Annotated in this window: 59 protein-coding genes (2 of these 59 cut by a window edge); 29 read left to right on the top strand and 30 right to left on the bottom strand. The window is 66.8% G+C overall.

The features are described from left to right. Positions 1–123, bottom strand: partial view of a c-type cytochrome gene (locus tag I5803_RS05385; RefSeq protein ID WP_196985366.1) — the 5' end (the start) only. 180 nt of this gene lie to the left of the window's left edge; the window shows 123 of its 303 coding nt (coding positions 1–123); it begins with the start codon at positions 121–123; its stop codon lies beyond the left edge, outside the window. A 94-nt stretch (positions 124–217) separates the two neighbouring features. Between I5803_RS05385 and I5803_RS05380 the strand changes: the two genes are divergently transcribed. After that, positions 218–460 carry a TIGR04438 family Trp-rich protein gene (locus I5803_RS05380; protein WP_196985365.1) on the top strand — a complete coding sequence of 81 codons (243 nt, stop codon included), beginning with the start codon at positions 218–220 and terminating at the stop codon, positions 458–460. Positions 461–467: 7 nt separating this feature from the next. Here the strand turns inward: I5803_RS05380 and ilvD are convergent, their stop codons facing one another. Continuing rightward, complete coding sequence (gene ilvD, locus I5803_RS05375) at positions 468–2,162, bottom strand: dihydroxy-acid dehydratase (protein WP_196985364.1); 1,695 nt, start codon at positions 2,160–2,162, stop codon at positions 468–470. Positions 2,163–2,258: 96 nt separating this feature from the next. Between ilvD and I5803_RS05370 the strand changes: the two genes are divergently transcribed. Then, positions 2,259–3,185 (top strand): LysR family transcriptional regulator, encoded by a 927-nt coding sequence (locus I5803_RS05370; RefSeq protein WP_196985363.1) that lies wholly within the window; start codon positions 2,259–2,261, stop codon positions 3,183–3,185. A gap of 52 nt (positions 3,186–3,237) precedes the next feature. Further along, positions 3,238–4,062: a prolipoprotein diacylglyceryl transferase gene (gene lgt, locus I5803_RS05365; RefSeq protein WP_196985362.1), complete on the top strand. Its 825-nt coding sequence runs from the start codon at positions 3,238–3,240 to the stop codon at positions 4,060–4,062. A 180-nt stretch (positions 4,063–4,242) separates the two neighbouring features. On the opposite strand, the gene I5803_RS05360 is transcribed toward lgt, so the two are convergent. The 6 genes from I5803_RS05360 to I5803_RS05335 are packed head-to-tail and all read right to left on the bottom strand — an operon-like array spanning position 4,243 to position 10,405. Continuing rightward, a complete protein-coding gene (locus tag I5803_RS05360; RefSeq protein ID WP_196985361.1) occupies positions 4,243–5,118 on the bottom strand; it encodes an ABC transporter permease in 876 nt (291 codons plus the stop codon). 4 nt (positions 5,119–5,122) lie between these two features. Further along, on the bottom strand, positions 5,123–6,064 hold the full coding sequence (locus tag I5803_RS05355) for an ABC transporter permease (protein ID WP_196985360.1): 942 nt from the start codon (positions 6,062–6,064) through the stop codon (positions 5,123–5,125). 16 nt (positions 6,065–6,080) lie between these two features. Continuing rightward, the gene (locus I5803_RS05350) at positions 6,081–7,580 is read right to left on the bottom strand and encodes an ABC transporter substrate-binding protein (protein WP_196985359.1); all 1,500 of its coding nucleotides are present in this window, start codon (positions 7,578–7,580) and stop codon (positions 6,081–6,083) included. Between the two features lie 28 nt (positions 7,581–7,608). Next, positions 7,609–8,673, bottom strand: coding sequence for an ABC transporter ATP-binding protein (locus tag I5803_RS05345; protein ID WP_196985358.1), 1,065 nt, complete (start codon positions 8,671–8,673; stop codon positions 7,609–7,611). Further along, positions 8,670–9,689, bottom strand: coding sequence for an ABC transporter ATP-binding protein (locus tag I5803_RS05340; RefSeq protein ID WP_196985357.1), 1,020 nt, complete (start codon positions 9,687–9,689; stop codon positions 8,670–8,672). Before I5803_RS05340 ends, I5803_RS05345 begins: the two co-directional genes overlap by 4 nt. Beyond that, positions 9,686–10,405: a DUF1028 domain-containing protein gene (locus I5803_RS05335; protein WP_196985356.1), complete on the bottom strand. Its 720-nt coding sequence runs from the start codon at positions 10,403–10,405 to the stop codon at positions 9,686–9,688. Before I5803_RS05335 ends, I5803_RS05340 begins: the two co-directional genes overlap by 4 nt. 222 nt (positions 10,406–10,627) lie before the next feature. On the opposite strand from I5803_RS05335, the gene I5803_RS05330 reads away from it, so the two are divergent. From I5803_RS05330 to I5803_RS05310, 5 genes are read left to right on the top strand one after another with little or no spacing between them, the layout of a single operon-like run. Continuing rightward, a complete protein-coding gene (locus tag I5803_RS05330; RefSeq protein ID WP_196985355.1) occupies positions 10,628–11,296 on the top strand; it encodes a GntR family transcriptional regulator in 669 nt (222 codons plus the stop codon). Next, positions 11,293–12,582: a malonyl-CoA decarboxylase gene (locus tag I5803_RS05325; RefSeq protein ID WP_196985354.1), complete on the top strand. Its 1,290-nt coding sequence runs from the start codon at positions 11,293–11,295 to the stop codon at positions 12,580–12,582. Before I5803_RS05330 ends, I5803_RS05325 begins: the two co-directional genes overlap by 4 nt. A 31-nt stretch (positions 12,583–12,613) precedes the next feature. Next, complete coding sequence (locus tag I5803_RS05320) at positions 12,614–13,600, top strand: Bug family tripartite tricarboxylate transporter substrate binding protein (RefSeq protein WP_196985353.1); 987 nt, start codon at positions 12,614–12,616, stop codon at positions 13,598–13,600. A gap of 10 nt (positions 13,601–13,610) precedes the next feature. Further along, positions 13,611–14,369 carry an enoyl-CoA hydratase/isomerase family protein gene (locus I5803_RS05315; protein WP_196985352.1) on the top strand — a complete coding sequence of 253 codons (759 nt, stop codon included), beginning with the start codon at positions 13,611–13,613 and terminating at the stop codon, positions 14,367–14,369. Positions 14,370–14,373: 4 nt separating this feature from the next. Beyond that, entirely contained in the window at positions 14,374–15,909 is a 1,536-nt protein-coding gene (locus tag I5803_RS05310) for a malonate--CoA ligase (RefSeq protein ID WP_231402339.1), read from the top strand. 27 nt (positions 15,910–15,936) lie between these two features. On the opposite strand, the gene I5803_RS05305 is transcribed toward I5803_RS05310, so the two are convergent. Further along, positions 15,937–16,134, bottom strand: coding sequence for a hypothetical protein (locus tag I5803_RS05305; RefSeq protein WP_196985350.1), 198 nt, complete (start codon positions 16,132–16,134; stop codon positions 15,937–15,939). Between the two features lie 303 nt (positions 16,135–16,437). Between I5803_RS05305 and I5803_RS05300 the strand changes: the two genes are divergently transcribed. The 6 genes from I5803_RS05300 (at position 16,438) to I5803_RS05275 (ending at position 20,884) form a co-directional block, all read left to right on the top strand. Then, positions 16,438–16,836 (top strand): ankyrin repeat domain-containing protein, encoded by a 399-nt coding sequence (locus tag I5803_RS05300; RefSeq protein WP_196985349.1) that lies wholly within the window; start codon positions 16,438–16,440, stop codon positions 16,834–16,836. Positions 16,837–16,884: 48 nt separating this feature from the next. Continuing rightward, entirely contained in the window at positions 16,885–18,501 is a 1,617-nt protein-coding gene (locus I5803_RS05295; protein WP_196985348.1) for a hypothetical protein, read from the top strand. Positions 18,502–18,944: 443 nt separating this feature from the next. Next, positions 18,945–19,253 carry a DUF1272 domain-containing protein gene (locus tag I5803_RS05290; protein ID WP_196985347.1) on the top strand — a complete coding sequence of 103 codons (309 nt, stop codon included), beginning with the start codon at positions 18,945–18,947 and terminating at the stop codon, positions 19,251–19,253. Between the two features lie 23 nt (positions 19,254–19,276). After that, on the top strand, positions 19,277–19,756 hold the full coding sequence (locus tag I5803_RS05285; protein ID WP_196988465.1) for a RidA family protein: 480 nt from the start codon (positions 19,277–19,279) through the stop codon (positions 19,754–19,756). 144 nt (positions 19,757–19,900) lie between these two features. Then, a complete protein-coding gene (locus tag I5803_RS05280; RefSeq protein WP_196985346.1) occupies positions 19,901–20,320 on the top strand; it encodes an ABZJ_00895 family protein in 420 nt (139 codons plus the stop codon). 15 nt (positions 20,321–20,335) lie between these two features. Further along, positions 20,336–20,884 (top strand): SMI1/KNR4 family protein, encoded by a 549-nt coding sequence (locus tag I5803_RS05275; protein WP_196985345.1) that lies wholly within the window; start codon positions 20,336–20,338, stop codon positions 20,882–20,884. Here I5803_RS05275 and I5803_RS05270 read toward each other — a convergent pair. The 16 genes from I5803_RS05270 to I5803_RS05195 form a co-directional block, all read right to left on the bottom strand. Continuing rightward, positions 20,881–22,182: a type II toxin-antitoxin system HipA family toxin gene (locus I5803_RS05270; RefSeq protein WP_196985344.1), complete on the bottom strand. Its 1,302-nt coding sequence runs from the start codon at positions 22,180–22,182 to the stop codon at positions 20,881–20,883. The two genes, I5803_RS05275 and I5803_RS05270, sit on opposite strands and share 4 nt — an antisense overlap. After that, positions 22,179–22,478 (bottom strand): helix-turn-helix transcriptional regulator, encoded by a 300-nt coding sequence (locus tag I5803_RS05265; protein ID WP_354001624.1) that lies wholly within the window; start codon positions 22,476–22,478, stop codon positions 22,179–22,181. Before I5803_RS05265 ends, I5803_RS05270 begins: the two co-directional genes overlap by 4 nt. 75 nt (positions 22,479–22,553) lie before the next feature. Continuing rightward, positions 22,554–23,048 (bottom strand): GlcG/HbpS family heme-binding protein, encoded by a 495-nt coding sequence (locus tag I5803_RS05260; RefSeq protein ID WP_196985342.1) that lies wholly within the window; start codon positions 23,046–23,048, stop codon positions 22,554–22,556. Further along, positions 23,045–24,787, bottom strand: coding sequence for a thiosulfohydrolase SoxB (gene soxB / locus I5803_RS05255; protein ID WP_196985341.1), 1,743 nt, complete (start codon positions 24,785–24,787; stop codon positions 23,045–23,047). Before soxB ends, I5803_RS05260 begins: the two co-directional genes overlap by 4 nt. After that, the gene (gene soxX, locus I5803_RS05250; protein ID WP_354001700.1) at positions 24,784–25,431 is read right to left on the bottom strand and encodes a sulfur oxidation c-type cytochrome SoxX; all 648 of its coding nucleotides are present in this window, start codon (positions 25,429–25,431) and stop codon (positions 24,784–24,786) included. Before soxX ends, soxB begins: the two co-directional genes overlap by 4 nt. A gap of 22 nt (positions 25,432–25,453) precedes the next feature. Further along, positions 25,454–26,263, bottom strand: a complete 810-nt coding sequence (soxA, locus tag I5803_RS05245; RefSeq protein WP_196985339.1) for a sulfur oxidation c-type cytochrome SoxA — start codon at positions 26,261–26,263, stop codon at positions 25,454–25,456. 22 nt (positions 26,264–26,285) lie between these two features. Continuing rightward, the gene (soxZ, locus tag I5803_RS05240; RefSeq protein WP_196985338.1) at positions 26,286–26,597 is read right to left on the bottom strand and encodes a thiosulfate oxidation carrier complex protein SoxZ; all 312 of its coding nucleotides are present in this window, start codon (positions 26,595–26,597) and stop codon (positions 26,286–26,288) included. Positions 26,598–26,622: 25 nt separating this feature from the next. Then, complete coding sequence (gene soxY / locus I5803_RS05235) at positions 26,623–27,081, bottom strand: thiosulfate oxidation carrier protein SoxY (RefSeq protein ID WP_196985337.1); 459 nt, start codon at positions 27,079–27,081, stop codon at positions 26,623–26,625. Positions 27,082–27,167: 86 nt separating this feature from the next. Further along, positions 27,168–28,202: a c-type cytochrome gene (locus I5803_RS05230; RefSeq protein ID WP_196985336.1), complete on the bottom strand. Its 1,035-nt coding sequence runs from the start codon at positions 28,200–28,202 to the stop codon at positions 27,168–27,170. Then, positions 28,186–29,484: a sulfite dehydrogenase gene (soxC, locus tag I5803_RS05225; RefSeq protein ID WP_435520842.1), complete on the bottom strand. Its 1,299-nt coding sequence runs from the start codon at positions 29,482–29,484 to the stop codon at positions 28,186–28,188. The genes I5803_RS05230 and soxC overlap by 17 nt, the downstream gene beginning before the upstream one ends. A gap of 118 nt (positions 29,485–29,602) precedes the next feature. Further along, on the bottom strand, positions 29,603–30,214 hold the full coding sequence (locus tag I5803_RS05220) for a 2-hydroxychromene-2-carboxylate isomerase (protein WP_196985334.1): 612 nt from the start codon (positions 30,212–30,214) through the stop codon (positions 29,603–29,605). Positions 30,215–30,240: 26 nt separating this feature from the next. After that, the gene (locus I5803_RS05215; RefSeq protein ID WP_196985333.1) at positions 30,241–31,533 is read right to left on the bottom strand and encodes a TRAP transporter large permease; all 1,293 of its coding nucleotides are present in this window, start codon (positions 31,531–31,533) and stop codon (positions 30,241–30,243) included. After that, positions 31,530–32,018, bottom strand: coding sequence for a TRAP transporter small permease (locus I5803_RS05210; RefSeq protein WP_196988464.1), 489 nt, complete (start codon positions 32,016–32,018; stop codon positions 31,530–31,532). Before I5803_RS05210 ends, I5803_RS05215 begins: the two co-directional genes overlap by 4 nt. Positions 32,019–32,020: 2 nt before the next feature. Next, positions 32,021–32,995, bottom strand: a complete 975-nt coding sequence (locus I5803_RS05205) for a TRAP transporter substrate-binding protein (protein WP_196985332.1) — start codon at positions 32,993–32,995, stop codon at positions 32,021–32,023. Positions 32,996–33,019: 24 nt separating this feature from the next. Next, positions 33,020–33,901 (bottom strand): SMP-30/gluconolactonase/LRE family protein, encoded by an 882-nt coding sequence (locus I5803_RS05200; protein WP_196985331.1) that lies wholly within the window; start codon positions 33,899–33,901, stop codon positions 33,020–33,022. A gap of 5 nt (positions 33,902–33,906) precedes the next feature. Next, complete coding sequence (locus I5803_RS05195) at positions 33,907–34,719, bottom strand: NAD-dependent epimerase/dehydratase family protein (RefSeq protein WP_196985330.1); 813 nt, start codon at positions 34,717–34,719, stop codon at positions 33,907–33,909. A 78-nt stretch (positions 34,720–34,797) separates the two neighbouring features. Between I5803_RS05195 and I5803_RS05190 the strand changes: the two genes are divergently transcribed. Both I5803_RS05190 and I5803_RS05185 read left to right on the top strand, forming a co-directional pair. Next, positions 34,798–35,592, top strand: coding sequence for a FadR/GntR family transcriptional regulator (locus tag I5803_RS05190; RefSeq protein WP_196985329.1), 795 nt, complete (start codon positions 34,798–34,800; stop codon positions 35,590–35,592). Continuing rightward, entirely contained in the window at positions 35,589–35,813 is a 225-nt protein-coding gene (locus I5803_RS05185) for a hypothetical protein (RefSeq protein ID WP_196985328.1), read from the top strand. Before I5803_RS05190 ends, I5803_RS05185 begins: the two co-directional genes overlap by 4 nt. 164 nt (positions 35,814–35,977) lie before the next feature. Here I5803_RS05185 and I5803_RS05180 read toward each other — a convergent pair whose 3' ends face one another. Genes I5803_RS05180 through I5803_RS05170 form a run of 3 tightly spaced genes read right to left on the bottom strand, consistent with a single transcriptional unit; the run spans position 35,978 to position 39,592 of the window. Next, positions 35,978–37,369, bottom strand: a complete 1,392-nt coding sequence (locus tag I5803_RS05180) for a M20 family metallopeptidase (RefSeq protein WP_196985327.1) — start codon at positions 37,367–37,369, stop codon at positions 35,978–35,980. Further along, positions 37,366–38,859: a glycine betaine ABC transporter substrate-binding protein gene (locus I5803_RS05175; protein ID WP_196985326.1), complete on the bottom strand. Its 1,494-nt coding sequence runs from the start codon at positions 38,857–38,859 to the stop codon at positions 37,366–37,368. Before I5803_RS05175 ends, I5803_RS05180 begins: the two co-directional genes overlap by 4 nt. 28 nt (positions 38,860–38,887) lie before the next feature. Next, the gene (locus tag I5803_RS05170) at positions 38,888–39,592 is read right to left on the bottom strand and encodes a dienelactone hydrolase family protein (protein WP_196985325.1); all 705 of its coding nucleotides are present in this window, start codon (positions 39,590–39,592) and stop codon (positions 38,888–38,890) included. Between the two features lie 71 nt (positions 39,593–39,663). Here I5803_RS05170 and I5803_RS05165 point away from each other — a divergent pair, with 71 nt between their 5' ends. The 13 genes from I5803_RS05165 to I5803_RS05105 all read left to right on the top strand — a co-directional run bounded on the left by I5803_RS05165 (position 39,664) and on the right by I5803_RS05105 (position 53,579). Further along, a complete protein-coding gene (locus tag I5803_RS05165) occupies positions 39,664–40,662 on the top strand; it encodes a tripartite tricarboxylate transporter substrate binding protein (RefSeq protein WP_196985324.1) in 999 nt (332 codons plus the stop codon). 19 nt (positions 40,663–40,681) lie between these two features. Beyond that, the gene (locus tag I5803_RS05160; protein WP_196985323.1) at positions 40,682–42,046 is read left to right on the top strand and encodes an MmgE/PrpD family protein; all 1,365 of its coding nucleotides are present in this window, start codon (positions 40,682–40,684) and stop codon (positions 42,044–42,046) included. Beyond that, positions 42,043–44,568 carry a CaiB/BaiF CoA transferase family protein gene (locus I5803_RS05155; RefSeq protein WP_196985322.1) on the top strand — a complete coding sequence of 842 codons (2,526 nt, stop codon included), beginning with the start codon at positions 42,043–42,045 and terminating at the stop codon, positions 44,566–44,568. Before I5803_RS05160 ends, I5803_RS05155 begins: the two co-directional genes overlap by 4 nt. 155 nt (positions 44,569–44,723) lie before the next feature. Further along, complete coding sequence (locus I5803_RS05150; protein WP_231402572.1) at positions 44,724–45,578, top strand: amino acid ABC transporter substrate-binding protein; 855 nt, start codon at positions 44,724–44,726, stop codon at positions 45,576–45,578. 160 nt (positions 45,579–45,738) lie between these two features. After that, positions 45,739–46,521, top strand: coding sequence for an enoyl-CoA hydratase/isomerase family protein (locus I5803_RS05145; protein WP_196985320.1), 783 nt, complete (start codon positions 45,739–45,741; stop codon positions 46,519–46,521). Next, entirely contained in the window at positions 46,518–47,765 is a 1,248-nt protein-coding gene (locus I5803_RS05140) for a CaiB/BaiF CoA transferase family protein (RefSeq protein WP_196985319.1), read from the top strand. Before I5803_RS05145 ends, I5803_RS05140 begins: the two co-directional genes overlap by 4 nt. After that, positions 47,762–48,991 (top strand): CaiB/BaiF CoA transferase family protein, encoded by a 1,230-nt coding sequence (locus I5803_RS05135; protein WP_196985318.1) that lies wholly within the window; start codon positions 47,762–47,764, stop codon positions 48,989–48,991. Before I5803_RS05140 ends, I5803_RS05135 begins: the two co-directional genes overlap by 4 nt. Next, entirely contained in the window at positions 48,988–50,136 is a 1,149-nt protein-coding gene (locus I5803_RS05130) for a thiolase family protein (protein ID WP_196985317.1), read from the top strand. The genes I5803_RS05135 and I5803_RS05130 overlap by 4 nt, the downstream gene beginning before the upstream one ends. Beyond that, positions 50,136–50,573: a Zn-ribbon domain-containing OB-fold protein gene (locus I5803_RS05125; RefSeq protein WP_231402338.1), complete on the top strand. Its 438-nt coding sequence runs from the start codon at positions 50,136–50,138 to the stop codon at positions 50,571–50,573. Before I5803_RS05130 ends, I5803_RS05125 begins: the two co-directional genes overlap by 1 nt. A gap of 3 nt (positions 50,574–50,576) precedes the next feature. Beyond that, on the top strand, positions 50,577–51,047 hold the full coding sequence (locus I5803_RS05120) for a MaoC family dehydratase (protein WP_196985316.1): 471 nt from the start codon (positions 50,577–50,579) through the stop codon (positions 51,045–51,047). Then, positions 51,044–51,529 (top strand): FAS1-like dehydratase domain-containing protein, encoded by a 486-nt coding sequence (locus I5803_RS05115; RefSeq protein ID WP_196985315.1) that lies wholly within the window; start codon positions 51,044–51,046, stop codon positions 51,527–51,529. The genes I5803_RS05120 and I5803_RS05115 overlap by 4 nt, the downstream gene beginning before the upstream one ends. A 93-nt stretch (positions 51,530–51,622) precedes the next feature. Further along, positions 51,623–52,597, top strand: coding sequence for a tripartite tricarboxylate transporter substrate binding protein (locus I5803_RS05110; protein WP_196985314.1), 975 nt, complete (start codon positions 51,623–51,625; stop codon positions 52,595–52,597). A 1-nt stretch (position 52,598) separates the two neighbouring features. After that, positions 52,599–53,579, top strand: a complete 981-nt coding sequence (locus I5803_RS05105) for a tripartite tricarboxylate transporter substrate binding protein (RefSeq protein ID WP_231402337.1) — start codon at positions 52,599–52,601, stop codon at positions 53,577–53,579. 2 nt (positions 53,580–53,581) lie between these two features. On the opposite strand, the gene I5803_RS05100 is transcribed toward I5803_RS05105, so the two are convergent. Together I5803_RS05100 and I5803_RS05095 are read right to left on the bottom strand one after the other, a co-directional pair. Next, a complete protein-coding gene (locus I5803_RS05100; RefSeq protein WP_196985313.1) occupies positions 53,582–54,367 on the bottom strand; it encodes an SDR family NAD(P)-dependent oxidoreductase in 786 nt (261 codons plus the stop codon). A gap of 1 nt (position 54,368) precedes the next feature. Then, on the bottom strand, positions 54,369–55,107 hold the 3' portion of the coding sequence (locus I5803_RS05095; RefSeq protein ID WP_196985312.1) for a tripartite tricarboxylate transporter substrate binding protein. It continues 239 nt past the right edge of the window; only the last 739 of its 978 coding nucleotides appear in the window; its start codon lies off the right edge, out of view — the gene reads right to left on this strand; it ends in the stop codon at positions 54,369–54,371.

Raw genomic sequence — 55,107 nt, 5'->3', positions numbered from 1 at the left:
GCCTACGAGCTTCTTGTCGACGGCGTGGCAGGCCATGCAGTTCTTGCTGGTCGCGAGGGCCAGGTCGGCCATCGCGGGAACGCACGCCGCGGCGGCGGCGAGGGCGAACAGGGCACGTTTCATTGTCGGTCCTTCGAGTTGGGTTACAGTCTTCAACGCCATTGTAGTGAGCGCCGTTGACCCCTGTGCGGCACCCCCTTTCGTTCGGAGATACCCCATGCTTTTCCTCGGCCTCGGCATCCTGTTGCTCATCATGAAGTACATGGAGATCGGCCCCGTTGCCCTGTGGGACTGGTGGGTCGTGCTCTCGCCCTTCGGCCTCGCCGTCGCGTGGTGGGCGTGGGCGGACTGGTCCGGCTACACCAAGAAAAAGGCGGTCGAGAAAGAGAACGCCCGCAAGCAGGCGCGCATCGACAAGAGCCGCGCCAGCCTGGGCATGCTGCCCAAGAAGCGCAAGTAAGCCCGGCTCAGTAGTTGTCCAGCACGGCGCCCTTGCTGGCGCTCGCCGCGTTGAACGCGAACTTCGCCTGCACGCCACGTGTGTAACGCGGCGCCGGCGCCGTCCAAGCCGCGCGGCGCTTGGCGATCTCGGCATCCGGCACGTTCAGCTCCAGCTTCAGCTGGTGCGCGTCGATGGTGATCGAGTCGCCTTCGTTCACGAAGGCGATCGTCCCGCCCGCCGCGGCTTCCGGTGCCACGTGGCCCACGACCATGCCCCAGGTGCCGCCCGAGAAGCGGCCGTCGGTGATCAGGCCCACGCTCTCGCCCAGGCCCGCGCCGATCAGCGCGCCGGTCGGCGCCAGCATCTCCGGCATGCCCGGACCGCCCTTGGGGCCGAGGTAGCGCAGCACCATCACGTCGCCCGCGACGATCTTGCCGTCGAGGATCGCCTTGAGCGCCGACTGCTCGTCGTCGAACACGCGCGCGGGGCCGGTGATGACGGGGTTCTTCAATCCCGTGATCTTCGCGACCGCGCCTTCCGGCGACAGGTTGCCCTTGAGGATCGCCAGGTGGCCGTGTTCGTACATCGGCTTGTTGATCGGGCGGATCACGTCCTGGTCGGCGCGAGGTTCGTCCGGCACGTCCTTCAGCACTTCGGCGATCGTCTGGCCGGTGATGGTGATGCAGTCGCCGTGCAGCAGGCCGGCCTTCAGCAGGATCTTCATGACCTGCGGGATGCCGCCGGCCTTGTGAAGGTCCACCGCGAGGTACTTGCCGCTGGGCTTGAGGTCGCATAGCACCGGCGTCTTCTGGCGCACGCGCTCGAAGTCGTCGATGGTCCATTCCACTTCGGCCGCGTGCGCGATCGCCAGGAAGTGCAGCACCGCATTGGTGGAACCGCCGGTGGCCATGATGACGGCGACGGCGTTCTCGATCGCCTTGCGCGTGACGATGTCGCGCGGCTTGATGTCCTTCCTGATCGCCTCGACCAGCACCTTCGCCGATTCCTTCGCCGAATTCGTCTTCTCGTCGTGCGGGTTCGCCATGGTGGAGGAATAGGGCAGGGAGATGCCCAGCGCCTCGAAGGCCGACGACATCGTGTTCGCGGTGTACATGCCGCCGCAGGAGCCCGTCCCCGGAATGGCCCGCATCTCGATCTCGCGCAGGTCTTCATCGCTCATGTTGCCCGCGGCGTTCTGGCCCACGGCCTCGAATACGCTCACGATGTTCAGGTCCTGGCCCTTGTAGTGGCCGGGCAGGATGGTGCCGCCGTACACGTAGATCGCAGGCACGTTCGCGCGCAGCATGCCCATGAGGCCGCCGGGCATGTTCTTGTCGCAGCCGCCGACCACCAGCACGCCGTCCATCCACTGGCCCTGCACGCAGGTCTCGACGCAGTCGGAGATCACTTCGCGGCTCACGAGGGAGTACTTCATGCCCTCCGTGCCCATCGCCATGCCGTCCGAGATGGTGGGCGTGCCGAAGATCTGCGCGTTGCCGCCCGCTTCCTCGATGCCCGCCACGGCCGCGTCGGCGAGCTTCTGCAGGCCGCTATTGCAGGGCGTGATCGTGCTGTGGCCGTTCGCCACGCCGACCATCGGCTTCTTGAAGTCGCCCTCCTGGTAGCCCATGGCGTAGTACATCGAGCGGTTGGGCGCGCGCGACTTGCCTTCGGTGATGTTCTTGCTGCGGCGGTTGATCTGGATGGTCTTGGTGTCCATGGTGTCTCTCTCGGGTCGGGTCGTTGGGCGCCAGTATGCGCCGGGCCCGTGATTCTTTCCAATCCCTTGTTCGTGCTGTATTAATATGTGCGGCATATGAGTGAGCCTGTGATCGAGCTTCGGTTGTGGCGGCAGTTCCTGGCCGTGGCGGAAGAGCTGCACTTCGGCCGCGCCGCGCTGCGCCTGCACATGACCCAGCCCCCGCTGACCCAGGCGATTGCCAATCTCGAGCAGCAGCTCGGCGTGCGCCTGTTCGACCGCACTAAGCGCAGCGTGCGGCTCACGGCGGCCGGCCAGGCGCTGATCGACGGCGCGCGCGACCTGCTGGCGCGCGCGTCGGCGCTTCCCGGCCATGCGCGCGCCGCCGCGCATGGGGAAGTGGGGCGGCTGCGGCTGGCCTTCGTCTCCACCGTGGGCTTCGGCCTCCTGCCGCAATGGGTGCGTGGTTTCCGCGCGGAGCATCCGCAGGTGGAGTTCGAACTGATCGAGGCGACGGGGGACGTGCAACTCCAGCTCATCGAGCGCGGCGACGTGGACGCCGGCTTCATGCTCCATTCGCCCGGCTTCGTTCCGGCAGGCCTGCAGCACCTGCGCATCGCGCGCGAGCCGCTCGTGGTCGCGCTGCCGGAGGCGCACTTGCTGGCGAAGGCGCGCGCGATGCCGTTCGACGCGCTGCTGCGCGAGCCGCTGGTGATCTTTCCGCGGCGCATCGTGCCGTCTCTGCACGACGCCGTCTTCGGCATGTACCACGCCGGAGGCCGCACGCCGCAGGTCACGCAGGAGGCGATCCAGATGCAGACCATCGTGAACCTCGTTTCCGCCGGGCTGGGCATCGCCTGGGTGCCGGACAGCGTGCGGCAGTTCCAGCGCAGCGGCGTGGCGTATCGGCAGGTGAGCGGACGCAACGCGCAGCAGGTGCCGGGCTGCGAGACCAGCCTCGTGTGGCCGGACGGCGCGAACCCCGCGCTGGAACGCTTCGTCGAGTTCGCGAAAGCACGCACGGGCTCGCGTCACCCGGCCTGAGGCCGCATGGTTGAGCTGCGGGCCGCGCGGGCCTTGCAGCACAATACGGCGCATGCTCCAGTACCCACAGATCAACCCCGTCGCCCTGCAGCTCGGCCCCATCGCCATCCACTGGTACGGCCTCACTTACCTGGCCGCTTTCGGGCTCTTCATGCTGCTCGCGATGCGGCGCCTGCACCACGAGCCTTTCGTCTCCGTCCGCGGCCCCGGCGCCTGGACGCGCAAGGACATCGAGGACATGCTTTTCCTCGGCGTGCTCGGCGTGGTGCTCGGCGGTCGGCTGGGCTACTGCCTGTTCTACAAACCGGGCTACTACGCCTCGCATCCGCTGGAAATCTTCTACGTGTGGCAGGGCGGCATGAGCTTTCATGGCGGCATGCTCGGCGTGATCCTGTCGCAGGTCTGGTTCGCCCATTCGCGTGGCAAGCCGTTCTGGCAGGTGATGGACCTGGTCGCGCCCTGCGTGCCGCCGGGCCTCGCGGCCGGGCGCGTGGGCAACTTCATCAATGGCGAACTATGGGGCCGCGCGGCGGATCCGTCGCTGCCCTGGGCGATGGTGTTCCCCCAGAGCGGCTCGCTGATCCCGCGCCATCCCTCGCAGGTCTACCAGTTCCTGATGGAGGGCTTGCTGCTGTTCATCCTGCTGTGGATCTACGCGCGCAAGGAGCGCCGGCAGGGGCAGGTGGCCGCGGCCTTCCTGTTCGGCTACGGCGTGTTCCGCTTCATCGCGGAATTCTTCCGGGAGCCGGATGCGCACCTGGTGTGGCTGCAGCAGTCCACGGGGCTGTCGATGGGCCAGTGGCTGTGCGTGCCGATGATCGTCATCGGCGCCGGCTTGTGGGTGTGGTTTGGACGACGGCCCGCGCGCGTGGCGTGATAGCGGCGTTCACCGGATTTTTGAACGCAGAGGACGCAGAGGATTCGCAGAGGGCGCAGAGGAATACCGAAGGAATTTAAGAGAAGAATTTCCTTTGAATTTTCTTGATGAATTCTCCGCGTCCTCTGCGAGACCTTTGCGTCCTCTGCGTTCAAAGAGACATCTGGAGCGCCCGATTTTTCACTTGTGCTTCGGATCCAGTGCGTCCCGCAGTCCGTCGCCCAGCAGGTTGAACGACAGCACGAGCAGGAAGATCGACACCCCTGGCCACACCGCCATCCACGGCGCGTCGTCCACGAAGTTCTTCGCGGTGTTGAGCATGCTGCCCCAGCTGGGCGCGGGAGGCTGCTGGCCCAGGCCCAGGAATGACAGGCTCGCTTCCGCGATCACCGCGGCCGCGATCGCCAGCGTCGACTGCACGATCAGCGGCGGCAACACATTGGGCAGGATGTGCCGCAATGCGATGCGCCAGTGCGGATTGCCCACGGCGCGCGCGGCTTCGATGTAGTCCTCCACCTTCACTGCCAGCACCTGTGCGCGCGTGAGACGGATGAAGATCGGCGTGGCCGACACGCCGATCGCGATCATCGCGTTGGTGAGGCTCGGGCCGAGGAACGCGGCGAGCGCGATGGCCAGGATGAGGAAGGGCACCGCGAGCATGGAGTCGGTGAAGCGCGAGATCAGGCCGTCCGTCCAGCCGCCCACGTACGCCGCGAGCAAGCCGATCGGGACGCCCAGCGCCATCGAGATGCACACGGACACCAAGCCCGCCGAGAGCGACGCGCGCGCACCCCACACCACGCGCGAAAGCACGTCCCGGCCGATCTCGTCGGTGCCGAACCAGTATTCGGCGCTCGGCGCCTTGCGCACGGCGCTCCAGCTCGTCGCCATCGGGTCGTGCGGCGCGATCCACGGCGCGAGCAGCGCGAGCAGCACGAAGAAGACCACGAAGCCCAGGCCCAGCATCGCCCCGCGCCGCCGCAGCAGGCGCCGCCATGCGCGGCGTGCGGGCGTAGGCCCGCGTTCCATCACCACCGGGTCGAGGACGGCGCTCATCGCATCAGCCTCTCAGCCGCGGGTTGACGAGGAAATACGCCAGATCCGCCAGCAGGTTCAGCACGATGTACACGGTGGAGGTGAAGAGCACGACGCCTTGCACCACCGCGTAGTCGCGGTTGAACACCGCGTCGACGATCAGCTTGCCGAAGCCGGGGATCGAAAACACCTGCTCGGTGAGCACCGCGCCCGAGAGGAGCGTGCCGAACTCCAGCGCGCCGAGCGTGATGATGGGGGTCAGCGCGTTGCGCAGCGCATGCTTGAGCACCACGGTGCGCTCGTCCAGGCCCTTGGCGCGCGCCGTGCGCACGTAGTCGGCGTTGAGCACCTGCAGCATCGCGCTGCGCGTGTGCCGCATCAGCACCGCGGCGATGGCGTTGCCCAGCACGAAGGCCGGCATGATCATCGCGGCGAGGTTGCCGCGCAAATCCTCGAAGGGGCTCACGTAGCCCGACGCGGGCAGCCACCCGAGCTGCACGGAGAACAGCAGGATCATCAGGATGCCCAGCCAGAAATTGGGCGTGGACAAGCCCCACAACGCCACGACGTTCGCCGCGTAGTCCCACGCGGTGTCCTTGCCGACCGCCGACACGATGCCCGCCGGAATGCCGATCACGAGGGCGATCAGCATCGCGATGGCCGCGAGCTCCAGCGTCACCGGCAGCTTCTGCAGGATGAGGCCCAGCACCGGCTCCTGGATGCGCAGCGATTCGCCCAGGTCGCCATGCGCCACACCGGAGATCCAGTAGGCATAGCGCACGGGGAAGGGCTGGTCCAGGTGCATCTTCTGGCGCAGGTAGGCGACGACCTGCGGGTCCTGGTCTTCCCCGGCGAGGATCTGCGCCGCATCCCCGGGCAGCAGCTGCTGCAGCCCGAAGATGATCACCGACACGAAGAAGATCGTGGGGATGATGGCGGCCAGGCGCCGCAGGAAATACTTGGACATGCGAGCGTGGACCGGCTTACATCTTCAGGCCCTGGACGCGGATCAGCCCGTCGGGCACCGTGCGCAGGCCCGTCACCTTCTTGTTGTATGCCCACAGCCAGTTGCGGTGGTACAGGTAGATGATCGGGCGCTCCTTCGCCGCTTCGGCCGCCATCGTCGCGAACACCTTGATGCGTTCGGCCGGGGCGAGCGAGGTGCGCGAGCGGTTGAGCAGGTCGTCCCAGTTGGCGCGGCACTCGCCGCTGTAGTTCAGCGGCTGCTTGCAGCCGTAGAAGCTGAAGAGGTTGCCGTCCGGATCGGCGCGCCCGCTCCACGCGAGGATGTACGCATCGAACTGGCCCTTGTCCGCGAGGTTCAGCGAGGTCGCGAACTCCGTCGCCTGGATCTTCACGTCAAAGCCCGCTTCCTTCGCCATCGCCTGCACCACCTGCGCGAGGCGCTGCGCGTCGGACGTCGTCGGCGTCATCAAGGTGAACGTCGGGTTGGTCACGCCCGCTTCCTTGAGCAACTGCTTGGCGCGCGCGACGTCGCGCTTGGGCACCGGCACGTTGCGCGCGTAGAAACTGTTGCTCGGCGGCACCCACTGGTTGCCCACTTCCGCCTCGCCATCCATCGCGACCTTCACGATGCCGGCGCGGTCGAGCGAGAGCTCGAAGGCTTCGCGCACGCGCGGGTCCTTGCCCAGCGGGTTCTTCTGCGCGAGGTCGCTCTTGCCCGTGTTGATCGTGATGCCCTGGTACCCCAGCTCGGTGATGCGTGCAATGGACAGCTTAGGGTCCTTCTTGATCGAGGCGACGTCGGCGGGAGCCACGCGCTCGATGAAGTCGAGCTGGCCTGAGCGCAGGTTTGCGAGGCGCACCGTCGCGTCCACGATCGGCTGGAAGGTCACCTTGTCGAAATGGATTTCGGCCTTGTTCCAGTAGTTGGCGTAGCGCTCCAGCGTGATCTTGTCCTGGGCAATGCGCTCCACGAACTTGAAGGGGCCCGAGCACACCGGCTTGCTGCCGAAGTTGGCCGGGTTCGCCTGCGCCGCCTTGGGCGAGACCATCATGCCGGCGCGGTCGGCCAGCACGGTGAGCAGGGGCGAGAAGGGCGCGGTGAGGTTCAGGCGCACCGTCATGTCGTCCACCACGTCCACGGTGGAGACCGGCAGCAGTTCGCCGCGGCGGTTGGAGCCCGCGATGGTTTTATGGCGCTCGATGTTGTACTTCACCGCCGCGGCGTCGAACTTCTCGCCGTCATGGAAGGTGACGCCCGGGCGTAGCTTCATCGTCAGCGCCTTGTTGTCGGGCGACCACTGCCAGGAGGTCGCGAGTTGCGGGACGATGTTGAGCTTCTCGTCGATGTCCACGAGCTTGTCGCACAGCGACGAGAACACGATGCGCCCGACGAAGCTTCGCGCGAGCGAAGGGTCGAGCACGTCCGGGTCCTCGGCGAGGCCGATGCGCAAGGTCTGCGCCTGCGCGCCGGATGCGGCGGCCGCCAGCACCAGCGTCATCACCAATCTGCTGTTCATGATGTTTTCCTTTCAAGCTTCACGTCGATCAAACCGTCTCTGTCTCCAACCCTGTCGTACGGAATGCGGATTGCAGCCGTACCAGCCGTTCGTTCACCGCCCGCGCCTCGTTCGCGCGCGCGGGCGGCGCAATCTCTTCCCAGAAATGACAAGCCACCGAATGGCTCCCCTCGCTGCGCAGCACCGGCACCTCCTGCGCGCACCGCTCCCGCACGTACGGGCAGCGTGTGCGAAACCGGCAGCCCGAAGGCGGGTGGATCGGATTGGGCACGTCTCCCTGCAGCAGCACGCGTTCGCGCTTCGCGTCGGGCTCCGGCAAGGGAATCGCCGACAACAGCGCCTGCGTGTACGGATGCCGCGGGCTCGCGAACAGGCTGCGCTTGTCCGCATACTCGACAATGTGCCCGAGGTACATCACCGCCACATGCGAGGCGATGTGCTTGACCACCGCCAGGTCGTGCGCGATGAAGACATAGGCGAGGCCGAGCCGCCGCTGCAAATCCTGCAGCAGGTTGACGATCTGCGCCTGGATGGACACGTCCAGCGCCGAGACGGGTTCGTCGCAGACGACGAGCCGGGGCTGCACCGCGAGCGCACGCGCGATGCCGATGCGCTGGCGCTGCCCGCCGGAGAATTCATGCGGGAAGCGCTGCAGGTATTGCGGCGCGAGCCCGACGAGGTCCATCAACTCCGCCGCGCGCTCGTGATGCTTCCCCGGCGACAGCCCATGCAGGCGCAAGGGCTCGACCAGCGTCTGCTCCACCGTCATGCGCGGGTTGAGCGACGAGTACGGGTCCTGGAAGATCATCTGCAGCTCGCGCCGCTTCGCGCGCATCTCCTGCGGCGGCAGGGCCGTGAGGTCTTCGCCCGCGAACCAGACCTTGCCCGACGTCGGCTCCAGCAGGCGCAGCACGAGCCGGCCCACCGTGGATTTGCCGCAGCCGGATTCACCGACCAGCGCCATCGTTTCGCCGGCGTTGAGCTCGAAGCTCACGCCATCGACCGCATGCACCACCTCGGTCGCCTTGCCGAACATGCGCTTTTGCACGGGGAAGTGCTTCACCAGGTTGTCGGCGCGCAGCAGGGCCGTCATGCCATCTCCCGCACGGCCGGTGTGTCCGCGAAGCCGAGCGCCACTTCCAGCGGCGCGCGCCAGCACGCGGCCTCCTGGCCGTCGCCGAGGTCGAACAGGGGCGGGACTTCGGCACGGCACTTGTCGATCGCGAAGGGGCAGCGCGGCGCGAAGCGGCAGCCTTGCACGCGCGTCATCGGCGTGGGCACCTGCCCGCTGATCGCATGCAGGCGCGCCTGCGACTGGTGCATGCTCGGGATGGAGCCGAGCAGGCCGATCGTATAGGGATGCTGCGGATGCGCGAACAGGCGGCGAACGGGCGCGCGCTCCACGATGCGGCCCGAATACATCACCACCACGTCGTCCGCCAGCTCGGCGACGACGCCCAGGTCGTGCGTGATGAGGATGATCGCCGTGCCCGTCTCTTCGCGCAGCGTGCGCATCAGGTCGAGCACCTGTGCCTGGATCGTCACGTCCAGCGCCGTGGTCGGCTCGTCGGCGATCAGCAACTTCGGCTCGCAGGCGAGCGCCATCGCGATCATCACGCGCTGGCGCATGCCGCCCGACAGCTTGTGCGGGTACTCGTCGATGCGCTGCTCGGGAGATGGGATGCGCACGCGCCGCAGCATCTCGATCGCATGCGCGCGCGCTTCCTGCGCCGTCATGTTCCGGTGCACGCGGATGCCTTCGACCAGCTGGTCGCCGATGGTGAACGCCGGGTTGAGCGAGGTCATCGGCTCCTGGAAGATCATCGCCATGCGGTTGCCGCGCAGGCCGCGCATCTCGTCGGGCGCGAGCGTCGCGAGGTCCCTGCCTTCGAAGCGCACCGAACCGGCGCTGATGCGCCCCTGCCCCTTGGGCAGCAGCCCCATGATGGACAGCGAGGTGACGCTCTTGCCGCAACCCGACTCGCCCACGATGCCCAGCGTGCGGCCCGTCTCGACGGAAAAGCTGATGCCGTCCACCGCATCGAACTCGCCGCCTTCCTCCAGCCTGAAGCTGGTGCGCAGGCCTTCGACTTCCAGCAGGGCGCTCATTGGATGGCGCCGCTGCGGCGTGCGTGGAAGCGTTCGACTTCGGCCTCGATCACCGCGCGATCCGTGATGCCCGCGGGGCGCGCGAGCGAGGGCAGGCAGGCGGTGAAGGGCTGGAAGCGTTCCAGGCTCTTGTCGTAGAGCCGGCGCAGCTCCTGCATCGGCTCCTCGTGGTCGTCCACGCGCAGGTCCAGCGCGCAATAGGACTCCGTCGTGTAGATGAGCACGGCGGCCGCCTGCTTGCCGCGCTTGTCGCCGCCCGCGCCTTCCCCGGCCGCGAGCGCGGCGATGAGCCGTTCCGCGAAGGGCAGGGCGTCGTTCTCGCGGAACGCCTGCGCCGTGTCAGCGATCACCGCGGCGCCTGCGAGCATGTTGCCCGCGACCGAGAAACCGTCTCCTTGCGTGTGCCCGCACCATTCCACGCAGGTCTTGCCGGTGTACTGCGCCGTGCGGCCTTGCGCATCGACGACGTGCACCTGGCGCAGGTCGCGGCCTTCGTCGGCGGCAGTGACGCGCTCGATCGCCTGTTGGGGCGTGAGGCCCTCTTCGAGTGCATCGAGCACCTGCGGACCGTACATCGGATTGACGAGGGCCTGCGTCGCGACCGCGCCCACGCCGCTGCGGATGTGCGGGCACAGCGCGCCCACCGCGAAGAAGCGGCTGGCAATCGCGATGCCCAGTGCGCCCGAGGCGTCGCGCGCGATGATCGACCAGGTCATGAGAATGCTTTCGTGTGCCGCCGCGCCGGGCGGGAGCCCGGCAGGGAGCGCGCTCGGTGGCGCGCTTGGTGATGCGCTGGTTTTAGCACGAAACGAGCCAGCCGCGCATGGGGGAAAGGCCGGGAAATCGTTAGCCTGCTAACTAGACGGCGCGGCCCGCGAAAAGGGCTTGCGCGCGGCTTGGCGATGTCTATAATTATCTGTAATTACAGAAAATTATCCATGCGCCTCGTCCAGAACTCCCTCCACGCCGAAGTCGCCGCGCAGCTGCGCGACCGCATCTTTGCGGGGGAGCTGCTGCCGGGCAGCTTCCTGGATGAGGTGCACCTGGCGGAGCAGATGGAGATCTCCCGCACGCCATTGCGAGAGGCGCTGAAGGTTCTCACGGCCGAGGGCCTGGTGCGCCACGAGCCGCGGCGCGGCTGCTTCGTGAACGAGGTGACGGAGCAGGACCTGGACCAGATCTTTCCCGTGATCGCCCTGCTGGAAGGCGAGTGCGCGCGCGAAGCCGCCGCGCAGGCGACGGACGCCGACCTCGAAGCGCTGGAAGCCCTGCACGACAAGCTGCAGCGCCACGCGAAGGCCAGGCGCATCAACGACTACTACGCCGCGAACTTCACCATTCACGAGGCGATCATCGCGCTGGCCGGCAACCCCTGGCTTGCGCAGGTGATCGGGGACCTGCGCAAGATCGTCAAGCTCGCGCGCCTGCAGCAGCTCCATGCGCCGGGGCGGCTCGACCAGAGCCTGTCGGAGCACATGGCCGTCTTCGCCGCGCTCAAGGCCCGCGACCCGGAAGGCGCGGAAGCCGCGATGCGCACCCACCTGACCCGCCAGCGCGGCGCGTTGCGCGAACTGGCCCGCAACCAGAAATCAAGGCTCGCGCCATGAGCATCCTCGAGCACGCCGAACCCCGCTCCACGCGCGAGCGCCTGAAGGCCACGTTGCGCCGGCATGCCGAGGCGCTGTCGCCGCGCGTGTTGCGCCGCACGTTGACGGAGCTGCAGGCCGTCATCGAGGCGTCGGTGAGCGAAGTGGAGGGCGGTCGCCAGGCCGAAGGCGTGATGCGGTGGTATGCGCAGGCCTCGCCGGCCCAGCGGCAGGACATGTGGCTGCTCATGAGCGAGCAGTTCACCGCCGACCCCGAGCAGGTCAAGCGCGCGCAGGCGCAGTACGCGGCGGCCGTGGGCACGCCCGACGAAGCGGCGGCCGAAGTGCTGTTCCGCCGCGCGACCGTGTCGCCGCGCCGCCGCCTGCTGCAACGGTTCAGCGCCGCGCCCGGCGGCATCCGCTTCCTCGTGGACATGCGCGCGGAGATGCAGCCCCAGCTCAAGTCCGACCGGCGCCTGCGCGCGCTGGACGTCGAGATGGAGTACATGTTCTCCACCTGGTTCGACGTCGCTTTCCTCGACCTGCGGCGCATCAGCTGGGACTCGCCCGCGTCGCTCGTGGAAAAGTTGATCAAGTACGAGGCGGTGCACGACATCCGCAGCTGGGCCGACGTGAAGAACCGGCTGGACAGCGACAGGCGCTGCTATGGCTTCTTCCACCCGAGCCTCCCGGACGAGCCGCTGATCTTCGTGGAAGTTGCGCTGATGGACAGCATGGCGTCCAGCATCACGCCGCTGCTGGACGAAGGCGCGGCGCCCAGCGACCTCGCGAAGGCGACGACGGCGATCTTCTATTCCATCAGCAACACGCAGACGGGCCTGCGCGGCGTGAGCTTCGGCGATTCGCTGATCAAGCGCGTCGTGGAAACCCTGAAGGCTGAATTCCCGCGGCTCAAGACCTTCGCGACGCTGTCGCCGATCCCCGGCCTGCGGGCCTGGATGCAGAAGGCCGCGCCCGCGAAATTGCTCGAAGCGCTGGACAACCCGCTCGAACTCGGCCCGAAATCGCCCGTGCGCACCGCATTGCTGGGCTGGGCTGCGCAGTACCTGGGCAAGGAGACGAACGACGGCAAGCCGCTGGATGCGGTGGCGCGCTTCCACCTGGGCAACGGCGCGCGCGTGGAGCGGCTCAATTGGGCGGGAGACCCGTCTCCCAAGGGCCTCAAGCAGTCTTACGGCCTCATGGTCAACTATTTGTATGACCTGCGGCGCCTCGACAAACACCGCACCATGCTGGCGCAGGGACAAATCCCGATTTCTGGCGACATCGAAGACCTGTATTTTTGACCCAGGCATCCATAACAAAGGAGACAACCCCATGGATCACCGTTTCACACGGCGCGACGTGCTGCGCGCCGGCGCCGCGAGCGCCGTCGTCCTGAGCCCCCTGGCGCGCGCGCAATCCGGGTGGCCGAACAAGCCCGTCATCATGGTCGTGCCCTTTCCCGCGGGCGGCGGCACCGACGCCTTCGCGCGGCCGCTCTCGGCGCAGTTCTCCAGGCAGACGGGCAAGCAGCTCATCATCGAGAACAAGGGCGGCGCGGGCGGCACCGTCGGCGCGAGCGTGGCCTCGCGCTATGCGCCGGATGGCTACGGCCTCTTCATGGGTGCCGTGCACCACACCATCGCGCCTTCGATGTACCCCAAGCTCGACTACGACCTGGAGAAGGACTTCGCGCCCCTGCTGCTCCTGGCCAGCGTGCCGCAGGTGCTGGTGGTGAACCCGCGCCGCGTCGATGCCAGGGACTTCAAGAGCTTCCTGGAGCTGATGCGCAAGAACCCGGGCCGCTACAACTACGGCTCGGCCGGCAGCGGCACCTCGCACCACCTCGCGGGCGAGCTCTTCAAGCAGCAGACCAAGACCTTCATCACGCACATCCCGTATCGCGGCGCGGGCCCGGCGCTGCAGGACCTCATCTCGGGCAACGTGGACATGATGTTCGACGGCCTGGGTTCGTCGTCCGCGCACATCAAGGGCGGGCGCATCCGCGCGCTCATGGTCGCGGGCCCGAAGCGCAACCCGGCCTTCCCCGACGTGCCCTGCGCCGCCGAAGTGGGCTTGCCGGATTACAACGTCACCACGTGGTACGGTCTGTGGACGCCCAAGGGCACGCCCGCGGACATCCAGGCGCACATCGTCGACGAGATGCGCAAGGCGGTGAACACGGAAGAGCTCAAGGCAATATGGGCCAACAACGGCGCGGATTTCCCGACCATGACGCAGCAGCAGTACGGCGCCTTCGTCAGCGCGGAAATCAAGCGATGGTCGGCGGTGGTCAAGGCATCCGGCGCGAAGCTGGACTGAACGGAGATACATGACGGGACGCATCACTCTCACATCCGAAGGCGCGATCGCACGAGTGACGCTGTCCCATCCGGGCAAACTCAATGCCATGTCGCGCGCGATGTGGCGCGAGATGAAGACCGTCTTCGACGGCATCCACCTGTCCAGCGACTACCGCTGCGTGGTGCTCGCCGGCGAGGGAGACGCCTTCTGCGCCGGAGGCGACATCTCCGAATACCCGGACTTCCGCTTCGACGAGAACGCGTTGCGCCAGTTCCACGAAGGGGAGGTGTGGGGCGGGCTTAAAGCGATGCTCGACTGCGACATCCCTATCGTCGCGCAGATCTCGGGCGCCTGCATCGGCGCGGGCCTGGAGATCGCGAGCTGCTGCGACCTGCGCATCGCGGGCGAGGGCGCGAAATTCGGTGCGCCGATCGCCAAGCTGGGCTTTCCGATGGCGCCGCGCGAAGCGGAAGTCGTCGCGCGCGCCGCGGGCGACGTCACGGTGCGCGAAATGCTTTTCGAGGCGGCGGTGCTCACCGCAGCCGAGATGAAGTCGCGCGGCTTCCTCACGCGCGTCACGCCCGACGCGGGCGTCGCCGCGGAGGCGGCAGCGAGCGCGGCGCGCATCGCGGAGCTGTCCCCGCAGGCCGCGCGCCTGAACAAGCGCACCTTGCGCAGCGTGTCGGCCGGCGCGGGCACGCTCGCCCAGGCCTATCGCTATGCCAACAGCGCCGAACACCGCGAAGGCATCGCCGCCTTCCTCGAGAAACGACCTGCACGCTTCTGAAACCATGAGCACAGAGAACAACGAGAACCTCTTCGCCGCGATCCGCGCGGCCTTCCCGCGCGACCTGGACGAGATCGCCATCGAGACCGACACGGGCCTCGCGTATTCGTGGCGCGACCTCGACCGCGCCACCGCGATGATGGCGAACCTGCTGGCGTCGCTGAAGATTCCCGCCGGCTCGCGCATCGCGGTCCAGGTGGAGAAGTCGGTCGAGGCGGCGATGCTTTACCTGGCCACGCTGCGCGCGGGCTACGTCTTCCTACCGCTCAACACGGCCTACCAGAGCGCGGAGATCGAATACTTCATCGGCAACGCGGAGCCGGCCGTGGTCGTGTGCAGCGCGAAGAACTTCGGCTGGATCAGCAAGATCGCCTTCAAGGCCGGCACGGAACACGTCTTCACGCTGAACGACGACCGCACCGGCTCCTTGCTGGAGCGCGCCGCGCACCAACTGGACTTCCACACGCCGGCGGCGATGAAGGCCGGCGACCTCGCGGCGATCCTCTACACCAGCGGCACGACGGGGCGCAGCAAGGGCGCGATGCTCTCACACGGCAATTTGCTGTCGAATGCGCGGGTGCTCAAGGACTACTGGGGATGGAAGCCGGGGGACGTGCTGATCCACGCGCTGCCGATCTTCCACGTGCATGGCCTCTTCGTCGCGCTGCATGGCGCGCTGCTCAATGGCAGCAAGATGATCTGGCTCGCGAAGTTCGATCCGAGGCTCGCGATCGAGAAGATGCGCGGCGCCACGGTGTTCATGGGCGTGCCGACGCTGTACGTGCGCATGCTGGGCGAGCCCACGCTGACGCGCGAGGCGGTCAAGAGCATGCGCCTCTTCATCTCCGGCTCCGCGCCCATGCTGGTGGAGACGTACAACGAGTGGAAGCAGCGCACCGGCCACGCGATCCTGGAGCGTTACGGCATGAGCGAGACGATCATGCTCACGTCCAACCCCTACCACGAGAAGGACGGTGAGCGGCGCGGCGGCACGGTGGGCTTCCCGCTGCCGGGCGTCGGCGTGCGCGTGACGGGCGACGACGGCAAGGAGGCGGCACCGGGTGAGATCGGCAACATCGAAGTGCGCGGCCCGAACGTGTTCGCGGGCTATTGGCGCATGCCGGAGAAGACGAAGGAAGAGTTCACGGCCGACGGCTGGTTCAAGACGGGCGACGTCGGCAAGATCGACAAGCGCGGCTACGTGACCATCGTGGGAAGAAGCAAGGACCTGATCATCAGCGGCGGCTACAACGTGTACCCGGCGGAGATCGAGGGCTACATCAACGAGATGCCGGGCGTGGCCGAAAGCGCGCTGGTCGGCGTGCCGCATCCGGATTTCGGCGAGGTGGGCGTGGCGGTGGTGATCCCGAAGCCGGGCGCCCGGATCGACGGCGAGCAGATCGTCGCCAAGCTCAAGGCGCAGCTTGCGAATTTCAAGATCCCGAAGAAGTGCTTCGTGGTGGAGGAGTTGCCGCGCAACACCATGGGCAAGGTGCAGAAGAACCTACTGCGCGAGCAACACAAGGGGCTGTTTGGGTAGCGCTCCCTGCGTTGGGTCACCGGGGACTTAATCCAGCGGCTTTTCGGCTGTGGGCACTGGCGCGGCCTCGTCGGGCACTTTGGCGGTGTCCGACGCGTGGTGCTCCATGTGGGTCTTCTTGCCGGGCTGTGGTGTCTTGTCGGCGCCGGGCGCGACTTCCTGGTTCTGGTGCTTCTTCTCTTGAGCCACCTTCTTGTCGTGGGCGATGTTGCGGGGGTCGGTCATGGGGGCTTTCGTGATGTGAACATGGATCCTTGCCCATAAACGGTTTCGCGGGGGTAGGACAAGCCGACGTTGTAGTTCCTAAATGCGCGTGAACCGATTTCAATAGTGGAAGCGGTGCTTTTCGTGAGCTTTGCTGACCTGTTACACGGCTCGATTGTGCGTGCACGGCACTGGGTGGCTGCAGAGATGCCGCATATTTGATGCTATAAATCAAATACTTACAAATGGAAGCGGAGGGATGGATGATGCTTTGGTGCCAGTGTTATCCGACTGATTTGCTGCCTACATCAAGTTAGATTGCACATGGCACCCCAGGTTTGGCGAGACGTCCACGAACTGCTGCGGTACCTGGCCAAGAACTGGCCCTTCGATCTGGACGACCCGTTCGCGGAAAAAGAAATTCCGGTAAACGCAACTGTCTCTGGTGGAGACACACCTCTCCACGTCGTTGCGACGTGGGATGACGTGCGGGGCATCGAGCTCCTCGTACAGGCGGGCGCCGAGGTCGATTCAATTGGCGATATGACATACACCCCCTTGGCCACCGCAGTGGCGCAGGGAAGTGTGGGGGCGGCGAGAGCTCTGTTGCGTTCAGGAGCCTCGCCACACATCGCGACGGAGTTTGGTCATACGCCCTACGAAATGGCTATGCGTGACGGTTCGGAAGAAATGAAGGCGGTGTTCCGTGGCGATGCAATCTAACTTGCCGGTCGATGCGGATACGTTGCGGCAAGGCGCCGCGAGGCGCCGTTGGATATCCTGCACCTCGCGACGCCTTGCCGCAACGTGCCGATCACCTTCACGTTAGACCTCGAATTCAACGAATGCAACATTGAGGCGCCATTGATGAAGGCTCCATCAACACGACGGTCGACACAACGCGGCCATGCCGAAGGGTTAGTTCCGTTGATGACGCTGCTCGTCTACGGATTCGTAGGCCTACTGCTTGTCGTCTTCATTGCGTCGCTGCTAACGCCAATCGCGTGGCTAAAAGGCAAGTGGCGCCTCGCGGTAGTGACCTGCGTCCTAGTATTCTGGGGGCACCTCTACTGGGACAATATTCAAAGGCCAAAAGACTTGACCAAGTGGCGCCAAGCGGCTCGGGCTCAGTGCGATATCGAACAGGCGAAACTCCCGCTGTCGATCGCCGTTGATGGATTTCTTGATGAAGGGGCGGCAATGCGAAAGGACTCGCTGTTGAAGCTCTTCTCTGAACGTCGGCTTAAGTTCATTGAGGTCAAGGTTCGCCCTAGCCCGGAGGTCGCAGCGCGGGTGGCGTATCCGGATGGAGATCACGAGGGAGTGTGGGCCGTGCCGGATGTCAACACTCCATACGTTCGGCTTGAACTTGGCGAGAAGGGCGATCCCGCCTGCACCGCCCTTCCGGTGGGCGTATCAAGTCGAGCGGATCGCGCTCCCTTCTTACCCGATACCTGCATCACACTCAAGCCGCTGGCACTGCCAACTGCGCGCTACTCGCTCACTCTTCACCCGAGTACAGCGCCCGAACCCACCGAATACGGTTCGTGGACGTTCATCAATCGAGAGACTGGGGAGAAATTGGCAAAGCTCACCACCGTCGACACTTTGAATTCAATCGGTTCCGGGCAGGTCTCGCCCAGAGATGCGCAGACGCCGTATTCAGATTGCAGATCACCGCATACAGTCATTGTCGATCGGCTCACTAATTTCACCGGGAAGAACGATGGTGAACACCCCACTCAACTTCTAGAAGTTGAACTAGTCAAGCCGAACGCAGATGTAGCAAGTATCGATGCATCTGCTGCCGACGTTCCACTTTTAAAGCCGGTGATCGAGCAAACGCTTTATACCGAGCAAGAAAGTCGCGAACTCTTCAGTCCAGAGATAGGTAAGCCCGAATGGGAGTCATCTGTAGGTCGAGCCAGAGAGCGTGGCATCGCCAGCTACGGTTCGAGGCTGATTGTTTGGCCCGAACGGAAATTGGTGAGTCTTACTCCGACAGCAAAGACCAACGCATATCCCTGGCAAGTGTTCGCCGTTGACAATGGGTTCATAGTGCTTCGAACATCTCTAAGTTGGTATGAGACACCTCACAATCTTGTCGCACGGTATTCCCGCGATGGTTCGCTTGAATGGACTATCCGCATAGCCTCCCAAGCAGGAGGAAGTACCAAGTGCTCGCACTTCTGGCCTCAAGCTGTCTACTCAACTGAAACGCATCTTGTATTCGCCGACAGATGCGGGACGGTGTCAAGAGACCAGATGACGGAACCCCAGAAGACCACACACGGCGAAGTCTGGAAGGTGGCTCTAAATTCCTTGCCGGGCAGCCTTTCCACAAGCGGGGTCCGCCCACTCGCGGGCGCCCCGCATGTCAAACGTTAGGCCGCACTGTGACTGACGGTTGCGACGACATGGGCTTCACGCCTCAACCGATCGGGGCTGTCGGGCTGCGAGCGGGCCGCAGCGCGCTCACGGTCGCCGTTGCCACCCGGTCTGCCGACACGTGTCTGCTGAAGTCGCTTCAAAACATCATCGTCCAGGAGCCGCCGATCGAATGCTCTCGTTGTCGTGAGGCGACCTTCGGCCTCGGCGTTATCCGGTCTCAGATGTTCTCTCGGCTGGCCGAACTCAGGGTGCACGCGAACGATTAACAGTCGGAGCCAATTTTTGGAAGTTTTCCTCAGCCTCGGTTAGATTTGCGGAAATGCAAATCGTGCCGGGCCGAGGAAGAGAAGGACGAGGCATAAGCATCGGATGGCCTCAGCCTAACAAGGCAGTCGACACGGACCCGGAGCTTGCATCGTTTTAGTTGACACTCTGACCACATGCTCGAACTCAGACCCACCTGCGAAAACTGCAACAAGGCGCTGCCGGCCGACTCCCAGGAGGCGCGCATCTGCAGTTACGAGTGCACGTTCTGCGCGACGTGTGTCGACACCGTCCTGGGGAACGTATGCCCGAACTGCGGGGGCGGCTTCGTTGCCAGGCCCGTGCGGCCGTCGAAAAACTGGAAGGGCGACAACTTCCTGGGCAAGGATCCGGCGAGTACCAAGGTCAAGCACCGTCCGGTCGATCCGGTGGCGCATGCGCGGTTTGCCGCAGCGATCAAGTCCATTCCGCCTCGGGCGCGTTAGGCGGCGCATTCGTCGTGAACCCCGTGTCCAAAGACCCATCCTTCTCCCAAGCCGTCGCCGCCCTGGGCTATTCCTTCGACGGCGAAATCAAGATCGGCGGCAACTACGTCCCGCTGATCCGCGACGGCCACACGATCTACATCAGCGGGCAGGTGCCTCGCGTGGAGGACACCGTCGTCGTCACGGGCCGCGCGGGCGCGGACGTCAGCCTCTCGCAGGCACAGCTCGCAGCACGCATCTGCGTGATGCGTGCACTCGCGCTGCTGCAGCGCGCGCTCGGGTCCCTCGACAACGTGCGCGCGATCCTGAAGGTGAACGTCTATGTGCAATGCACGGACTCCTTCACGCAACACAGCGAGGTCGCGGACGCGGCGTCGGAGCTTCTTTTCTCCATCCTCGGCCCGGCCGGCGCGCACACGCGTACGTCGGTGGGCGTGTACCAGTTGCCGAAGAACGCGACAGTGGAGCTCGACCTGGTCGCGGCTGCGCACGAGGGCGGTTGACCGCGGACTACCCGCCGGCAACCGCGCGCTTGCGCCGCTCTGCGTCGGATTTCCTCATAACTTCATCGCATTTCGTACGGGTAGCGGAGTTGCAGCGACATTAGACTTCGCCGTTCACTGACCCGTGAGAGCGGGGAGAGAACTTTGAACAAGTACGTTTTCCGCTTCGGGATAGTCACGGTTGTTTCGGACCTCGTCCGCACCGCTTTGGAGGCATTGCTGAAGCGAGAGTTCGGGGCAGGGTTCGTGCTCGCTTCCGCATTGGCGGCTTCCATGTTCGCTGCATACTCTTTCGCGAAAGACCACGACAGGGAGCCGAGCCCCGAAGAAAAGCACGAGTTTGCCTGGAGGGCCGTCGGCGTTTACTTGGCGTCAGCTTTCATTATGGCGGCCATCACGGTTCTGATCACTCCATTGGCAGGCGTGGCCATCCGCCAACTGTTCACGGGATCGTTCCTCTCTGTGGCCATTCCAGTTTGCCTAATAGCGTCCGTGATCTACTACCGCGGAATCCGATGGGTCTTCGGGCGATTTGCCAGACTGTCTGTGGAAAGGTGGACCTGAAATGGGAAAGTTCGAATGAATGAACTCTGGAATCGCTTCGAAAACTGGTTGTCGGTCCACTGGCCGGATGTGTTGCCCGACCTGAATCCCCCCGCGACCAACGAGGAAATCGCCCAGCTCGAGGAGGCGCTCGGTGTAACGCTTCCATCGTCGTTTGTCGAGTGCCTGAAGATCCACAACGGTCACTCGACGGCGGAAGGTTTGTTCGACGGTTTCGAATTCCTTTCGACCGCGGAAATTCTGGATCAGTGGAGCATCTGGAAAGACCTGGTCGATGCCGGCGACTTCGAGGGAGCCGAGTCGGAGCCGCATGACGGCGTTCGCGGCGACTGGTGGAACGTGCGGTGGATCCCGATCACCCATAACGGCGGAGGCGATCACATGTGCATCGACCTGGATCCGGACGAAGGCGGGAAAGCCGGCCAGATCATTTCCATGTGGCACGACATGGCCGACAGGGAACTCCTGGCAGCCAGCTTCGAGGACTGGTTCAGAAACTACGTGGCGGCCGTGCTCGCTGGAGAGTATGTGGTGGAGGATGGTGCGCTGGTGCGCGAGGACTAAGCTGCGCTCAACGCCACGCCACCGTTCAACCTCTCCATCACCGACGTCCTCACATTCCCCGGCGCCCGCTCCAGAATTCCCGGCCACTTCGCCTGCGCCTCCTTCACGGATTCCCTGCACAAGCGCATCAACGCCGCAGGGCGCAGCAGCCTCGCGCTCGCGATCAGCGCCTCCAGATCTCCCCACCCGAACGCCCGAAGCCGCCGATCAATCTCCCGGTTGATCCCATAGACGTCCGGCCCGATCTCGCCAAAAAATGCGCTCACGCACACCGGGTCATACAGCGGCGCCAGGTGCGGCTCCCGCCCATCGGGGTACACCAGCGCCCAGTTTTTCAAATGCGCATCCGTGTTGCCCATGAGGATGAACGCGACGAAGCGCTTGAGGAATTCCCGCGTGTCCTGCGCCGGCTGCGTCGACAACTCGTTGAGCAGCGCGAGCATCCGCGCGTAGTCCTGCTGGATGCCCCTGCCGTACTTGTGGCGCGGCGGGTAGTTGAGCGCCTGCGCGAATTCCTCGATGTGGATGCGCCGGCCGTCGTGACGGTCGAACCGCTTCACGGCCAGGATCTCGTCGAAGGGCACATGCCCCGGCAGGTCCGCATCGGCCTTGGAGATGACATGCGCGTGCGCGCATTCCAGGCCGAGCGCCGCGCACAGTTCGTATCCCGCATATTCGTTGGCCACCAGGTCGGGGTGCGCCGTGGAGGGCAGCTTGAGGATGTATTCGCCGGCCGCGCCGTGCCGCTTCACCACATACCTGCGTCCCTCCTGCACCGCGGAAAACTTCGTCACCGCCCCGGGCAGGGCGGCGGCGTCTTCGACCGGCTCCTCGACGAAGCCCGGCTCCAGCACGTCGAGGCCGAGCGCCGTGTGCCAGTGCCGCACGACGTCGGGGATGTCCCCGTCATGCGTGGTGGTCTCCACCTCCAGCGCGCCCATGAGGTCGTGCCCGGCGGCGGCGAGCAGCTCGAATTCATCCTCGGGATCGCACCCGCGCTCGCGCGCCAGACGTTCGCGGTTGTGGCCCTCCGGGAGCAGGTTCTGGAAGTAGACGGGCCAGTGTCCGTCGGCGCGCACCAATCGCTCGTCACGCGCCGCACGCAGGATCGCCTGCGTCTGCGTCTCCGTCGCGCCGCGATAACTGAGCGAGACGGACAGGCGCTGCGGATCGGCGATGTACGCCTCGTCGAACGACACCCGCATGATGTCCCCGTACTGCGACAGGTACCCGACCGGCTGCCTGCCGCCCCCTGGCGCGTGGAGGTACAGCCGCAGGTAGCGGATCGAGGTGGTCATGCGCCTGCGGGCTTGCCGATCTCGATGAGGTCGACGACCGATCGGGGCGCACCGACGCCGGGCGGCTGCGCCACCAGCTTGCCGCCGGAGCGCACGAAGCCCTCGACTTCCGCGCGCAGGTCGCGGGGGACCAGCATGATCTCCATGCCCATCGCGCGGGCGAGTTCCTGCACGGTGGACAGGCGCGGATCGAAGCCGGCCTCGATGCGGCCCACCGTCATGCGGTTCACCCCGGAGCGCTGCGCCAGTTCCGCCTGGGTGAGGTGGGAGGATTTGCGGGCACCTTCCAGCTCCACAATAATGCTAGATGTATTTAGCATTTCAACTCCTATGATCAAGGAGTTTAGCATTTCTGCGGGTTTGTGCGCGACCTAGAACTCCAGCTCGTCCGCGATCGCGGCGATGCCAGCCTTGGCGCAGGCGTCGTCGGCCTCGCCGCCCGGCGCGCCCGACACGCCGATCGCGCCGACCAGCGAGCCGGCGGATTCGATCAGCCTGCCGCCGCCCACGGCCACCACGCGAGGCAGGTTGCGGATGCCCGCCGACGCTTCACCGGGCTGCGTGGCCCGGGCGAGGGCGAGCGTGTCGATCTTGAAGCTGAGCGCGGAAAACGCCTTGTTGGTGGCGGTCTCCGGTGTATGCGTGCCGGCATGCCGGTCGCGCAGCATGACGAGAGGAATCGCCGCGCGATCGGTCACTGCCACTGCGACCTGATGCCCGCTCTTCGCGCACGCGGCGAGCGCGGCCTGCGCCGCGCGCAACGCGGCTTCGGGCGTGAGGTTGCGCACCGTGTACGTCGCCTGCTGCGCGGCGGCTGAACCGGCGAGTGCCACCAGCGCCGCGCACATCGAGGCGCGCAATTTCATGCCCCTTCCCCCAGGTAGCCCGGATTCGGCAATCCCCCCGTGAGCTTCGGCACGTTCGGGCTGCGCGCCGCCACGCGTCCGCCCTTGGCCTTCAGCCATTGCTCGACGAGCTCCCACACCGGCGCGTTGCCGGCGCCGCGCGCTTCTTCCGCCACCGGCGCCCAGCCCGCCACCTTGTAGGTGCGCGCGGCTTCGATCGGCTTGCCGCCGAGGCGCATGTCGTCGATCCGGCTGCCCATCTTCGCGAGCGGGTTGCAGCTGTAGGTGAGGCCGCCCACGCGCACCATGTCGCCGCCTTGCTGGTAGTAAGGGTCCGGGTTGAAGAGGTTGTCGCAGACGTCCTCGAGGATGGTCTTGATCGTCTCGCCCGTCATGTTCGTCACGGTGGCGTACGAGTACGTCGTCGCGGTCATGTCCATCAGCCATTCGCGCGTGATGTCCTGCCCCGCGAGCAGCGAGGTGCCCCAGCGGAAACCGGGGGAGAAGCCGATTTCCGCGCCTTGCACGTCCATGAGCGCATCCAGCAGCAACTGGTCCCCGCTGCCGTTGAAGTTGCCGCGCCGGTACAGCGTGCCTTCGGTCACCGCAAGCTTTTCGGCGAGCTTCGCCTCGTAGGGCGCGCGCACGCGCGTGACGAGCGCGTCCATCTCCTTGTCCGCGGGCAGCAGGTTCGCGAACACGGGCAGCAGGCGATAGCGCCAGTCGCGCAACCTGCCGCCCTGCACGTCGAAATCCATCACCGCGAGGAATTTGCCGTTGGATCCTGCATTCGTCACCAGTGTCTTGCCGCCGCGGTTCGCAACGACGCTGGCCACGGGCATGCCGTCGTGCGTGTGGCCGCCCAGGATGGCGTCGATGCCGCTCACGCGCGTGGCCATCTTCAGGTCCACGTCCATGCCGTTATGGCTCAGCAGCACGACGAGCTGCGCGCCTTGCGCGCGTGCCTCGTCCACCACCTTCTGCATGTTCTCGTCCTGGATGCCGAAGCTCCAGTCGGCCACGAAGTAGCGCGGGTTCGCGATCGGCGTGTACGGAAACGCCTGCCCGATGATCGCGACCGGCACGCCGTTGATGCGGCGCATCGTGTAGGGCTTGAACACCGGGTCGCCGAAGTCGGCCGTCTTCACGTTCTGCGCGAGGAATTCGATGCGGCCCGCGAAATCCTTCTCCACGATCTCCTTCACGCGGTCCATGCCGAGCGTGAACTCCCAGTGGCCCGTCATGATGTCGACGCCGAGCAGCTTGGCCGCATCGACCATGTCCTGGCCCTTCGTCCACAACGCGGTGGCCGACCCCTGCCAGGTGTCGCCGCCGTCTAGCAGCAGCGCTCCGGGGCGGTTCGCCTTCAGGCGCTTGACCAGCGTCGCGAGGTGCGCGAAGCCGCCCACTTTGCCGTAGCGCCGCGCGGCCTGCTCGAAGTCCAGGCAGGTGAGGGCGTGGGCCTGCGCCGTGCCGGGCGGCACGTTCGCGGCCTTGAGCAATTGTTCGCCGACGAGGTGCGGGAGCCGCCCGTTCATGTCGCCGACACCGAGGTTCACGCCCGGTTCGCGGAAGTGGATGGGCTTCAGCTGCGCATGGCAATCCGTCATGTGCAGCAGCGAAACGTTGCCGAATGCCGGGATGTCGTAGAGCGCGTTGCCGGCTGTTTGCGCATCGGCTTCGGCCCAGCGGCCGAGGCCCATCCCGCAGACGGTCGCCGCGGTGAGGGTCTGGAGGAATTCCCGCTTGCCGAGGTTCACCGGTTCACCGGCGACTGCGGGTCCAGCAGCAACGCGACGATGTGGCGCACCTGCGCTTCGTCCAGGATGTGCGCGTAGCCGGCGCGCGGCATGTTGGAGCACGCGTTGTACGCCTTCGCATTCCAGATCTTGCCCCAGGTGTATTCGACGATGGCCCTGGATTCCGGGGCCGCGGGGTTCGTCACGCCGCGCAGCTTGCCGTACTGGTAGAGGCTCGGCCCGATCGTGCCGAAGGAGATTTCCTCCTTCGTGATCTGGTGGCAGTTGTAGCAGTTGCCGCCGTTGGGCGTCTTCGCGTCGTCGGTCCAGGTGAGGCCGCGGCCGTTCTGCGCGATCTGCTCGCCGGCCTTCCAGTCGCCGAGGTACTTGCCGTCGCTCGGCCATTGGACCGTCTTCATGTTCGCGGCCTCGATCGCCTTCGCGCGCTCGGCGGAGATGGCGCGGCCTTCGGCCTGCGCTTCGCTGCACTCGCGGTTGGAGTCGTCCTGCACCAGGCGGTCCACCTTCGCGATGCCCTCGTCGCGGAAGGACGCCTTCACGGTTTGCGCCGTGATGGCGTCGAGCTGCGCGGAACCCGGCAGGCTGGAGCAGCCGGCGATGCCGCCCGCGATGAGAAGGGCCGCGAGGATGCGTCGTTGGTCGATCTTCATGGAGGGGCTCCTCGCCTCAGCGCTTGATGGAAGGCGCGGTGGTCGTGCCGCCCTGGCCGTTGACGCCCAGGTACACGCCGAGCGCGATGGTGGCGTCGCTGCCGAAGCCGGGATAGGGGAAGCGCTGCTGCCGGTAGCAGTCGTTCAGGCGCAGCTGCATGCCCCACATCTGACCGTTGGACACGCGGTACGCGGGCCATGCGCCGAAGCCGGCGCCGGCGCCGGGGTTCTTCGTGAGGTTCGGCAGGTCCTGCAGGCGGATGCGCTTGCCGTCCTCGCCGTGGCAGGACGCGCACGCGAAGTCGTGCGAGCCGCCGCGCATGAAGAAGAGGCGCTTGCCCACCTCGTACATCACCTTCTCCTGCGGATGCGACTGCGGCAGGTTGAACTTCATGCCGCGCGACTCCGCGGCCACGTAGGTCGCGAGCGCCGTCACGTTGTTCTGCTCGTCGCGCCCGAAGGGCGTGGCGGCGATCTTCTTTTCGTCGAAGCCCTGCAGCGTGGCCATGCAGGTGACGAGGCGCGACTCCAGGTCCTGCACGCGCTGCGTGTCGGGGAAGTAGCGCGGCAACTCGACGAACGCGCCCTTGACCACGCCCGGGCCCTTGCCCAGGTTGCACGCTTCCAGCGAGGCGTTCTTCGGGCCGCGCTTCTGCTTCCACAGCGCCTCGCCCTTGGCCTCGAAGAGGTCGGCGGGGTTGCCGTCGGCGAGCATCGCGCGGTATTCCTCGATCGCCTCCGTCGCGCTTTTCTGCGCGAAGGATGCGGTGACGGCGCAGGCCGACGCGGCGGCGAGCAGGGCGAGCCTGGTTCTTGTGTGGGTCATGTCTCCTCCGTTTCTCGGGCTGTCAGGTCACCACGGCTTCGTCGGTGCGCGTGTCGCCCTTGTTGTCTTTCCAGGAGATGGCGATCTTGTCGCCGGCCTTCGCGCCCTTCACCGTGAATTGCAGGAAAGGGTTCTTCGCGACGGCGGGCCCCCATTCGGCGGCGAGCACCTGCTTGCCGTTGTGCATGGCGGTGACTTCGGTGATGTGCCAGGCCGGCACGGTCTTGCCGGCCGCGTCCTTGCGCAGGCCGGTTTCCATCTCGTGGCTCATCAGCACGCGCACGACGGCGTTGCCGCCCTGGGATTGAGCGCGGATGCGCATCGGGTCTGACATGGTGGACTCCTTGTGTCGTGTGTGATCAGCCGCCGCAGCCGCCGAGGGTGACCTTGACTTCCTTCTTGGCGAAGAAGGCCTTGCCGTCGTTCGTGATCGCGACCGCGTACACGTCGGAGGACTGGCCCATCTTGGCGCGCGTGAGGAAGTTCGGCTCGACTGCGTCGCTCGTGTCGAACTTTGCGACCAGCGTGCTCGGGTTCTTCTCGACGAGGATCAGCATGTGCTTCACGTTGGGCAGCGTCGTCGCGACGCCCATGGGCACGACGGCGCCGTTCTCCGCGATGTCGGGCGCGGTGAGCGTCACGTCGTTGCTGGCCGCGGGAGCGCCGGCGCCGAAGGCCTTCATGACGTCGGCCACGCTCTTGGCCTCGAACGCATGGCCGTTCCACGCGGCGAGGGCGTCGCGTGGGAAGAAGCCGGCCGTGGCCAGCAGGCCGGCGACAACGGCGCTTTGTCGGAGGGTTTCGCGACGGGTTTGCATGAGGGCGTCTCCTGGGAATTGAGGGGAATGGTAATGAACGGGGGCTGCACCGCGAATCGGGATATCCCTCCTGCGGCCGGCGGCATTCATGGCGCGGCTCCCGCGGCGAGCCAGCCCGCGATGCGGCGCGCGTCGGCTTCGCTCAGCGTTTGCGGCGGCATGGGGATGGCGCCCCAGGCGCCGGAGCCCCCGGAGCGGATCTTCGCGGCAAGGTAGTCGGCCTTGCCGGCGTGCTTGCCCGCGACCTCGGCCCAGCTAGGCCCGACCACGCGGCTGCTCGCGGCGTGGCAGGCGGTGCAGCTGTTGGCCTGGAGCAGGGCCTGCACCGCGCGGCCGTCGTTCAGGGCCGGGGCGGGCGCGGGCGCGGAGGCGGCGGCCGCGGCGCCGCGCGCGGTGTCGATGCCGCGTTGCGCGCCCACCGTGCGGTTCTGCAGCGCGAGGTTGCCGTGTGCGTTGCGCGCGAAATCGGGCAGGGCGGATGTCACCACGGCCTCGGCCGCGCAGTTCTTCATGCAAGCAGTCGCCTTGACATCGACGGGCGTGCGAGACCCCGGCCACATCGCGTGGTCGCGCGTCATCCCGTTGCGGTTGGGCAGGCGCTGCTGCACCTCGCCGATGTTCTTGTCCGACAGCGTGAAGTCGGAGGGCACCACGTCGGCGAGGTTCAGCAGGTAGGCGGTGGTCGCGTAGACCTCTTCGACCGTGAGCGATTTCGGCTGCGTCCACGGCATCGCGCGGTTGATGTAGTCCCACAGCGTGGAGACCTGCGACACCTTCATCATCGTCGTGCGGCCCGGGTAGTCGCGGCGCGCGAGGCTCGCCACGCGGCCCGTCTTCACGTCGTCCGCCGAGGTGCCGCCCACGAGCGGGTTGAACACCTGGTTCGACTCGCCGAACACGCCGTGGCAGGACGCGCACTTCGCCTCCCAGACTTCCTGGCCCTTCGCCACGCTGCCCGAGCCGGGCGGCAAGCCCTTGAAATCGGCGCGCACGTCGATGTCCCACGCGGCGACCTCCCGGGGCGTCGCGTCGCGGCCGATGCCGGGGAAGCCCGCGGCGTTCACCGTCGCCGCGGTCAAGGCGCACAGTGCCAACGCCACGGTATCAACCCACCTGGACATTCTTCACCTCGCCGTTCGCCTCGACGCCCCACGACTGGATCGCGTTGTTGTGATAGATCGAGCCCTTGCCGCGCACCGCGCGCAGCTGCCGGTAGTTCGGCTGCACGTAACCCGTCTCGTCCACCGCGCGGCTCTGGATGATGGCGGGCTGGCCGTCCCACACCCAGTCGCAGGAAAAGCGCGTGAGGCACTTGCTCAGCACGGGCGTTTCCAGCTTCGCCGCGCGCCAGTTGCGCCCGCCGTCGACGGACACGTCGACGCGCCTGACCTTGCCGCGCCCCGACCACGCGAGGCCGGTGATGCTGTAGAAGCCCCTGTCCAGCAGCATCTGCCCGCCCGAAGGCGTGGTGACGACGCTCTTGCATTCCTGGATGCTCGTGTACTGCCGGTGCATGCCGTCGGGCATGAGGTCGACGTAGTGGACGGTCTCGTCCTTGGTCGCATAGGGCTGGTCGCCCACTTCGACGCGGCGCAGGTACTTGACCCAGCTCACGCCCTGCACGCCGGGCACGACGAGACGCAGCGGATAGCCGTTCTCGGGGCGCAACATTTCGCCGTTCTGGCCGTAAGCCACGAGCACCTCGCCGGAGCGGATCATGCTCATCGGGATGGTGCGCGTCATCGACGAGCCGTCGGCGCCTTCGGCGAGCACGAACTGTCCCTTGCTGAAATCCGCGCCGGCCATCTCGAGCAGGGTGACGAGCGGCACGCCCGTGAATTCGCTGCACGACAGCATGCCGTGGGTGTACTGGCAAGTGGGCACCGCGACGTTGCCCCATTCCATGCCGGTATTGGCGCCGCACTCGATGAAGTGGAAGCGCGACACGGCGGGCAGCCGCATGAGCTCGTCCATCGTGAAGACCTTGGGCGACTTCACCAGCCCGTTGATCATGAAGCGGTGCTTCGACGGATCGACGTCCCACCAGCCCTGGTGGTGCCGCTCGAAATGCAGGCCGCTGGGCGTCACGATGCCGAACATGGACTGCAGCGGCGCGAAAGAGACCGAGGCCTGCGTCGTCTGCGTGAGGCCCGGGCTGCGGCGGCGCTGCACGTTGCCCTCGAACTGCGATGGCTTGCCGTAGCCTTCGGCCAGCGGCTGGCCGAGGCCGGTGGAATGCGTGGGGAGGTTGAGGATGTTGGGGTCGCCGTCGGCCACTTGCGCCCGTGCGCCCGCCACGGCCATTCCGCTCGCAGCGGCGGCGAGTGCGCCCCGCAGGAACCCGCGCCTGCCTTGCGGAGCGAGGAAGTTCTCAGGCGCCTTGCGCAGCCGTCCGGGAATCATGGGTGGCATTCAATCCGTATATGCAGATTGAATGATATATGGCGTCTGGAGAGGCGAGGTCGGGGTTTACGAGTAGTCCGGGGGCAATGCAGGAGAACCGGATGCGGCAGCCGCCCGCCTACCACCCACCCCGCCCTAACCACTCGTCCACATCGCCAAGCCGATCGACACCCCAGAAGCTTTCGCCGTCCACGACCACCGTCGGTGAGCCGAAGATGCCTGCGGCCAGGGACGCCTCCACCGCCTGGCGCAAGAGCTGCCTTGCCTCGTCGCTGCCGATGGCCGCCCGCAACGCCGATGCATCGATGCCATCGGGCAATGCAATCGACACCAGTGCCTGCGCCGTCGACAAGTCCTTGCCGCCACGCCAATACGCGTCGTACACGGCCCGCGCGAATGCGCCTGCGAGTTCGGGATGTCGTTGCTTGACCCAGTGGAAGGCGCGCGCCGCGGGCAGGGGATCCATCGCCGGATCGCCCGCCGCGCGCGCGGGCTCGAAGCCCAGGCGCCTGAAGTGGCGCGCCACGTCGCGCCGCACGTAGTCGCCCTTGAGCGGTGTGTCGAGCAGGGGCTTCAGGCCCATCACCTTCATCACCGCGACGCCGAGCAGCATCGCATGCCATTCGACGCGGCGCCCGTGGCGCGCCGCGATTTCCTCGATGCGCATCGACGCGAGCCAGCCGTAGGGCGAGATGAAGTCGAAATAGAAGTGAACCGGCGATGCTTCCATTTCGCGAGGATACGCCTGGGCCCCCGCTACTTGCCCAGGACCACGGAGGGCAGCCACAGCGAGAACGCGGGCACGTAGGTGACGATGAGCAGCGCCGCGATCAGCGCGCCGTAGAACGGCCAGATCGTGCGCATCACGTAGCCCACGGACACGCCGCCGATCGCGCAGCCGACGAACTGCGTGGTGCCCACCGGCGGCGTGTTGAGGCCGAGCGCGCAGTTGATCAGCAGCACCATGCCGAACTGCACCGAGCTCATGCCGTACTGCTGGCAGATCGGCAGGAAGATCGGCGTGCACAGCAGGATGGTCGCCGCCATGTCCAGGAAGGTGCCCAGCACGAAGAGGATCACGTTCACCAGCAGGAAGATCAGCCAGGGCTGCGTGGTGATGGTCGAGAGCATCTTGCCCGTGAGCTCCGCCACGCCGTACAGGCTGATGAGATAGCCGAAGGTCGACGAGATGCCGATCAGCAGCAGGATCACGCCGGTGGTCTTCACCGCCTTCGAAGCGGCCTTGATGAACTTCTCCCGGGTGAGCGAGCGGTACAGGAACACCGTGAGCGCCAGCGCGTAGAGCACCGCGATCGCGGCCGATTCCGTCGCGGTGAACACGCCGCTCAGGATGCCGACGAGGATCAGCGCCACGACGAAGAGGCCCGGCAGCGCGGAGGCGAAGGAGCGCGCGACGATGGACCATCCCGGGAACGTGCCCGCCGGGTAGCCGCGATGCACCGCGACCAGGTACGCCGCGGCCAGGTTGCACAGCGTGAGGATCAGCGCCGGCATCAGCCCCGCGAGGATCAGCGCGGCGATCGACACCTTGCCGCCCGCGGCCAGCGTGTAGATGATCATGTTGTGGCTGGTCGGCATGAGCGCGCCCACGAGCGCCGCATGCGTCGTCACGTTGACGGCGTAGTCCGCGTGGTAGCCCTCCTTTTTCATCATCGGGATCATCACGGCGCCCATCGCCGAGACGTCCGCGACCGGCGAGCCGGACACGCCGCCGAAGAGCGTGCAGGCCACGACGTTCGACATGCCCAGGCCGCCGCGCACGTGGCCGATCAGGCTCTTGGCGAAATCGACGATGCGGTCCGCGATGCCGCCGTAGAGCATCAACTCGCCCGCGAAGATGAAGAAGGGGATGGCGAGGAACGAGAAGACGTTCATCCCCGAGGTCATCTGCTGGAAGCCCACCGCGAGCGGCAGGCCTTCGTAGAGCAGCGTGGCGAGGGCCGAGAGGCCGATCGAGAAGGCGACGGGCACGCCCAGCATCAGCAGGCCGAAGAAGCTGCCCGCGAGGATCAAAAGGGGAATCGTCATGACCAGGCAGGCTCCACTTCGCGGCCCTGGGCCAGAGCGATCAAATGTTCGATGGAAAACATCACGATGAGCACGCCGGCGATGGCGGCGGGCACGTACTTCCAGCCCTCTGAGATCCACAGAGTGGGCAGGCGGTAGCTCCAGACCGACTGCGCGAGGAACGCGCAGTTGTAGGCCATGGCGGCGCCGAAGAGCAGGATCAGCGCGTGGATCAGGTACTCCATCTTCAGGCGCAGGCCCTCGGGCGCGAGCACGAGGAAGGATTCGAGCCCGATATGCCCGGAGTCGCGCACGCCGACCGCGACGCCGAGCATGGTCACGTACAGCACGAGCAGCAGGGCGAGGCTCTCGGCCCAGGTCGGCGTGCTGTTGAGCACGTAGCGGCCGAACACCTGCCAGGTCACCGCGCAGATCAGGCCGACGATGCCCGCGATGCCCAGCCACATGCAGCCGCGCGCGAGCTTCCTGCAGATGCGCGTGTACAGGCTCACTTGGTGTCCTGGATGCGCTTGACGAGCCCCTTCAGCTTGGCGTCGGTGATGAACTTGTCGTACACCGGCTTCATGGCGTTCTGGAAGGAGGCCTTGTCCACCTGGATGATCTCCGCGCCGCCGGCCTTCACCACGGCCAGGGACTTCTCTTCGCGCTCGTCCCACAGCTTGCGCATGAAGGGCACGGATTCCTTTGCCGCCTGGCGGATCGCCTTCTGGTCGTCCGGCGTCAGCGTGTCCCAGGTCCGCTTGGAAAAGAGCAGCATCTCCGGCGCCATCGAGTGCTCGGTCACCGAGTAGTACTTCGCCACTTCGAAATGGCGCGAGCTTTCGTAGGACGGCCAGTTGTTCTCCGCGCCGTCGACGAGGCCCGTCTTCAGCGCCGTGTACACCTCGCCGTAAGGCATCGGCGTCGCATTCGCGCCCATCGCTTCCAGCAGCGCCACCCACAAGTCCGACTGCTGCACGCGGATCTTCATGCCCTTCGCGTCGGCGAGCGTGCGCACCGGCTTCTTGGCGGTGTAGAGCGAGCGCGCGCCGCTGTCGTAGTAGGCAAGGCCGATGAAGCCTTGCGGCGCGCACGACGCGAGGATCTCCTCGCCGATCGGGCCGTCGAGCACGTGGCGCATGTGCTCCTTGCTGCGGAAGAGGAAGGGCATGGTCGGCACCTGCGTTTCCGCGCAGATGTTGTTCATCGGCGCGATGTTCACGCGCGTCATCGCGAGGGCCCCGATCTTCGTCTGCTCGATCGTGTCCTTCTCGTTGCCCAGGGCGCTGTTGTTGAACACCTTGATCGAGTGCTTGCCGTTGGTGAGCGCCTTGAGCCGCTCGCCCATGAACTTGACGGCATCCACCGTTGGATAGCCGTCGGGGTGGATGTCCGAAGAGCGGAATTCGGTGGCCTGCGCCGCGAAGGCGAAGGCGCACAGCGCGGCGGCCAGCGTGGGCTTGAAGATGTTTGCGGGTGTCATGTCGTCCTCTCGTGGTGGGATGGGTCAGGGTTGGTATTCGGGTTCGGGCAAGCCGCGCACGCCCGGGCGCAGCGCGAAGACGCCGCCCGCGAGCGGCTGGCCGGTGGCCTCCGCATCGGGCGGGCGGATCGACGTGACGTACAGCGTGTCGAGCTGCGCGCCGCCGAAGGCGCACATGGCGGGCTTCCTGACAGGCAGTTCGAGCGAGCGGTCGAGTTTTCCCTGCGGGGTGAAGCGATGCACCACGCCCGCGTCGTTGCCGCAGATCCAGTAGCAGCCGTCCTCGTCCACCGCGGCGCCGTCCGGGCGGCCGGGCAGGGGCGTCATGTCGACGAACAGGCGGCGGTTGGAGGGCCGGCCGCTGGTGGTGTCGTAGTCGAAAGCCCAGATGCGCTGCACCGTGGGATGCGAATCGCTCAGGTACATCGTGCGGCCGTCGGGGCTGAAGGCCAGGCCGTTGGGAACGATGAGGCCGTCGATCAGCGGCACGCATCGGTCTCGCTCGAAGGCATGGAGCACGCCCACGGCCTGCGCCGCGCCCATGTCTATCAGCATCGTGCCCGCGCGAAAGCGGCCCTGCCTGTCGCAACGGCCGTCGTTGAAGCGCATGCCGGGGCGGGCATGCCGGACCTTCGCCATGAGCGTGCCGTGCAACTCGCCCGAGTCGCCGGCGTGCAGGTGATGCACCCCGTCTTCCATCGCGCACAGCCATCCGCCCGCGCCGTGCCGCGCGAAGCAGCCGATCATCTCCGGGGCGGACCAGTGCGTCACCGCGCCGGTCGCGGCCCGCCAGCGATGGAGCGTGCGCGCCGGGATGTCGCTCCAGTAGAGCGCCTGCTCGGCCGCGATCCACACCGGGCTTTCCCCCACGGTGTTGCGCGCATCGAGCACGAGCTCGGCCTGCATGGTGCTCAAAGCGTCTCGAAGGGGCCGAGCTTCACGAAGCCGCCGCCCTGGTAATGCGCGGCCGGGTCCGCCGGGTCCAGGGGGGGCAGCGCTCCAACCCTGGCGCGGAAGGCCTCGGTGTTGTCCTGCGGCTTGAAGCCCAGGTGCGCGGCCTTGCTGTTGTCCCACCACTTGTCGCGGTTGTCGGACGCGCCGTAGACGATGGTGTGGCCGAGCGCCGGCGCGAAGAGGCAGCAGCGCACGAGCTCCGTGAGGTCCCGGTAGCTGAGCCAGGTGATGAGCATGCGCCTGTCCTTCGGCTCGGGAAAGGAGGAGCCGATGCGCAGGCAGGCCGTCTCGATGCCGTAGCGGTCGAAGTAGAAGCGCGAGAGGTCTTCGCCGTAGGCCTTCGACAGGCCGTAGTAGCCGTCGGGACGCTTCGCGCAATCCGCGTCGAGCAGCTTGCCCTGCGGATGGAAACCGATGACGTGGTTGGAGCTCGCGAACACGACGCGCTTCACGCCGTGGCGACGCGCGCCTTCGTAGATGTGGAAGACGCCCTTGATGTTGGCCTCCAGCACTTCCTCGAAGGGCCGCTCCACCGACACGCCGCCGAGGTGGACGATCGCGTCGCAGCCTTCTATGAGACGGTCCACCGCTTCCTTGTCCGACAACTCGCAGGGGATGACTTCCTCGGCATCCCCCGCGGGGGCCATCGGCGCGCGATCGGACAGGCGCATCAGCTTCGCGTAGGGCTTGAGGCTTTGCCGCAACATCTGGCCGAGTCCGCCCGCGGCCCCGGTGAGGAGCAGGCGCTGCAGTCGCGTGGATTCGCTCATCGTGTCTCTGCGCTTTTCTGGTTGGATTTGCGGGAAAACCAGTTGTCGTACAACTGTCGGTTTGATTATCATGAGCCCATGGGAAGCTTGTCAACGGCGCGAACTGCGGGGAATCCCGGGGTTCGCAAGCGCTCGCGCAGCCTCGCGCACGAGCTCGTGGAGAGCATCGGCGCGCGCATCCGCGGCCGGCTGCTGAAGCCGGGCGAGAAGCTGCCGACCGAATCGGAAATCATGCAGGCCTTCGGCGTGAGCCGGACGGTGGTGCGCGAGGCGCTGTCGCGCCTCCAGGCGGCGCAGCTCGTCGAGACGCGCCACGGCATCGGCACCTTCGTGATGGAGCCGCGCGCGGGCCAGGGCTTCGGCATCGACCCGGCGGACGTCGCGACGGCGGTCGACGTGATGGCGGTGCTGGAGCTTCGCATCAGCCTCGAAACGGAATCGTCGGGGCTCGCGGCACAGCGCAGGAGCGATGCGCAGCTCGCGGAAATGCGCGCCGCGCTGGATGCATTCGAGGCCAGCGCGGGCGGGGCGGGAGACGCGATCTCCCCCGACTTCCGCTTCCACCTCGCGATCGCGAATGCGACAGGCAATCGCTATTTCGCGGACATCATGAGCCACCTGGGCGCCGGCGTGATCCCGCGGGCGCGGATCAATTCACCCCGCATTGCACAGGAGGACCTGCCCCAGTACCTGCGCCGCGTGAACCGCGAGCACGAGGAGATCTATTCCGCCATCGCGCGCGGCGACGCCGAGTCCGCCCGCGCCGCAATGCGCATCCACCTCACGAACAGCCGCGAGCGCCTGCGCCTGGCGCAGGAGGCGGTGCAGGCGGGGGCCGTGCCGAAAAAGCGAGCGAGGGGGGTTGTACGATGACTGGCGACTGGGACTTCGGGGACAAGCCGAAGCGGCTGCGCGTGGGACAGGCGATCACGCCGGAGCAGTTCGATGAACTCGACGACGACCAGCTGGCGAGGCTGGTGCCGAAGGCGTATCGCGATTACTTTCCCGGGAAGGATGGCTGTGCGGATGGGTACTTCTATCTGCACGACGGGACGGCGTGGAGTTTTTACAAGGGTGGGTTTCTGGATGAGTGATGCGCTTGAAGCCGGGTTCAAGGACGCAGAATTCGCAGAGGTTACGCAGAAGACCGCAGAAAAAATGCAACTGAATTTAAGAACCAAAATGCATCTGGCTTCTTCTTGTCTTCTTTCTGGGTAACTTCTGCGACTTCTGCGTCCAAAAAAAAGCTACCGGGCGATCAAGAGCGCCCCGGTGTCCCACCCTCCCCAAGATCCCAATACAACCCAGTCATCACCGCCAACGCCTCGCGCAGCAACTCCGGCGGCAGGTGCTCGTTGGGCGCATGCTGCGAACACCCCGGGTAGGAGTGCGGCACCCACACCGTCTTCAAGCCCAGCACGTCCGTGAAGATGTCGTTCGGCAGCGAGCCGCCGAGGTTCGGCAGCACCGCCGGTTTCTTGTTCGTGGTCTTCTGGATCGACGCCGCCGCCCACTGCACCCACGGGTCGTCCGGGTCGATGCGCGTCGCGGCGAACATCTCGTCGCGCGTCGCGCTGATCTTCACCATCGGGAAGCCGTGACGGTCGAGGTGGCGGCGCAGCGCGGGCATGAACTGCGCCGGGTCCGGGCCGACCACGAAGCGCAGCTGGCAGCGCGCCCACGCCGTCGCGGGGATGGCGTTCACCGGCGTCTGCGGATTACCGGTCTTGTACGACAGCACTTCGAACGAGCACCAGCCGAACACGCGCTCGGCGGGGGACAGGCCCGGTTCGCCCCACCACGGCTCGATCTCCGGGCCGTCCTCGCCGCCGTCCACTTCGCAATCGGCGAGTGCGCGGCGCACGGCCGCGGGCAACTCTGTCGGCACCCACTCGGGGATGCGGATCTGGCCGGTGGGCGAAGTGATGCTCGCGATCGCGTGCGCGAGCTGGATGCCCGGGTTGGAGATGAGGCCGCCCCAGTTGCCGGAGTGGTGCGCGCCCTTGCGCGACTCGATGGTCAGGTCGAAATTGAGCGCGCCGCGGGAACCCAGGAAGATCGTGGGGCGCTCCGCGCGTAGGCGCGGCCCGTCGGAAGCGATCAGCAGGTCGGCGTCGAAGAGGGCCTTGTGTTCCTCGCACAGCTCGCGCAGGCCGGGCGAGCCGGTCTCCTCGCCCATTTCGATGAGGTACTTCGCGTTGAAGCCCAGCTTGCCGCGCGCCTTGAACACGTTGGCGAGCGACTGCATGTTCACCGTGTGCTGGCCCTTGTTGTCCGCGATGCCGCGACCGTACCAGCGGCCGTCGCGCTCGGTCAGCGTCCAGGGCGAGAGGCCCTCGCGCCACTCCGGCTCCAGCCCGCGGATCACATCGCCGTGGCCGTAGCCGAAGACGGTGGGCAACGCCGGGTTCTCGATGCGCTCGGCGAAGAGGAAGGGCGCCCGCGCCTTCGGATGGGTGAGGGTGCTGCAGGTGAAGCCCATCGCGTCGAACGCCGGCTGGATCTCCTGCTGCAGGTACGAAGCGAGGGCGCCCGCACGCTCCGGGTTCTGGCTTTCGGTGGGCACCGCGATGCGGCGCGCAAGCATGTCGCGGAAGGCGCCGGAATCGAATTGCCGCTGCGAGTCGGCGATGGCGTCGGATCGTGTCATGGTGTGCTTCCTCGCCGCGCGAACAGCTGCGCGGCCAATTCGAAAAGAAGTTCGCTCGCCAGCGCGAGCGCGGCGGCGGGCAACGCACCGGCGAGCAGCAGGTCGCTGTCGTTGATGGCCAGCCCGGTGACGATGCGTTCGCCGAAACCGCCCGCGCCGACGAAGGCCGCGATGGTCGCGGTGCCGATCGCGATCGTCGTCGCGATGCGGATGCCCGCGAGGATCGTCGGCCATGCGAGCGGCAATTCGACGAGGCGCAGGCGCTGGCCCTGCGTCATGCCCAGGGCCGACGCTGCGTCGCGCAAGCCGGGTGACACTTCCGTGAGACCGGTGACGGTGTTGCGCATGATGGGCAGCAGGGCGTAGAGCGTGAGCGCGATCACGGCAGGCACGAGCCCGATGGCGCCGACCAGCCAGATCAGGATCGCGAGCAGCGCGAGCGAGGGCACCGTCTGCAGCAGGCCCGTCGCGCCGAGCAGCACCGCGCGCGACCTTGGATGCGGGAAAGCCAGCAGCGCGAGGGGGATGGCGATCAGGGCGGCGATGCCGACCGACACCGCGACGAGCCCGAGGTGCTGCGCCGCGAGCCGCCCGAGATCGGGCCCGAACAACTTGGCCGCGAAATTGCGCGACTTCGCGTCCGCCGCCGGCTTGCTGCCCGCGAGGTGGTCGCGTGCGATCACGTCGAAGGCGGCGCCCTGCAACTCGGCGCGCGCATTCATCGCGATCATGGCGTTCTCGTCGATGCTGCCTTCGAGCTTCGTCAGCGCCGCCCATGCCTGCGGGAATTTCCCAGGCACATCGAGCCGGTACAGCACCAGCGCGTCGTAACGCGGGAAGTAGTTCGCGTCGTCCTTGAGCACCGCGAGCTTCAGGTGGCCGATCTTCGCGTCGGTGGTGTAGATGTCCATCGCGTCGATCTGCTTGTTCGCGATCGCGTCGTAGGCCAGGCCGTGGTCCAGGCCGATGGGCTTGTGCGGCAGGCCGTACTTCCCGGCAAGCCCGGGCCAGCCGTCGGCGCGCCCGATGAATTCGTTGGACAGGCCGAGCTTGAGCTCGGGGTGCTTCGCGAGGTCGCTGAGCGTGCGGATGCCCGCGCGCTGCGCGTCGTCACCGCGAACGGCGATCGCGTAACCGTCGTTGAAGCCCAGGGGGATGGCCGCGCCGAAGCCCAGCGGCGCGAGAGCGCGGTTCATCGCGTCGAGCGTCATCGGCTTGTCGCTCTTGAGGATTTCGAGCGCGATGGTGCCGGCGTACTCCGGGTAGAGATCGATGTTGCCGGAGCGCAGCGCCTCGTAGACGATGGCGGTGTTGCCGAGTCCCTGTTTGACCTCGGGGGGCTGCTGCAGATGCGGGGCGGCGGCCTGCGCCAGCACCTGCGCGAGGATGTACGACTCGGTGAAGCGCTTGGAGCCGATGCGCAGGTGGTCGGCCGCGAATGCAGGCAGAGTGCACAGGAGCAGGGCGGCCAGCCAGAAGGCGCGGTTCATCGGCGGGGATTATGAACCCCGCGCCGCGTCAGAAGAGCCGTTGCGCGAGGAAGCCCAGCGTGCGCCCGTGCGCCAGCGCGGCGCTCGGTGCGTCGTAGGACGCCCGTTCCCAGCAGTTGAAGCCGTGCTGCGCACCGGGGTAGACGAACACTTCGGCGCGGTCGCCCATCGCGGATCGCACTTTCTCCACCGCTTCCAGCGGGATGCCCGTGTCCTTCTCGCCGTAGTGGAACTGCGTGGGGCAGACGACGGACTTCGCGCGGTCGAGGTTGTCGTGGATGCCGCCGCCGTAGTAGGACACCGCGGCGTCCACGAGGCCCATCGCCGCGCTGAAATAGGCGAGCCTCCCGCCGAGGCAGTAGCCCACCGCGCCCACACCTTTGCCGGCCGCTTCGGGGCGCGCGCGCAGCGCCGCGACGGAGGTCTTGATGTCGGCTTCCATGTCCGCCGGCGTCATCTGCTTCATCATCGCGATGGCGCGCTCGCGCTGCTCGCCTTCATAGCCGAGCTGCACCTTCTGCTGCTGGCGCCAGAACAGGTCGGGCGCTAGCACGACGAAGCCGTCGAGCGCGTACTGCCGCGCCACCGCCTGGATGTGCGAATTGACGCCGAAGATTTCCTGGAAGAGCACGAGCCCGGGCCCCTTGCCCGCGGGCGGCAGGGCAAGGTAGCCCTGGAATGCGGGGGCGGCAGGGTCGAGGGAGATCCACTGGGTGGTGACGGCTTCGCTCATGGTCATTTCCTTGTGTCGATGCATTGGCGTTGAACGTTGACTCACAACGGTGATAGCGCTATCATAAACCGATGTCCGAAGTTCCTTTCGCGCGGCTGTCCCGCCGCCACCTGATGGCAGGGCTGGGAGCCGTTTTCGCGGCGGCGAGCACACCCGCCGCATGGGCGCAATCCGCCTGGCCCGACAAGCCCATCCGCCTGTATGTCGGCTACCCCGCGGGCGGCGGCACCGACTACGTCGCGCGCATGATCGCCGCGAAGCTGTCGCAGGAACTGGGCCAGCAGGTCCTCGTGATGAACATGCCCGGCGCGACGGGCGCCATCGCGCTGGAACGCGTGGCGCACTCACCCCCCGACGGCTACAGCCTGATCGTGATTTCGGCGGCAGACACGATCCTGCCCGCCCTGCGCGCCAAGCTGCCCTTCGACATGCGGCATGACCTCGCGTTGGTTGCTCCCGCGGTAACGGGCGCATTGGCGCTCGTAGTGAACCCCGCGCTGCCTGTGAAGAACGTGCGCGAACTCGTCGCGCTCGCGCAGGCCAGGCCCGGCGCGCTCAATTACGGCTCGCCCGGCGTGGGCAACTCGCAGCATCTGGCGGGCGAATTCTTCAACCGGCTCGCGAAAGTGAAGATCGTGCACGTGCCTTTCAAGGGCGGCGCCGAGGCGATCAACGCGACCGTCGCGGGCGATATCCAGGTCGCCTTCGCCAGCCTGGCACCCGCGCTGCCGCTGGTGGAAGCGGGGAAGCTGCGCATGCTGGGCGTGACAACGCGGTCGCGTTCCGCGGCCGCGCCCGGCACGCCGACGATCGCCGAGGCGGGCGTGGCCGGCTACGACCGCGCGACCTGGTTCGGCATTGCCGCGCCCGCCGGCACGCCGCGCGAGATCGTCGCGAAGCTCAACGCGGCCATCGCGCGGGGCATGCAGGGAGCGGACACACGCGAGATGCTGCTCAAGCAGGGGCTGGAGACGATGTCGCAAAGCCCGGAGCAGTTCGCGGCCTTCGTGCAGGAGGAGTTGTCGCAGAACGCGGCCATCGTCCAGGAGATGGGCATCAAGGCCGAATGACGCGCCCCAGGAGATCCCCATGGCATTGACGAAGGAGCTCGCAGGCTTCGTCGGGTCGCTGCGCTTCGGCGACGTGCCCCCCGCTGCGCTGCCCTTCATCCGCAGCGCCTTTACCGACTGCTTCGCGACGCTCGTGGCGGGCCGGGTGAGCGAGCCCGCGCGCATCCTGCGCGAGACGCTGGACCCGCCGCCGGGCGAAAGCCGGCTCTTCGTCGACCAGGGCACCGCGCGCGCGCCCGAGGCGGCGTGGCTCAACGCGACGGCGGCGCACGCGCTCGACTTCGACGATGCGGCGCAGAAGGGCCACCTGAGCGCCGTGCTCGTCCCCGCGATCCTTGCCGAGGCGGATGCCTGCGACGCCGACGGCCGCGCGATGGCCACGGCCTATGCGGCAGGCTATGAGACGTGGGCGGAACTGCTGCGGCGCGAGCCCGGCCTGTATCACAACCACAGCTGGCATCCGACGGGCGTGTTCGGGCCGCTGGCGGCCGCGGCGGCGTGCGCCTCGCTTCGCGGCCTCGATGCCCGCCACACCGCGCATGCGCTGGGCATGGCCGCGTCGCGCAGCGGCGGCGTGATCGCGAATTTCGGCAGCATGACGAAACCCCTGCACGCCGGCATCGCGGCGCATGCCGGCGTGATGGCGGCCCGGCTCGCGCAGCGCGGCTTCACCGCGTCGCCGGACGCGCTGGAAGGCTCCAAGGGGTTGATGCGGGGCATCTCGCCGGAAGGCCGCGTCGATGTCGACTCGCCGGTGTTGGCCGGGCGCGACTGGAAGCTGCCGCGCGACGGCGTCAACATCAAGAAATACCCGGTGTGTTTCGCGACGCACCGCGCGCTCGACGGCATCCTGGACATCCTCGCCGAGCAGGTCGTGCCCGCGGGCGACGTCAAGCGCATCGCCGTCACCATCAGCCGGCGCAACAAGTCGACGCTGCGTTTCGACGCGCCGCAGGACCGCCTGCAGGCGAAGTTCTCCATGCAGTTCGCGATGGCGTCGGCGATCGTCGCGCACCGCTGCGGCCTGCAGGAACTCGACGATGCGCTGGTGCAGCGCGCGGACGTGCGCGAACTGATGCGCGCCGTGGAGGTGATTCCCACCGACGAGGAAGCCGGCGATCGCGCGGGCGAGGCGCCGGTGGACGTGGTCCAGCTGCAGTTGCAGGACGGCCGCACGCTGCGCCGCGAAGTGGACTATGTGCGCGGCGGGCCGGAGCGTCCGCTGCTCCCCGGCGAGCTGTTCGCCAAGTTCGAAAGCTGTCTGCAGGCCGGCGGCCTGGCCGCCGATGCGCGGCCCTTGTTCAATGCGCTCATGGCGGTCGATGAACTGCCGGGCACGCGCGCGCTTTATGCGCTCGCCGAAAGTCGGGAAATCCATCCATGAGTGAATCTGCATTGCGCGGTGTGCGTGTCCTGGACCTGGGTCCCGGCATCGCGGCACCGATGGCCGCGCGCCTGCTGGGCGACTTCGGCGCCGAGGTCGTGAAGGTGGAGCCGCTCGCCGGGGATCCGGCGCGGGCGCTGCACCCGCTGCTGCACGAAGGGCCCGCAGCGGAGCGCAGCCTGCTCTTCGCCTACCTCAACTGGAACAAGCGCGGTGTCGCGCTGGACCTCGGCACGCCGCAGGCGCTCGCGGAGCTCGAAGCGCTGGTGAAGGCGAGCGACATCGTGATCGAAGGCTTCAAGCCGGGCACGCTCGCCGCGTGGGGCTTGTCCCCGCAGCGGATGCTGGAGATCAACCCGCGCGTCGTCGTGACCTCGGTGACGGATTTCGGGCAGGAGGGGCCGTACGCGCACTTCACCGGCAGCGACCTCGTGCACCAGGCGATGAGCGGGATCATGCAGATCAGCGGCGACGTGGACCGCGCGCCGCTCAAGCATGGCCTGAACCAGGTCGCTTTCTGCGCAGGACTGAACGCCGCGTATGCGGCGCTCGCCGCTTTCACCGCGGCGGAGCGCGACGGCATCGGCGACCACGTGGACCTGTCGATCCAGGAATGCCTGGTCTCCGAGCTCGTGACCTGCGAGACCTACTACACCTTCATGGGCGCGATCCAGGGGCGGCGCATGGCCGTGCAGGACCCGTACTCGGGCGCGCCGGTCGAGACGAAGAAAGGCTACCTCTCCTTCCAGGCCAGCCTCACGGTGCCCAACGAAACTTTCGCGGACCTCTTTCGCAACGATGCGTTCCGGGACCCGAAGTTCGCGAGCAACAAGGAGCGGTCCAAGCACGTCGCCGAAGTGCGCGACCTCGTCGCGCAGTGCGTGAAGGACCGCGAGGCGAAGGAACTCTTCGTCGACGGGTCGCAGCGGCGCCTCCTGATGGGGGTCGTGCAGACGGCGCCGGACCTGCTCGCGTGCGAGCAACTCGCCCAGCGGGGCTTCTGGGTGGAGGTCGAGCATCCGGCCGGGGGGCGCTTTCGTTATCCCGGCGAGCTCGTGAAGATGTCGCTCACGCCGACAGCCGTGCGCCGCCGCGCGCCGATGCTGGGCGAGCACACGGCCGAAGTGATCGGGCAGGTGCGGTCGCTCCCTGCGCCGTCCAGGCTGCCTGCGTCTGCCAAAGCGCGCCTACCGCTCGAGGGCCTGCGCGTGCTGGACATGGCCACCGTGATCGCGATGCCCTACATGGCGTCCCTCCTCAGCGACCTGGGCGCGGAGGTGATCAAGATCGAGTCGCCGCTCAAGCTCGACCCGACGCGCAAGGGCGTGCTCACCACCTACCTGGAAAACGACACGCGCGAGGATGCGATCAACCGCTCCGGCATGTTCAACGTGGTGAACCGCGGCAAGCAGTCGATGGCGCTCGACATGGCGCAGGCGGAGGGCAAGCAGGTGTTCCGCGAGCTCGTCGCGAAGAGCGACGTGGTGGTCAACAACTTCACGCCGCGCGTGCTCGCGGGCTGGGGCCTGGGCGACGAGGCGCTGCGCGAGATCAACCCGAAGCTCATCACGCTCGCGAACACGGGCTACGGCGGCACCGGGCCGTGGAAGAACTTCCCGAGCCAGGGCACCACGCTGGAGGTGACCATGGGGATCGCCGCGTATTCCGGCTATCGCGGCGACAAACCATGGAAGGTGGGGCAGTCGTATCCCGATTTCCTCGCGTGCTGGGCCGGCCTTGCCGCCTTGTTCTGTGCGCTGCGCCACGTGCGCATGACGGGGCAGGGCCAGTCGATCGACCTGGGCATGTACCAGGTGGGCGCGGCCCTGATCCCGGAGGCCTTGCTGCAGTACCAGGTCGACGGCACCGAGCCGCAGCGGATCGGCAACGAGCATGAATTGCACGTGCCGAGCAACGCCTACCCGGGCGCGGGCGACGATCGCTGGGTGGCGCTCACGGTGGAGACGGATGCGCAGTGGCAATCGCTGGCGTCCATGATGGCGGCGGACGGCGTGGCCGTCGATGCGTCCTGGACGCGGGCGGACGCCAGGCGAAACGCGCGCGAGCGCATCGACGCGGCGGTGGCGCAATGGGTGCGCCCCCAGGACGCGCGGGCACTGATGCATCGCCTGCAAGCCGCGGGCATCGCCTGCGGCCCGGTCTTCAACAACCGTGACATCCTGCTCGATGAACACCTGCTCGCGCGTGGTTTCCACGAGAGGGTGAACCTGCCGCTGCCCATGGGCGTGCGCCCGATCATGAGCCGCCCGTGGAAGCTCGCGAGCCGCGACGTGCACATCCGCAAGCCGGCGCCGCGCTACGGCGAGGACGGACGCGCGATCCTGCGCGACGTGCTGGGAATGGACGAGGCGCGCATCGCCGCGTTGTTCGACGCGCGTGTGGTGTGCAGCGAGCCGACCGTCAACAAGCCTTTCGATGCGATGGGCCTGGCGGAACTGCAGCGCGTGAAGGCGATCCACGAGGTCGACCCGGACTACAAACGCAAGCTCGGCATCACGTAGACATCACCGACTTCTGATGTGCATGCGGACTGTGCATGCCGACCCTTATGCTGGGCATTGGCCGCTTTGGACGGCGCTCGATAGAGTAGCTCTTTTTAACCAACATAGAGGTAAAAATGAGCAATGCCCGCTGGAAGTCGTACGCCGCCATCGGCATGTTCCTGTGCAGTTCCCTGGCCGTGGCGGCAGAGCCCGTGCTCGCGCGCATCGCGGCGGGCGGCAAGCTGGTGATCGCGCACCGCGAATCTTCAATTCCCTTTTCTTACGTGGATGCGGACAAGCGCCCCGTGGGTTATGCGATGGACCTGTGCCTGAACCTGGCCGAAGTGATCCGCAAGAAGACGGGCGCCAAGAAGATGGAGGTCGAGTTCCTGATGGTGACGTCTTCCACCCGCATCGCCGCGATCGCCGAGGGCAGGGCGGACCTGGAATGCGGCGCCACCACCAACAACGCCGAGCGGCGCGAGAAGGTCGCCTTCACCATCCCCCACTTCATCACCGGCGCCCGCCTGCTGGTGCGTGCGGACAGCCCCGCCACCCGCATCGAGGATTTCGAAGGCAAGAAGATCGTCTCGACCAAGGGCACCACGCCGCTCAAGGCCGTGGTCCAGGCCAACAAGGAGCGGCTGATGAACATCACCATCCTCGAATCGGCGGACCATGCGCAGGGTGTCGAGATGGTGGAAAAGGGCGCGGCCGGCGCCTTCGTGATGGACGACGTGCTGCTCTACGGCCTGGCTTCCAACCGCCCGGACCCTGCCGCCTTGAAGATCGTGGGCAAGTACCTCACCACGGAGGCCCTGGCGATCATGCTGCCCAAGAACGACCCGGAGTTCAAGAAGCTGGTCGATGACGAAATGCGCCGGCTCATCCTGAGCAGGGAGATCTACCCGATCTACGACAAGTGGTTCATGAAGCCCATCCCGCCGCACGACAAGGCACTCAACCTGCCCGTGAATTCCCTGCTCAAGGACTTCTGGAAATTTCCCACCGACTTCGTCCCTTTCTGAAGCGGTGATGGGCGCGGGGGGTCGGCCACGCCCCCGCGAATGCCGCCGTCCGGGGGCATGTGGTTAGCATCGGGGACAGGGGATGAACACGGGCCGCATTGACGGCGTTTCTCCCGCTGCTATACTTCCTCGGTTAGCGCTAACATAAAGGACGGCGAACATGCCCAACCTCAACATCACGGTGGAGGACAAGGTGTGCGTGGTGGAGTTCAACCGCCCGCATGCGATGAACTCCATCGACCCGGAGATGCGCCAGGAGCTGTACGCCTTCTACGACCGCATGAAGAAGGACGACGGCATCCACGTCATCATCTTCACCGGGGCCGGCGACAAGGCTTTCTGCACGGGCGCCGACCTCAAGAAGACCATGCCCGACCCGAACGACAGCTACGCGCAGCAGCTGCTCGGCCGCGGCGACACGGGCAGCGCCTTCCAGGGCCTCGAGACCGACAAGCCCATCATCGCGGCCGTCAACGGCTACGCCTTGGCCGGCGGCACCGAGCTCATCACCGCGTGCGACATCTGCATCGCCTCCGAGAACGCGAAGTTCGGGCTGACCGAAGTCAAGCGCGGCAGCATTCCCTGGGGCGGCAGCATCCAGCGCCTGCCGCGGTCGATTTCGAAGAGCGACGCGATGATGCTCCTGCTCACCGGCGACATGATCGACGCGCATGAGGCGCTGCGCATGGGCCTGTGCAGCAAGGTCGTCCCCGCGGCCGAGCTGATGCCCACGGCCATCGCGCTGGGCAAGCGCATCGCGCAAAACGCGCCGCTCGCAGTGCGCGCGGTCAAGCAACTCGTCACGCGCGGGCAGGACATGCCGCTCACGCACGCGTTGCAGGTGGACAAGTACATGTACGGCATCCTGAAGGACACCGAGGACCGCGTGGAGGGCCGCAAGGCCTTCGCGGAAAAGCGCGACCCGGTGTGGAAGATGAAATGACTTCGACTGGAAAGGCCGCACCCGCGGCGCTGGAGGGCCTGCGCGTTCTCGATCTCTCGGGCCCGATGGGCAACTACACGGGCAAGCTCTTCGCGGACATGGGCGCGGATGTCGTGCTGGTGGAGCCACCCGGCGGCACGCAGCTGCGGCGCGAACCGCCCTTCATCGGCGACGTCGCCGGCGTGGAGCGCAGCTTGAACTTCGCCTACCAGAACACGAGCAAGCGCGGCATCTGCCTGGACCTCGACACGGCGAGCGGGCAGCAGTTGTTCCGCGACCTGGCGGCGACCGCCGACCTCGTGATCGAGACCTTTGCGCCGGGATGGATGGACGCGCGCGGCATCGGCTACGAGACGCTCGCCAGGCGCAGGACGTCGATCTGCATGGCAAGCATCACGCCCTTCGGCCAGACCGGCCCCTACGCGCAAATGCAGGCGACCGACCTCGTCGGCCTCGCGATGGGCGGGCTGCTGCACATGGGCGGCTACCGCGACGCGGCGCCCACGCAGGCGCACGGCGACCAGGCGTTCAAGTGCGCTGCGATGTATGGCGGTGTCGCCGCGATGCTGGCCGTCACCGACGCCGAGCTGACAGGGCAGGGCCAACACGTGGACATCTCCATGCAGGAGAGCGTGACGCTCGCGCTGGAGAATGCGGCGCAGACCTACGATCTCGAAGGCGTGATCCGCCAGCGTCCGCTGGGCGACCAGCGCTTCGCGGGCTACGGTCTCTTCGAATGCAAGGACGGCTACATCTTCCTCGGCTCGCGCGGCATCGGCAACAGCCCGGCGTGGTCGCGCAGCATGCAGTGGTTCAAGGACGAGGGCATGGTGGGCGCCGAGCGCCTGCTGGGCCCCGAATGGTCCGACCTCGAGTACCTGAAGGGCGACGAAGCACGCGACGTGTTCGCGGAGCTTTTCATGAACTGGTCGCGGCAGCACACCAAGGCATGGCTGTACAGCGAAGGGCAGAAGCGCGGCATCCCGCTCGCGCCGGTGAGCACGCCGGCCGACCTCCTGGAGAACCCGCAGCTGCAGGCGCGCGGCCATTTCGTGCCGTTCACGCATCCGCTGCTCGAGCAGGCGGCCTCGATGCCCGGCGCGCCCTATGTGATGTCCGGCACGCCGTGGCAGGTGCGCCGCCCGGCGCCCGCGCTCGGGGAGCACACGGTGGAAGTCTTGAACGAGATCGGCGTGGCCCGCGACGAAGTGTCCCGCCTCGTCTCCATGGGAGTCGCGGCATGAACGCGCCACGGAAACTCCCGCTTGCCGGGCTGCTCGTCGCCGACTTCTGCTGGATCGGCGCGGGCAGCTACACGACCAAGATCTTCGGCGACATGGGCGCCGACGTGATCAAGATCGAGACGTCCACGCGCCTCGATTCGCTGCGCCTCGCGGGTCCCTACAAGGACGGCAAGCCGGGCGTGAATCGCAGCGGCTACTTCGCCGACCGCAATTCCAGCAAGCGCGGCATCACGATCGACATGAAGCACCCGAAGGCGCTGGGAGTGATCAGGAAGCTCATCGCGAAGAGCGACATCGTCGCGAACAACTTCGCGGCGGGCGTGATGGAGAAGTTCGGACTCGGCCCCGAGGACTGCGCGAAGATGAAGCCGGACATCATCTATCTCGCGATGTCGATGCAGGGCTCCAAGGGCCCGCAGCGCGACTTCCGCGGCACGGGCAGCAGCATCGCCGCGCTGACGGGCATCCAGTACCTGAGCGGTTTGCCGGATCGCATCCCCGCGGGCACCGGCACGAACTACCCCGACCACCTGCCCAATCCCTGCCACGCCGCGTTCGCGCTGCTGGCGGCGCTGCGGCATCGCCGGCGCACCGGGCAAGGCCAGTTCATCGACTTCGCGCAGACGGAGCCGATGCTGTCGCTGATGGGCCCGACCTTCCTCGACCTCACCGTCAACGGGCGCCTGCAGGACAGGCGCGGCAGCGACCACCCGTGGGCGGCGCCGCACGGCGTGTATCCGGCTGCCGGCAAGGACCGCTGGATCGCGATCACGGTGATGGACGACGCGCAATGGTCGGCCCTCGTGGATGCCATGGGCAGTCCCGCGTGGGCACTGGAAGCGCGCTGGCAGACCATGCCGCAGCGTTATCGCGATCGTGAGGAACTCAATCGGCTGCTGGGCGAGTGGACCGCGAAGCAGGATGCGCAGGAGCTGATGCAGAAGTTGCAGGCCAAGGGTGTGCCTGCGGGCGCCGTGCAGGACGCGCACGACGTCACACGCGTGGACCCGCAGCTCGCACATCGCGGCCACTGGGTGCGCCTGCCGCACGCCGAGATGGGCGAGTCGCTCTACAACAACCTGCCGTTCCGCTTCTCGCGCACGCCGGTGCAGCCCACGCGGCCCGCGCCGCTGCTGGGCGAGCACACGCGCGAGATCCTGCGCGACATGCTGGGGCTGGGCGATGCGGAGATCGACGCGCTCGAAGCGGAGCAGGTCCTCAAATGACCACCTCGCTGCGTGACCATTGCGCGATCGTCGGCGTCGGGGCCAGCCCGCAGGGCAAGGTGCCCGGCTCGACCGCCGTGTCGCTCGCGGTCGAAGCATTCAAGCGCGCGCTCGACGACAGCGGCCTGCGCAAGGACCAGATCGACGGGCTCCTGTCGCTGGGCGGGCAGACCTCCCCGGAAGGACCGCTCAACTACCTGCGCCTGGGCGAGACGATGGGCATCGACCCGCGCTTCACCGGTTCGATGTACATGGGCGGCGCGACCGCCGGCGCGCTGATCCAGCAGGCGGTGATGGCGATCAATGCGGGCCTGGCCACGCACGTCGCCTGCCTGTTCGGCGATGCGGCGGCCACGGGCGGCGGCAAGTTCGACCGCGCGCAGGGCTGGGGCGATTCGTCGGCGATCTGGGGCTACCTCTCCGCGGCCGCGAACAGCGCGATCACCGCATCGCGCCACATGGCGCTGTACGGCACGACGAGCCGCCAGCTCGCGGAGATCGCGGTCGCGTGCCGCTACCACGCCTCGCTCAATCCCGAGGCGCAGATGCGCAAGCCGATCACGGTGGAAGACCACCAGGCGTCCCGCTGGATCGTGGAGCCGCTGCACCTGCTCGACTGCTGCCTCGTCTCCGACGGCGGCGTGTGCGTCATCGTATCCAGTGCAGAACATGCGAAGGACCTGAAGCAGCCGCGCGTGCTGCTGTCGGGCATGGGCCAGGCCTACACCACGCAGAACCTGGGCACCGAAGACTGGTGGTACGCGCCGCACCAGAAGCGCGCGGTGCAGGATGCGTATGCGATGGCGGGTGTCGGGCCGAAAGACATCGATGTCGCGCAGCTCTACGACAACTTCACGCCCAGCGTGCTGCTGTGGCTGGAGCATGGCGGCTTCTGCGGCGTCGGCGAGGCGGGCGCCTTCGTCGAGAACGGCCGCATCCGCCTGGGCGGCGAGCTTCCCGTCAACACGGCGGGCGGCAACCTGTCGGAATCGTTCATGGAAGGCTGGCTGCACATCGTCGAAGGCGTGAAGCAGATGCGCGGCCAGTGCGGACCGCGCCAGGTGGCCGGCGCCGAGGTGACGCTCGTCACCGGGCGCGGCATGGCGCTCAACTGCGCGAATGCGCTCGTGCTGAGGAGGGGATGATGGAAGGCATGGTCGACGCGGTCACGGGCTACCCGAAGCCGCTGCCCACCCTGAACGACGAGAACACGCCGTTCTGGCAAGCCTGCCGTGAGGGCGTGCTCAAGCTGCAGAAGTGCACGCCCTGCGGGCACGTGCGCTACCCCATCAACCGCTTCTGCCCGCGCTGCCTGTCCGACGAAGCCGAGTGGACGGCGATGTCCGGGCGCGGCACCGTGTTCTCCTACATCGTATTCCACCAGGCCTACCACCCGGGCTTCAAGGCGGACCTTCCGTACAACGTCGCGATGGTCCAGCTCGAGGAGGGACCGCGCCTGTTCAGCAACATCGTGGGCGTTGCGAACGACCAGGTCCGCGTCGGCGATGCTGTCGAAGTGAGCTTCGACGCCGTCACGCCCGAGATCACCATTCCGCGCTTCAAGCCGCGCAAGGAGTCCTGAGCCATGTTCAAGGTCGACACGAAGGAGCCGCCTGCGCGCTACTTCGATGAATTTCCCGAAGGCGCGCAGATGCCCGTCGTCACCAAGGGCCCGATGACCGCGGGGCACCAGGTGCGCTGGGCCGCCGCCTGCGACAACTACGCCTCCGAGTTCCACCACGACGCGAAGGCGGCGAAGGAAGTGGGCCTGCCGGGCCTGCTGCTCTCCGGCCCGTTCATGGCGTGCTACATGTTGACCGAAGTGACGAACTGGGTCGGCAGCCGCGCGCGCGTGGCGTCCTTCTGGGACCGCAACACCGCCACCACGATGCCGGGCGACCTCGCGCACATCCATGCGAGCGTGAAGCGCGCGTGGGTGGAGGGCGGCAAGGGCATGCTCGACATCGAATGCAGCATCGTCAACCAGGACGGCAAGGTCACGACGCCGGGCGGCCTCGTCGCGGAACTGCCGCTGCGCGAAGGGAAGACCGCATGAGCGAGATCCAGCCCGCCGGGTCGCCCGCGCCCGACGTCGGCGCCATCGAGGCGAGCCTGCGCGCGATGCACGGCCCCGTCGGCGAGCCCGACACGCTGCCCATCGAAGAGCTGTCCGCGCGGCGGATGGCGCTCGCGCTGGGCAACATGGACCCCATCCACTACGACGCGGCCGCGGCCAGGGCGCGCGGCTATCGCGGCATCGTCGCGCCCTGGCCGCTCATCTGGCAAGCCTTCTTCAATTGCCGCACCTCGCCGCTCGTCTTCGACTTCGGCAAGGCGACGCTGCACGGCGGCGACGCGTACGAATTCCACGAGCCGATGATCGTCGGCGACACGCTCACGATGACGGCGGCGGTGACGGAAACGTCCGTCAAATCCGGCAAGTCGGGCCTGATGGCTTTCGTCGTCAGCCGCCGCGAATTCCACAACCAGCGCGGCCAGCTCTGCGCCGTCATGTCCACCACCAACATCCGCCGCTGAAAACGGTTGACGGGAGTGTCCGCCTTGACAGGGGCGGGCGCGCGCCGCAAAATTCGTCCATCAAGTTAGCGCTATCATATCCAGGAGACATTCATGAAACCCTTTTCGCTGACCGCCTGCCTGATGGCGGCGTGCATCGCCGCGGCGCCGTTGGCCGCAGGCGCGCAGGGCGCCTTCCCGACCAAGCCGATGCGCATCGTCGTCCCCTTCCCGCCGGGCGGCAGCGTGGACCCGCTGGCGCGCGTGATCAGCCAGAAGATGGGCGAGACCTTCGGCCAGCAGGTGATCGTGGACAACCGCCCGGGCGGCAACACGGTGATCGGCACCGAGTACGTCGCCAAGGCGCCGGCGGACGGCTACACGCTGCTGCTCACGGCGTCGTCGCACGTCACCAATCCGCAGTTGCTGCCGACGAGCTACGACCCGATCAAGGACTTCGTCACCGTGGCGACCGTGAGCACGACGGACATGATCCTCGTCACCAACGCCGCGCAGGTGCCGGCCAACAACCTCAAGGAGTTCATCGCGCTCGCCAAGTCCAAGCCGGGCGCATTGAACTTCTCCTCCGCCGGCAGCGGCAACCCCAACCACCTGGCGGGCGAGCTGCTCAACATGATGGCCGGCATCAAGACCACGCACGTGCCGTACAAGGGCGGCGGCCCGGCCATCACCGATCTCGTCGGCGGCCAGGTGCAGTTCAGCATGGGCAGCCCGATCATCGTGATGCCGCACATCCGAAGCGGCAAGCTGAAGGCGCTGGCCGTCTCCAGCCCGAAGCGCATGCCGCTCTTGCCCGACGTGCCGACCATGTCGGAGGCGGGCCTGCCGGGGTATGAAGTGCGCATCTGGTACGGCCTGCTCGCGCCTGCCGGCACGCCGAAGGACATCGTCGCGAAGATCGGCGCGGAAGTGAACCGCATCATGGCGCTGCCCGAGATGAAGGAGAAGCTCGACGTCGCCGGCATGGACCGCTACACCACGACGCAGGAGCAGTTCGACGCCGTGATGAGGAGCGACATGGACAAGTTCGGGAAGATCATCAAGGCGGCCAATGTCAAACTCGACTGAAATGAACTGGATGTTTTCGACCAAGACCCTCGCGCGCTGCGCATCCGCATTCCTCGCCCTGCAGTTCGGCCTTGCCGGCCTCGCCAGCGCCGAGTTCCCCGACAAGACCATCCGCATCATCGTGCCCTTCGCCCCTGGCGGCGGGGTCGATGCGCTCGCGCGGCCTTTCGCCAAGGAGCTCGGCGAGATCCTGAAGGCCAACGTCATCGTCGACAACAAGGCGAGCAACACGGGGCAGATCGGTGCGATGGAGGTCGCGCGCGCGCAGGCGGACGGCTACACGCTGCTCATTTCGTCGGCCGCTTTCGGCACCACGCCCGCGTTCTATCCCAAGGTCCCTTACGACCCGGTGAAGGACTTCGAGGCTGTCACCATCATCGGCTCCACGCCGCAGGTGCTCGTGGCCAACGTCAACTTCAAGGCGAACAACGTGCAGGACCTGCTCGCTGTGGCGAAAGCCGGCGCGCCCGTGAATTTTGCGCTCAGCGCGAGCACGGGCATCCAGGCGCTGGCGACCGAGCTCATGAGCACGATGGCGAACGTCAAGTTCACCAACGTGCCCTACAAGGGCGCGGGTGCGGCCTTCACCGACCTCATCGGCGGGCAAGTCGACGTGATGGTGGACAACCCCGCGTCGTCCATGCCGCACGTGCGCTCCGGCAAGCTCAAGCTGCTCGCGACAACCGGTGCGAAGCGCATGGCCACGCTGCCGAATACGCCCGCGATCGCGGAGGTGCTGCCGGGCTTCGAGGCGCTCAACTGGTTCGTGCTCGCCGCACCGGCCGGCACGCCGCCGGCCGTCCTGGACCGCCTGCATGCCGCCACGCTGGAGGCCATGCATCGCCCGGTGATGAAGCAATTCTTCGAGCGCGACGGCATCGACGCCGTGGGCAACTCTCGCGCCGACGCGAAGAAGTTCGTGGCCGGCGAGGTGACGAAGTGGACGAAGATCGTGAAGGACAAGGGCCTTCAGGTCCAGTGACCCTACATCCGGCCTGACGCTGCCCCGCCGTCGAGCAGCAGCGTGTGGCCGGTGATCGATTTCGCCGCGGGCGAGGCGAGGAACACCGCGGCGTCCGCGAAGTCTTCCGGTGAAACGAGGCGCCCCGTGGGCATCGCGCTCACGATGCGCGCCACGGCGGCGTCGACGTCGTCTTCCACCTTGGCCAGGTGCGTGCGCAGGAAGGGGGTGTCGGTCGAGCCCGGCGCGATCGCATTCACGCGCACGCCGGCCGGGCCGAATTCGAGCGCCAGCGATTTCACGAGGCCCGCGAGCGCGTGCTTGGACGCGTTGTAGACGCTGCGCTTGGCGCGGGCCGTCACCCCGCTGATCGAACTCGTGAAGATCAGGCTCGCGCGCCGGCTCTTCACGAGGCTGCGCAGCGCCGCTTGCGCGGAGAACACGCTGCCCGTCACGTTCACGTCCACGATGCGCTTGAGCGCCTCGGGGTCGGCGGTGAGGAAGTCGCCCGCGAAGCTCACGCCGGCATTGGCGAGGAACACATCGACGGGGGCGCCGAAGAACGATTCGGCCGAGGCGACGAGACGCGCGCAATCCTGGGCCGATGCGACGTCGCAGGCGACGCCGATCGCACGGACCGGTTCATCGCGTGGACCTGGTGCCGCGATTTCGAGTGCCACGGCATTGGCCGCCGCGCCGTCGATGTCCGATACGACGACCCGCGCGCCTTCGCGCGCGAAGCGGCGTGCCGCCTCGGCTCCCATGCCGCTGCCGGCGCCGGTGATGACGACACCCCAGCCTTCGAACATGCTATTGGTCGATCTTGATATTGGCGGCCTTGATGACGCGCGCGAATTCCGCGGTGTCTTCCTTCATGATCGTGCCGAATTGCTCCGGGGTGGCGATGAAGGGGATCTGGCCCTGGCTTTGCAGGCGCTCACGCACGTCCGGCATCGCGAGCACCTTGGCAATGTCGGCGGACACCTTGTTCACGATGTCCTTCGGCGTGTTGGCCGGTGCGAGCACGCCCAGCCACGAGCGCATGCCGAAGCCCGGCAGGCCGGCTTCCTTGAAGGTGGGCACGTTGGGCATGAGCGGCAGGCGCGTCTCCGCCGTCGTGGCGAAGGCCTTGAGCTTACCGGTCTGCAAGTGCGGGATCACCGTGATGGGCACCGCAAAATACAGCTGCACCTGGTTGCTCATCAGGTCCGTCAGCAACGGCCCGCCGCCCTTGTAGGGCACGTGCAGCAGCTTGGTGCCCGTCATCATCGCGAAGAGCTCGGCGGCCATGTGGTTCGCGTTGCCCGCGCCGGCGGAGGCATAGCTGTACTGGCCCGGGTGCGCCTTGGCGTCGGCGATGAATTCCTGCAGCGTCGCGCCCTTGACGGACGGGTTCGCGACGAGCACGAATTCGGCCTTGTAGAGCGGCGCGACCGGGGCGAAGTCCTTCACGCTGTCGTAGGGCAGGGTGGGAAAGAGCAGCGGGTTGCTCACGTGCGTGCTGGCGGTGAGCAGGTAGGTGTAGCCGTCGGGCGGGGACTTCGCCACG

This window comes from Caenimonas aquaedulcis, from assembly GCF_015831345.1.
GTDB lineage: Bacteria > Pseudomonadota > Gammaproteobacteria > Burkholderiales > Burkholderiaceae_C > Ramlibacter > Ramlibacter aquaedulcis.
This window is presented reverse-complemented; position numbering and strand designations above follow the sequence as displayed.

Bases quoted from the DNA above. Each gene is read 5' to 3' on its own strand.
- I5803_RS05380 (WP_196985365.1), top strand. From the start codon at position 218: ATGCTTTTCCTCGGCCTCGGCATCCTGTTGCTCATCATGAAGTACATG.
- ilvD (WP_196985364.1), bottom strand. From the start codon at position 2,162: ATGGACACCAAGACCATCCAGATCAACCGCCGCAGCAAGAACATCACC.
- I5803_RS05370 (WP_196985363.1), top strand. From the start codon at position 2,259: ATGAGTGAGCCTGTGATCGAGCTTCGGTTGTGGCGGCAGTTCCTGGCC.
- lgt (WP_196985362.1), top strand. From the start codon at position 3,238: ATGCTCCAGTACCCACAGATCAACCCCGTCGCCCTGCAGCTCGGCCCC.
- I5803_RS05360 (WP_196985361.1), bottom strand. From the start codon at position 5,118: ATGAGCGCCGTCCTCGACCCGGTGGTGATGGAACGCGGGCCTACGCCC.
- I5803_RS05355 (WP_196985360.1), bottom strand. From the start codon at position 6,064: ATGTCCAAGTATTTCCTGCGGCGCCTGGCCGCCATCATCCCCACGATC.
- I5803_RS05350 (WP_196985359.1), bottom strand. From the start codon at position 7,580: ATGAACAGCAGATTGGTGATGACGCTGGTGCTGGCGGCCGCCGCATCC.
- I5803_RS05345 (WP_196985358.1), bottom strand. From the start codon at position 8,673: ATGACGGCCCTGCTGCGCGCCGACAACCTGGTGAAGCACTTCCCCGTG.
- I5803_RS05340 (WP_196985357.1), bottom strand. From the start codon at position 9,689: ATGAGCGCCCTGCTGGAAGTCGAAGGCCTGCGCACCAGCTTCAGGCTG.
- I5803_RS05335 (WP_196985356.1), bottom strand. From the start codon at position 10,405: ATGACCTGGTCGATCATCGCGCGCGACGCCTCGGGCGCACTGGGCATC.
- I5803_RS05330 (WP_196985355.1), top strand. From the start codon at position 10,628: ATGCGCCTCGTCCAGAACTCCCTCCACGCCGAAGTCGCCGCGCAGCTG.
- I5803_RS05325 (WP_196985354.1), top strand. From the start codon at position 11,293: ATGAGCATCCTCGAGCACGCCGAACCCCGCTCCACGCGCGAGCGCCTG.
- I5803_RS05320 (WP_196985353.1), top strand. From the start codon at position 12,614: ATGGATCACCGTTTCACACGGCGCGACGTGCTGCGCGCCGGCGCCGCG.
- I5803_RS05315 (WP_196985352.1), top strand. From the start codon at position 13,611: ATGACGGGACGCATCACTCTCACATCCGAAGGCGCGATCGCACGAGTG.
- I5803_RS05310 (WP_231402339.1), top strand. From the start codon at position 14,374: ATGAGCACAGAGAACAACGAGAACCTCTTCGCCGCGATCCGCGCGGCC.
- I5803_RS05305 (WP_196985350.1), bottom strand. From the start codon at position 16,134: ATGACCGACCCCCGCAACATCGCCCACGACAAGAAGGTGGCTCAAGAG.
- I5803_RS05300 (WP_196985349.1), top strand. From the start codon at position 16,438: ATGGCACCCCAGGTTTGGCGAGACGTCCACGAACTGCTGCGGTACCTG.
- I5803_RS05290 (WP_196985347.1), top strand. From the start codon at position 18,945: ATGCTCGAACTCAGACCCACCTGCGAAAACTGCAACAAGGCGCTGCCG.
- I5803_RS05275 (WP_196985345.1), top strand. From the start codon at position 20,336: ATGAATGAACTCTGGAATCGCTTCGAAAACTGGTTGTCGGTCCACTGG.
- I5803_RS05270 (WP_196985344.1), bottom strand. From the start codon at position 22,182: ATGACCACCTCGATCCGCTACCTGCGGCTGTACCTCCACGCGCCAGGG.
- I5803_RS05260 (WP_196985342.1), bottom strand. From the start codon at position 23,048: ATGAAATTGCGCGCCTCGATGTGCGCGGCGCTGGTGGCACTCGCCGGT.
- soxA (WP_196985339.1), bottom strand. From the start codon at position 26,263: ATGACCCACACAAGAACCAGGCTCGCCCTGCTCGCCGCCGCGTCGGCC.
- soxZ (WP_196985338.1), bottom strand. From the start codon at position 26,597: ATGTCAGACCCGATGCGCATCCGCGCTCAATCCCAGGGCGGCAACGCC.
- soxY (WP_196985337.1), bottom strand. From the start codon at position 27,081: ATGCAAACCCGTCGCGAAACCCTCCGACAAAGCGCCGTTGTCGCCGGC.
- I5803_RS05230 (WP_196985336.1), bottom strand. From the start codon at position 28,202: ATGTCCAGGTGGGTTGATACCGTGGCGTTGGCACTGTGCGCCTTGACC.
- soxC (WP_435520842.1), bottom strand. From the start codon at position 29,484: ATGATTCCCGGACGGCTGCGCAAGGCGCCTGAGAACTTCCTCGCTCCG.
- I5803_RS05220 (WP_196985334.1), bottom strand. From the start codon at position 30,214: ATGGAAGCATCGCCGGTTCACTTCTATTTCGACTTCATCTCGCCCTAC.
- I5803_RS05215 (WP_196985333.1), bottom strand. From the start codon at position 31,533: ATGACGATTCCCCTTTTGATCCTCGCGGGCAGCTTCTTCGGCCTGCTG.
- I5803_RS05205 (WP_196985332.1), bottom strand. From the start codon at position 32,995: ATGACACCCGCAAACATCTTCAAGCCCACGCTGGCCGCCGCGCTGTGC.
- I5803_RS05200 (WP_196985331.1), bottom strand. From the start codon at position 33,901: ATGCAGGCCGAGCTCGTGCTCGATGCGCGCAACACCGTGGGGGAAAGC.
- I5803_RS05195 (WP_196985330.1), bottom strand. From the start codon at position 34,719: ATGAGCGAATCCACGCGACTGCAGCGCCTGCTCCTCACCGGGGCCGCG.
- I5803_RS05190 (WP_196985329.1), top strand. From the start codon at position 34,798: ATGGGAAGCTTGTCAACGGCGCGAACTGCGGGGAATCCCGGGGTTCGC.
- I5803_RS05185 (WP_196985328.1), top strand. From the start codon at position 35,589: ATGACTGGCGACTGGGACTTCGGGGACAAGCCGAAGCGGCTGCGCGTG.
- I5803_RS05180 (WP_196985327.1), bottom strand. From the start codon at position 37,369: ATGACACGATCCGACGCCATCGCCGACTCGCAGCGGCAATTCGATTCC.
- I5803_RS05175 (WP_196985326.1), bottom strand. From the start codon at position 38,859: ATGAACCGCGCCTTCTGGCTGGCCGCCCTGCTCCTGTGCACTCTGCCT.
- I5803_RS05170 (WP_196985325.1), bottom strand. From the start codon at position 39,592: ATGAGCGAAGCCGTCACCACCCAGTGGATCTCCCTCGACCCTGCCGCC.
- I5803_RS05165 (WP_196985324.1), top strand. From the start codon at position 39,664: ATGTCCGAAGTTCCTTTCGCGCGGCTGTCCCGCCGCCACCTGATGGCA.
- I5803_RS05160 (WP_196985323.1), top strand. From the start codon at position 40,682: ATGGCATTGACGAAGGAGCTCGCAGGCTTCGTCGGGTCGCTGCGCTTC.
- I5803_RS05155 (WP_196985322.1), top strand. From the start codon at position 42,043: ATGAGTGAATCTGCATTGCGCGGTGTGCGTGTCCTGGACCTGGGTCCC.
- I5803_RS05150 (WP_231402572.1), top strand. From the start codon at position 44,724: ATGTTCCTGTGCAGTTCCCTGGCCGTGGCGGCAGAGCCCGTGCTCGCG.
- I5803_RS05145 (WP_196985320.1), top strand. From the start codon at position 45,739: ATGCCCAACCTCAACATCACGGTGGAGGACAAGGTGTGCGTGGTGGAG.
- I5803_RS05140 (WP_196985319.1), top strand. From the start codon at position 46,518: ATGACTTCGACTGGAAAGGCCGCACCCGCGGCGCTGGAGGGCCTGCGC.
- I5803_RS05135 (WP_196985318.1), top strand. From the start codon at position 47,762: ATGAACGCGCCACGGAAACTCCCGCTTGCCGGGCTGCTCGTCGCCGAC.
- I5803_RS05130 (WP_196985317.1), top strand. From the start codon at position 48,988: ATGACCACCTCGCTGCGTGACCATTGCGCGATCGTCGGCGTCGGGGCC.
- I5803_RS05125 (WP_231402338.1), top strand. From the start codon at position 50,136: ATGGAAGGCATGGTCGACGCGGTCACGGGCTACCCGAAGCCGCTGCCC.
- I5803_RS05120 (WP_196985316.1), top strand. From the start codon at position 50,577: ATGTTCAAGGTCGACACGAAGGAGCCGCCTGCGCGCTACTTCGATGAA.
- I5803_RS05115 (WP_196985315.1), top strand. From the start codon at position 51,044: ATGAGCGAGATCCAGCCCGCCGGGTCGCCCGCGCCCGACGTCGGCGCC.
- I5803_RS05110 (WP_196985314.1), top strand. From the start codon at position 51,623: ATGAAACCCTTTTCGCTGACCGCCTGCCTGATGGCGGCGTGCATCGCC.
- I5803_RS05105 (WP_231402337.1), top strand. From the start codon at position 52,599: ATGAACTGGATGTTTTCGACCAAGACCCTCGCGCGCTGCGCATCCGCA.
- I5803_RS05100 (WP_196985313.1), bottom strand. From the start codon at position 54,367: ATGTTCGAAGGCTGGGGTGTCGTCATCACCGGCGCCGGCAGCGGCATG.